A 56137-nucleotide genomic window follows, 5' to 3' on the forward strand; every position below is an offset into this window, starting at 1 on the left:
GATCCAGATGGTGCTGGTCAGCACGCCGGAGACGGCCCAGGGCGAGAAGACCATGGCGCGGGATATGCCGCGGCCGATGAAGGTCTGGTTGACGATCAGCGCGAGGGCGAGGCCGAGGGCGAGCTGGAGGGTGACCTGGGTGAAGACCCACTGGGCGCTGAAGGTGAGCGTCGGCCAGAACTGCTCGTCCTCGGTGAAGATGCGGGTGAAGTTGTCGAAGCCGGCGAAGCCGTTCCGCCACGGCTTGGTGACGTTGTAGTTCTGCAGGCTGTAGTAGAAGACGCTGATCACCGGGTAGGCGATGAAGCCCAGCATCAGCAGGCCCGCCGGCGCGATCAGCAGATACGGCAGGCGGCGTGGTGTGGCTGAGCGGCGCTTGGACGCCTTCCCCTTGGGGGGCGGTGTGGCCACGGCTGCGGATTGGGCCATGACGCGTCTCCGATCTCTGGAAAGTGCTGGATGTGCCGTTCTTTCGGTGCGTGGTGCAAGCGCTTACCATTTGCCGTTCGGCATCCCGGACGGGGTGGCGCGCGGAATTCTCTTCGCCCGGTTCAGCCCGCGTACGGGTCGGGCACTTCTCCCTGCCGTGCCAGGAACGCGAAGTCGCATCCGGTGTCGGCCTGGGTGATCTGGTCCTGGTAGAGCGCGCCGTAACCGCGCCCGTAGCGGGCGGGCGGCTCGGTCCACTCCGCCCTGCGGAGTTCCAGCTCCTCGTCGCTCACGTCGAGGTGGAGCAGCCGCGCCTCGACGTCCAGCGTGATGCTGTCACCGGTGCGGACCAGGGCGAGCGGTCCGCCGACGAAGGACTCGGGCGCGACGTGCAGGACACAGGCCCCGTAGCTGGTGCCGCTCATCCGGGCGTCGGAGATGCGCACCATGTCCCGTACGCCCTGCTTCAGCAGGTAGTCCGGGATCGGCAGCATGCCGTACTCGGGCATGCCGGGGCCGCCCTTGGGGCCGGCGTTGCGAAGCACCAGCACATGGTCGGGAGTGAGGGCCAGGGCCGGGTCGTTGATGGTGCGCTGCATCTCCTTGTAGTCGTCGAAGACGACCGCGGGCCCGGTGTGGCGCAGCAGGTGCGGCTCGGCGGCGATGTGCTTGATGACCGCGCCGTCGGGGCAGAGGTTGCCGCGCAGGACCGCGACACCGCCCTCCTGCGCCAGGGGGTTGTCGCGCTCCCTGATGACGTCGGCGTCGTGGACGAGCGCCCCGTCGAGCTGTTCGCGCAGCGTGGCGTGCGCGACGGTGGGCCGGTCCAGGTGGAGTACGTCGGTGAGCCTGGCCAGGAATCCGGGCAGCCCTCCGGCGAAGTGGAAGTCCTCCATCAGGTACTTGCCGCCGGGGCGGAGGTTGGCGAGGACGGGCACGGTGCGGGCGATGCGGTCGAAGTCGTCCAGGGTGAGCTTCACCCCGGAGCGGCCCGCCATCGCGATCAGGTGGATGACGGCGTTGGTGGAGCCGCCCAGGGCGAGGACGGTGGCGACCGCGTCCTCGTAGGCGTCCGCCGTGAGGAGCTGCGACAGCTTCAGCTGCTGCCACACCAGTTCGACGATGCGGAGCCCGGACTGTGCCGCCATGCGGTCGTGACCGGAGTCCACGGCCGGGATCGAGGAGGCGCCCGGCACGGTGACGCCCAGCGCCTCGGCGGCGGCCGTCAGGGTCGAGGCGGTGCCCATCGTCATGCAGTGGCCGGGCGAGCGGGCGAGCCCGTTCTCCAGTTCGGCCATCTCGCAATCGCCGATCAGGCCGGCCCGCTTGTCGTCCCAGTACTTCCACATGTCCGTGCCGGAGCCCAGGACCTCGTTGCGCCAGTGCCCCGGCAGCATCGGGCCGGCGGGCACGAAGACCGTCGGCAGGTCGACGGAGGCGGCGCCCATCAGCAGCGCGGGCGTGGACTTGTCGCAGCCGCCCAGCAGCACCGCGCCGTCGACGGGGTAGGAGCGCAGCAGCTCCTCCGTCTCCATCGCCAGCATGTTGCGGTAGAGCATCGGGGTCGGCTTCTGGAAGGTCTCCGAGAGGGTGGACACCGGGAATTCGAGCGGGAAGCCGCCCGCCTGCCAGACGCCCCGCTTGACCGCCTGTGCGCGGTCGCGCAGATGGACGTGGCAGGGGTTGATGTCCGACCAGGTGTTGAGGATCGCGATGACCGGCTTGCCCAGGTGCTCCTCGGGAAGGTAGCCGAGCTGCCGGGTGCGGGCGCGGTGGCTGAACGAGCGGAGCCCGTCCGTGCCCCACCACTGGTGGCTGCGCAGCTCCTCGGGGGCGATGCGGCCCGCCGTGCCGTTGTCCGTCATATCGACCACCCGGCGACCAGACCGGCGACCTCGGCGCGCTGCTCCTCGGGAAGCGCCCGGCTCGGTGGGCGTACGTCGCGGCGGCAGAGCCCGAGCGAGGCCAGGGCCTCCTTGACGACCGTCACGTTGTTGGCGGACTGGCGGTCGGCGCGCAGGTCCTCGAAGCGGCGGATCTGTTCCCAGACCTTCATCGCCGCGAGGTAGTCGCCCGCCCGCAGCGCCTCCAGCATGGCGAGTGAGACACCGGGGGCGACGTTGACGAGTCCGGAGGTGAAGCCGCTGGCCCCGGTCGCGAAGTAGGACGGGGCGTAGAGCTCGGCGAGCCCGGCGACCCATACGAACCGCTCCAGGCCGGCGTCCCGGGCGAACGCGCCGAAGCGGGCGGCGTCCGGGACGGCGTACTTCACGCCGATGACGTTGGGGCAGCTGTCCGCGAGCTCGGCGAGGCGCTCGCCGGCGAGCAGCGGGTTGCGGATGTACGGGACGACCCCGAGCCCGGGAACGGCCTCGGCGATGGCCCGGTGGTAGTCGATCCAGCCCTCCTGCGAGACGTAGGGGTGCACCGGCTGATGCACCATCACCATCTCGGCCCCGGCGTCCCTGGCGTGCTCGGCGGCGGCCACGGCGGTCGGCACGTCGTGGCCGACCCCCACCAGGACCGTGGCGCGGCCGCCGGCCTCCTCGATGGTCAGCTCGGTGACAGCGCGTCGCTCGTCGGGGGTGAGTGCGTAGAACTCACCGGTGTTGCCGTTCGGGGTGACGATGCGGACGCCGCCGTCGAGCAGCCGTCGCAGCAGTGCGCGGTGCGCCGGGACGTCGATGCTCCCGTCCTCGGCGAACGGGGTCACCGGGATCGCGACGACGTCTGCGAGGGCCGCCTTCAGCGGGGAGAGGTCCATGCGGACCAGCCTTTCGTCGAGGTGCTGGCAATCCGTGTCCAGCGGGTGGTTCACGCCGTGTCACCCCCGTCTTCGTCGTCGGGGAAGGCACGGCGTACGAACGATGCGATGTGGTCGTGCAGAGCCCCGGCGGCGGCCGCCGCGTCGTCGGCGAGGGCGAGCCGCAGGATCTCCCGGTGCTCGGCCGCCTCACGCTCCCAGGACGGGATCGCCGACCAGGCCACGGTCGACACGAGGGCGGCCTGGTCGCGGATCTCGTCGAGCATCCGGGCGAGCAGCGGGTTCCCGCAGGGCAGGTAGAGAGCCCGGTGGAAGTCCCGGTTGGCGAGCGACCTGTCCGCCTTGTCGATCGCCGAGTCGGCACGCTCCAGGGCCTCCTGCGCCGCTTCCAGCGACACCTTGCGGGTGATGGAGCGGCGCAGCGCCTCCGGCTCCAGGAGCAGGCGCACGTCGTACACCTCCCGGGCCATGGTCGCGTCGACGAGCCGCACGGTGGCGCCCTTGTACTGGCTCATGACCACCAGCCCGGTGCCGGCGAGCGTCTTCAGCGCCTCGCGTACGGGCGTCTTGGACACCCCGAACTGCGCGGCGAGTTCGGTCTCCACGAGCGCTTGCCCTGGCTGCAGCTGCGCGGTGAGGATCGCGTGCTTGATCGCCTCCAGCACGTACTGGGTCCTGGACGGAATCGGGGCAGGCGCAAAGGTCATGGGTGAAGAGCTCTCACATCTCGCGTATCGCGTCTCATATATGACGTACGAAGTACGACGCGATGAAGCTAGAGCGGTGGGAATGTTTCGTCAACGCTTCTGGCAAAAGAAGTTCCGCGAACGTGGAAAACCGCACCCTCCGGGGGCGGCCCGCGCACCTCCGGGCGGACATGACTCAGGCCCCGGCCGCACGCCGGGGACCTGAGGTCCTGAGGGTGGGAGCGTTCCGGGGTCAGCCTCCGCGGACGGCGGACAGGGCGGACGCCACGGCGCTCAGGTCCGGCCCGGAGGCCAGGCCCGCGTGGTAGAGGCGCAGTTCGTCCGCGCCGAGCGAGGCCGCGTGCGCGGCGTCGCGCTCCAGCGTGCCGGGGCTTCCGCCCATGCCGCTCACCACGTTGAAGTTGGCCGCCAGCACCCCGGACGCCCCCGCGAACGGCCCGAGAACGGCCTCGCGTGCCGTCGCGCCGCCGGTGCAGGGCAGCACGACGCCGTCCGCCGTCGAGAGGATGTGCGCGGGGTCGACCCCCACGTTGGCCCCGGTGCGGTAGGAGGCGGGATCGGCGTGGAGCAGGACCTGGAAGTCCGGCCCCGGCGCCGCTGCCCGTACGGCGGCGACAGCGGCCTCCTGGAGCCTTCTGGCCACGGGGGCGCGCCAGCGCAGGGTGGCGTCGGCGAAACCGGCTCCGAGCAGCTTCTCCACCCCGGCCCAGCCCTGCTCACCGGAGCCGGACCCCGCCCAGACCGTTTCCAGCGCGTGGCGCACGGCGGCGCGCAGCTCCTCGGCGTCCTGCCCCACGGAGGCGTAGCCGGCCCGGCAGTCGGCACAGAAACAGAGGGACATCAGATACTGCGCCGCGTCCCCGAGCGCGACCCCGGAGGTCTTGTCGTGGGCGTGCAGATGGGCGAAGCCGTACCAGCCGCACGATTCCAGCTCGGTGCCCGACGCTCCGGGGCGTACGGCCGCCTCCGCCGCCAGGTCCACCAGGTAGGTGTGGACGGCGGGCTGCGCGATACACGGCGCCCAGGGGTAGCGGTCGCCGTAGGCGTTGACCACGGAGGTGTCCGGATGCTCCGCGCCCAGGCGCGAGTTGTGCGCGAGGACCACCCAGGAGTGCACCTCGAGACCGGCGCCCGCGAGGGCCTCGGCCGCCTCGGCGTACGGGTCCTCCCCCGCCACCCAGGACTGTGCGTAGGGGCGCAGCTCACGCCCCGCCCAGCGCGTGGCGTCCGGCGGGTAGAGCACCGCCGCGTGCTCGGCGGTCACGATCCGGCGGCCGGGGTGGCGCGGGGTGAGCGCCCGGGTGGAGTGGTAGGCGGAGGCGAGCGTCACCTGCTGGACGCCGAGGCCGGCGAGGCGGGCGGGGGCGTCCGGATCCCCCACGACGTCCCACGGGTACAGGAACGCCGAGGCCTTCACTTCGCCTCACCCGCGCGGTACTTCTCCAGGAGCGCGCGGCCGTCGGCGATGATCGAGGTCAGCTCCTCGATGTGCGCGGCCGGGGGCTCGGTGAGCGGGGTGCGCACCGTCCCGACGGCCAGGCCCTCGAGCCGCACGGCCGCCTTCACGAGCGAGACCGCGTAGCCGTGGCCCTTGGCACGGAGTTCGACGAGCGGGCGGTAGAAGTGGTCCAGCAGCGCGTTGACCAGGTCGTCGTCACCGGAGTCCAGCGCCCGGTAGAACGCCAGGGCGATGTCGGGGGCGAAGGCGAAGACGGCGGAGGAGTAGAGCGTGACGCCGATGCCCCGGTAGGCGAGCCCGGTGAGCTCCGCCGTGGGCAGGCCGTTGAAGTACAGGAAGTCCTGGCCGGGCAGCCCGGTGCGTACGGCGCTGACGATGCGCTGCATCAGGTCGAGGTCGCCGTAGCCGTCCTTGAGGCCGATGATCCCGGGAGTCCGGGCCAGGGCCACGACGGTCTCCGGGGTGAAGACCGCGTTGTCCCGCTGGTAGACGACCGTCTCCAGCGAGGTCGCGGCGGCGAGGGCGGTGTAGTGGGCCAGCAGCCCTTCCTGGCCGGCGACGACGAGATAGGGCGGCATGGCGAGGAGCCCGTCCGCCCCCGCCTCCTCCGCGAGCTTCGCGTACTGGATCGCGAGCGCGGTGCCGTAACCGGCGCCGGCGACCACGGGCACCTGGCCCGCGGTCTCCTCGACGGCCGCACGGACGACGAGCCGGAACTCCTCCGGGGCCAGTGCGTGGAACTCGCCGGTGCCGCAGCAGGCGAAGACGGCCGCGGCACCGGCGTCCACGCCCTTGCGCACGTGCGCGCGGAAGGCGTCGAGGTCGACGGCGCCGTCCGGCCCGTAGGCGGTGACGGGGAAGAAGAGCGGCCCGGCGACGTCGGTGAGTCGGGCGGCAAGAGGGGCTGAGGTCACGGGCGCTCCCTGTGCAGTTTGAGTCGTGCACAATTATGATCGGTGTCCATATCTCTGAACGCCGCCACGCTAAGGCAGCCGTACGGCGCCGGTCAAGACGCGTACACCCGACCTCGGGTCGGACCAGCCCGGAGCGAGCGACACTTGACGCGGTCCGCCGCGACTTCTTAGCGTGTCCACGCATGTGAATGCTGCCCATGAATTTGACGCATCGGGCGGTCGCAGGACTCCGGCGTGCCCCGCGCACCCCGCGGCCCCGCACGCCCGCCCCGCGCAGCACCGCATCGCCCCGTCCGCGCACGCCGCGCCCGCGCCCTGCGCCCGCACCGAGGAGATCCCCGAATGCCAGCTCCGCGCACCGTCCTTCTCACCGGCGCCGCCGGCGGCCTCGGCACCCTCATGCGGGGTCTGCTGCCCGCGTACGGCTACGACCTCCGGCTCTTCGACGTCACCCCCATCGAGGGCGAACCGGACGCCGTCACCGCCGACCTCGGTGACAAGGCCGCGCTGCGGGAAGCGGTACGGGGCGTCGACGCGGTCATCCACCTGGCGGGCATCTCCCTGGAGTCCTCGTTCGACAAGATCCTGCGCTCCAACATCGAGGGCACCTACAACCTCTACGAGGCGGCACGCGAGGAGGGCGTCGGGCGCATCGTGTTCGCCTCCTCGAACCACGCGATCGGCTACACCCCGCGCCCGGTCGCCGGTGACCCGCTGATCCCGGTCGACACCCCGCGCCGCCCCGACACCTTCTACGGTCTGTCGAAGTCCTTCGGCGAGGACCTCGCGCAGTTCTACTGGGACAAGCACGGCATCGAGACCGTCTCCGTGCGGATCGGCTCCTGTTTCATGGAGCCGACGTCGGTACGGATGCTGTCCGTCTGGATGAGCCCCGGCGACGGTGCGCGCCTGTTCCACGCGGCCCTCACCGCGAAGGACGTGCGGCACACGGTGGTCTACGGCTCCTCCGACAACACCCGGCTCTGGTGGGACCTGACGACGGCCCGCTCCCTCGGCTACGAGCCGCAGGACGACTCCGAGCAGTACGCGGAGAAACTCGTCGCCGAGCACGGGGAACTGGATCCGGCGAACCCCGACCATGCCCACATCGGCGGCCACTTCGTCACGGACCCGCCGATCTGGCCGTACTGACCCGGCGTCCGGCGGCACGGACGGTCGCGTCTGCGACCCTGTAACTGTGCAGGGTCACGGCGGCGGCACGGCCCGGTAGTTTCTGCTCCGCCCGCCCCCGGAGACGAACCGGGGGCGCGTTCAGAGGGGAAGGAAACCTGATGCTCCACAAGCGCATCGCCGCCGCTGTCGTCGCCCTGGCCTCCGTCGGAGTCCTCGGCGTGTGCACCAGCCCCGCCGCCGCCGCGACATCCGACGGGTGGATCAGGGGTTACGACGCCTGGGCAGACGACTTCAACGACGAGGGCCCTCTGTCCACCTGGCTCCACCCCGACTCCAACGCCGCCTGCATGTGGCAGCGGATCCTTTACGCCGAGGGCGCGACGCTCGACGACGGCAGCCGTTTCGAGCTCCCCGGCATCGACGGGCATTTCGGTTCGCGCACCGACCAGGCGACCAGGAGTCTTCAGCGGCGCTGGGGACTGGATGACGACGGGATCGTCGGTCCCGACACGCTCAGGAGGGCGATCGACCAGCCCGGCACGGTGTTCCGGGGCATGTACGAGCGGTCCGGCAGCACCGAGCCGGGCGAGACGCTGTACCTGGGCTACGTCGGCAAGCACCACAGCGAGTCCTTCAGGCGCAACACCGAGGGCAAGTACCTCTTCCTCGACCGTCAGAGCACCTGGCGCCAGGCGGGTTACGACTACCACACCTGCCAGGACGTGAACTGAGGGCTGCCGCGCAGCCGGGGGCACCGGTAGTTCACGCGACAGGACCGGGGCATGCGGGCATCATGCCCGCATGCCGCGCTCGTCATGGCCCGCTGGACGGGCGCGTACCGGCACGGCAACGAGCGCACCGCCCGCGAACACCCCCGCAACCGGGCGCGCGGCAGGCGCTGAGCCGTACGGATCAAGTCCGCGAAGGTAAGGGAACGGCAAAGCCGGGTCGTTCGTTACCCCGTGCATGACCGCAATGACCCCCGGCTCGAACATCCCTCTCTCCGCCGCCCGCGTGGCGGTGGACGTCGCCGCCCCGGTGCGGCTCGACGTCTCGGGCCTGCTGCTCACCGCCGACGGCAAGGTGCGCTCCGACGACGACTTCATCTTCTACAACCAGCCCTCGGGCCCCGGCGTGACCTACCGCTCGGGCGGCGGGTCGGCGCCCGACGCGATCGTGGTGGACACCGCCGCGGTCCCCCCGGGCATCGAGAAGATCGTGGTCACGGCGAGCCCCGACGCCGCGGGCCAGACCTTCCAGGGCGTGGAGCCCACCGCCACCGTGCGCAACGCGGACGACGGCAGCGCCCTCGCCACGTTCACCCCGCCGCAGCTGGGCGGCGAGACCGCGCTGGTGGTCATCGAGATCTACCTGCGCAACGGCGCCTGGAAGGCCCGCGCGGTCGGCCAGGGCTACGCGAACGGGCTGGCGGGCATCGCCACGGACTTCGGCGTCTCGGTGGAGGAGCCCGCCCCGGCCGCCGCACCCCTCGCACCGCCGGCCGCTCCGCCTGTGGCTCCCCCGGCCGCCGCACCCGTCGACCCGCGGATCGCCCCGCCGGCCCCCGCGGCGCCGCCCGCACCGCCGGCCCCCGCCGGCTCCGGCAAGATCAACCTCGACAAGGGCCGCGTCAGCCTCCAGAAGAACCAGACCGTGTCCCTGGTCAAGGGCGGCAAGCCGCTGCTCTCGCAGGTGAAGATGGGCCTCGGCTGGGAGCCCGCGTTCCGCGGCAAGGACATCGACCTCGACGCCTCGGTGATCGCCTACGGCCCCGATCGCAAGCACCTGGACAGCTGCTACTTCGGCAAGCTGTCCATCCTGAACGGCGCGATCAAGCACTCCGGCGACAACCTCACCGGCGAGGGTGCGGGCGACGACGAGGTGATCGTCGTCGATCTCGGCCGGATCCCCGCCGACGCGACCGGTCTGGTCTTCACGGTCAACTCGTTCACCGGCCAGAAGTTCACCGAGGTCGCCAAGGCCTACTGCCGGCTGATCGACGCGGCCACCGGCGAGGAGCTGGTCCGCTTCGACCTGACCGGCGCGGAGCCGCAGACCGGCGTGATGATGGCCAAGCTGATCAAGCAGTTCTCCGGCGAGTGGGAGATGACCGGAATGGGCGAGTTCGTGAAGTCCCGGACCGTCCGCGGCATGGTCAAGCCCGCCGCGAAGGCGCTGTAGCACCGCCGTCCCCCCGGAAACGGCTTCCGGGGCACCCGCGGGTTCTCCCCTCAGGTGCCCCGGGTCCGGACGGTGTCCGGTGGGACGCGGTGCGTGCTCGTTCGCTCTCTCAGAGCTTGGTCAGCTTGGAGTACGGGCTCAGGATCCTCCCCTGTCGCCCCGAGAAGTCGATGAGCACTGCGTCGTTGTCGCCCTCGACAGCGAGGACTCGGCCGAGTCCGAACTGGTCGTGCGACACCCTGTCGCCCACATCGAAGCATTCGACCGGTGGGGCCGCCTGGGCCGGGCGGTTGAAGGGACTGGAAGGCAGGTGACGCCGGGAACCGGCTGACTGTTTCATTACGGTCGAGTATGCGCCCTGTAAGCGTCCGACGCCATGCCCGACCGCTCCGGAGCGGGCAGTAGTGCCGCATTCGTAATCAGCGGTTCCAGGGCCAGTCCGCGCTCCTGCCCGCTTCCAGCAAGGGCACCATGCGGAACGCCGCGTCGGAAAGCCCCCCGAAGGTGTGGCGGTTCTCGCTTCCCGACGGCGCGTGCCCGACCCGGTATCCGGCGAGGTTCCAGGTGTAGACGGGCACCTCCGCGGGGATTCCCTCGGTGGCATCCCCGTAGTGGGTGAACGAGGCCTGCTCGTCGGTGACGATCAGCACCCGGTCGTGCCCTCGGTAGTGCTTGCGGACCGCCTGCACGGTGTTGGTGCCGCCCAGGTCGCCGAAGCGCTCCAGGATCTTCAGCACGGACTCACCCTTGCGGCACTCCACCTCCCGGCTGCCCGTGCCGAACTGCACCAGGTCGGCGTCCGCGGCCCGCAGCGCCAGTGCCGCGCCGAAGACCGCCGCGGCGTCGGCCCGGTTCAGGAGCGAGCGGTCGGAGAGCGGCGACCACATCGAGCCGGACCGGTCGACGAGCACCAGGGTGCGGCCGGGCAGCGCGGGGACATGGCCCAGCGAGTGCCCGAGCGCCTGCTCCAGCGGGTAGGCCCACCGCAGCGACGGCGCGTGCTGGTACGCCGCGAGGTAGCGGAAGGGGAACTGCCGCGAGGCGGCGACCGCCTCCGGGTCGCTGATCCTCGCCGCCACCCCGGCCGCGGCCTCGTCCGACACGCCCGCCTCGTCGAAGTTGCGCAGGTTCCGCACGAGCGCCATCGCGCCCATGGACGGGATCACGGCCTCCCAGGCCGCGGCGTCCATCGGCCCCTGCAGCCAGCCCGCCAGCGCCTCCCAGGTCATGCCCGCCTCCGCCAGCCGGTCCGCGCCGCCCGGCCCGGTGACCACGGCGCGGCGCTCGGCGACCGGCAGCGCCATCAGCGCCCGGTGGGCGGTCAGCGTCCGGTCCGACGCTGGCGGCTCGGCGTCCTCGGGGTGGTGCCTGCGGTCCAGGGCGTACCGGAACAGGTCCCCCTGCCACGGCTTGGCGGGGTCGGGCGCGGCATGCACCAGGTTGAGTACGTCGCCGAAGCGGTAGCCCTTGGACGCCGTGTCGTACTTCAGCAGCGTCCTGCCGCTGTAGAGCCGGCGTACGGCGTCGGCTGTCCCGCGCTTGACCGGCTTGGGCACGGCCCGGCCGTACCGTGAGGTCCAGTATCCGAGCAGTTCACCGGGCTCGTCCGCGCGCAGCAGCACGGAGTCGACGACCTGCCGGTTGGACGGGCCGTCCTCAGCGCCGGCCTCGAGCCGCGCCTTCACGTATTCGGCGGCGCCGACGACCGACGCCGTACGCATCCGGCCCTCGGTGCGCAGCCAGCGCAGCAGCCCCGCGGTCCACTCCGGGTCCTCGACGGCGAGCGTCCGCACCAGCGTGGCGAAGCGGGTGTCGCGTCCTTCGCCGTCCTCGTAAAAGGTTTCCTGCGACACGAAGTTGGCGACGGCGAGCAGATAAAGTTCGGACCTGCCGTCCCGGAGACGCCCCACGGCGCCCTGGTGGTTGCGCGCGGTGTGCCCGGCGGACTGAACGGGCGAGGTGACGCGGGGCCGGGCGGAGCGGGTGTTGAAGCGTGCCATCGGTGAATTCCCCCGCATTCATGGAGGAGGGCACAGCGAAGAAGGGGTGCCCGAGATCAGGAGTCGGCGACGGTGCCAGTCCGATGCTCTATCCACTTGAGCTACCGGCCGAGGCCGGGCGGGACTCGAACCCGCAACCGTCAGATCCAAGAAGTATCCGTCGCCTGCGCACCGGGCACCCCGGCGCTCGTGCCTCCCGAGATCAGGACGGCCGCGGCGTGATTTCGGGAAAGGAAGTAGCCGCTGCCTTCGCACCGGGAGGTGCGTGGCCCCGACTCTAGGAGAACGCCTGTGCGGCGCGCGAGGGCTTTTTCCCCGCGCGCCGCACAGGCGGGTGTGTCAGTACTTGTTCGGCTGACGCTTCCACGGTCCCGTGATGGCGAGCATGATGCCCGGGGTCTGGATGTTGGCGAACAGCGTCTTCCCGTCCGGGGAGAAGGTGACCCCGGCGATCTCGCTGTAGGAGGGGTCCTCCTCCGTGCCTGCGTTGAGGTCGTTGCGCGCGATCGGGTAGGTGCGGCCGCTGTCGGTCGCGCCGAAGAGGTGCTGGATCCCGTTGCCGTCCTCGGAGATGACGATGCCGCCGTACGGGGACACGGTGATGTTGTCCGGGCCGTCGAAGGCTCCGTCCACGGACGGGTCGGCGTTGACGCCGAGAAGGACCTTGAGGGTGACCGTGCGGCGCTTGGGGTCGTAGAACCAGACCTGGCCGTCGTGGGCCACGGGGCTCTCGTCCCGGGCGAACGAGGAGACGAAGTAGGCGCCGCCGTCGCCCCACCACATGCCTTCGAGCTTGCGGGCGCGGGTCACCTGCGTGTCGGTGAACTGCTTGCGCACGGAGACGGTCTTCGCGTCCCGGTCGGGTACGTCGACCCAGTCCACGCCGTAGACGGTGCCGATCTCCGTGGCGCGGGACAGGTCGTCGACGAACGCGCCCCTCTTGTCGTAGCACTTCGTGGCCTGGAGGACACCCGCGTCGTCGGCGAGCGTGCGCAGCTTCCCGCGCCCGTGCTTGAAGCCGTGCGGCGGGACCCAGCGGTAGAGCAGGCCGTTGGGGCCGGACGCGTCCTCGGTCAGGTAGGCGTGGCCGCGCTTCGGGTCGATGACGACGGCCTCGTGGGCGTACCGGCCGAACGCCTTGATGGGGCGCGGGTCGCGGTTGGCGCGCTTGTCGTACGGGTCGACCTCGAAGACGTAGCCGTGGTCCTTGAGCAGGCCGTTCTTCCCGGCCTTGTCCTCGGTCTCCTCGCAGGTGAGCCAGGTGCCCCACGCGGTGCTGCCGCCGGCGCAGTTGGTCGACGTGCCGGCGATGCCGACCCACTCGGCGGTACGGCCGTCGCGGCGGGTCTCCACGACGGTGCAGCCGCCGGCCGCGACCGGGTCGTAGACGAGGCCCTCGGTGAGCGGTACGGGGTACTCCCAGCCGGCCCGGGTGCCGGAGAGCTCGTGGTTGTTGACCAGGAGAGTGACACCGCGGGCACCCTCGAAGGCGGCGGTGCCGTCATGGTTGGAGGGGGTCGGCTCGCCGGTCTCCAGCTTGGTGACCCCGCTGTGGGTGATGACGCGGTACGAGAATCCGGCGGGCAGCGCGAGGATGCCCTTCGGGTCGTCGATCAGCGGGCCGTAGCCCAGCTCCTTGCCGTGGCCGTGGCCGTGGCCCTTGTCGTCGTCGCCGTGGCCGTGCCGCGAGTCATCGGCGGCCAGGGCGCCGGGTGCCGTGGCCAGGGCGCCGACGGCACCGGTCAGGGCTATCCCCGCGCCGGTGAGGGCGGACTGTCTGCTGAATTCCCTGCGAGTGATCGGCATGGCGGGCTCTCCTGGTGCTGCGTGGCCGGGTGGGTTGGCGTGATCACGTTCCCTCCCCCGCACCAACACCAGCTGAACTCCATCGGGCGCACCGGGGTCCTGTGTCCCAACCCGGTTTCCGTCCCAGGACAAACCCGCCCAACGGCGCGGCCGCGACCGGCCGCGGCCGGTGGTGCCTGGCCGGAAAACGCCGGTCCGAGCCGGCCGCCTCCGGCGCGGGGCGTGGAGGCGGCCTGCGAACGGATCAGCCGCGGCCGAGGACCTTGCGGGCGGTCCCGAGGTCGAGGAGGGCCGTCTCCCCCGTGGAGTCGCTCAGGCCGTCGTTGTCGGTGACGGCGTAGACGCGGCCGTTGCCCGCCACGGTGAGTCCTTCGAGCTTCTCCTGTGTCCAGCCCTTCGTGGCCCGCAGGTCCGGCAGCACGTCGTGGGCGAGGGTCTTGGGCAGGACGGTGAGCTCGCCGTCCGGGCCCGCGGTCCTCGGCAGGCCGACCGTGTAGATCCGCTTGACCTCGGCGGCGGGGCCGTTCAGCTTGTCGCGCTCGATGACGGCGAGCCTGTTCCCCGCCACGGTGATCTCGGACAGGCCGATCCAGTCGCCGGGCGTGGTGGTGGTGCCGAGCCGGTAGCCGTACCAGCTCCAGGTGCCTGCCCGGACGTCGTAGCGGCCGAGCCGGACGACGCCGTCCGGGTCGGTCGCGACCTGGCGCTGAAGGGCCGCCCAGACGATCTCACGGCCGTCGCGGTCCGTGGTGGCGGTGACGCCCTCGAAGCCCTGGGGGCCGAGGCCCGAGGCGACGTCGGACGGGAGCGGGACGACCTGCCGGGTGACGCCGTGGCGGTCCAGGCGCACCAGCTGGTTGCCGGCGCCCGTCCTGCCCTCGACGGCCAGCCAGAAGCCGCCCTGCGGGCGGGCGTGGATGCCTTCGGCGTCGTAGCCGACGGGCTTGCCCGCGGCGTCCTTGACGGTCAGCTCGCGCGTGATGACGGCCGGTTCGCGGTCCGCGTCGATCGTCAGGACACGGGTGGTGGAGTACGCCGCGTCGGTGACGGTGTACAGCTCGTCGGCGCGGCCCGGCACGGCCGACAGCGCGCCGAGCGCGCCCCATCCGATGGGGGCGCCGGTGGAGTCCGGGCCCGAGACCAGCGAGGGGAAGGAGGGCGTACCCCTGCCCAGCTCGAACAGGCTCACCGAGGCGCGCACCCCGGCCTCGGCGTCGTCCTCCTCGCTGGAGACCGCGAGCAGTCCGCGTGAGGGGATGGGCAGCAGGCCTTCGGGGCCGTTGGTGGCCGGCAGCACCTGTCTGAAGACCGGCCTGGTGGGCTTGCTGACGTCGTACACGGCGACGAAGTTGCTGCGCTCGGAGCCCACGAAGGCGTAGCGCACCCCGTCGTAGGTGGCGACGGCCAGCCCTTCGGGCTCGGTGCCCTTGTTCTCGGAGCGGTCCTCGTTCAGCAGGCCGTGGCGCGCCGCGATGTGCTCGAAGCCGTTGCCCGCGTCCCAGGCCACCTTGCCGGTACGGCTGTCGAAGACGGTCCAGCCCCGGGTGCCGCCCTTCCAGTCGCCCTCGTTGGCGGTGGCCAGGTAGCGGTCGTCGATCCAGCCGAGGGCGTCCGGTTCGCGCGGCACGTCGGTGAGGGATCCGGTCCGGTCGATGACGCCGTCCTCGACGGTGTCGACGCCGTCGACGGATGCCGTGCCGGCGCTGAACGCCTTGGTGAGACGCCCCGACGCGAGGTCGATCATGACGACGCCGTTGTTCTCCTGGAGGGTCACGGCGAGCTGGCCCCGGCTGTTGACGGAGACGTACTCCGGCTCCGGGTCGGTGGGTTCGGTGATTCCGGCGGCCGTGAGCAGGGGCAGCGCGGAGCCGTCCGCCCGGGTGAGCGGCACCGCGCGGGTGGTCCACCGGGCGGGCGAGGGACCCTCGAGGTCGACGATCCGGACGGACCCGGCGGGTGCCTGCGGGAGGTCGCCCTCCTCGCCGCCGGGCGGGGTGGCCTCCTCGTCGCGCTCGTTCTCGATGGCGACGGCGGCGTACCGCTCGTCCTTGCTGACCGCGATCGAGTCGGGCTGGCCGCCCAGGTCGTGGCTGGCCACCCGCTCGCGGGTGGCCAGCGAGATGACGTCGAGGCGTCCGGACGGCCGGCTGTTGCTCGCGCTGGTGTTCACGACGACGAGGACGTGACGGCCGACCACCGAGACCGAGGTGGGCTCGTCCTCGGCGTCGCCCGGTCCGGCCAGGGAGAGCGTGCCGAGTCCCTCCGGCCGGCCGGCGTCGCTGATGTCGAGGAAGCCGATCCGCCTGGCCGCGGCGTCCGTGTAGACGAGTGTGCGGCCGTCCTCGCTGGTCGCGGAGATCTCGGCGACGGTCTGATCCGCGGCATCCTCACCGGCCGGCCGGTTCTGGAACACGGGGTAGGTCGCGGCGCGTTCGAAGGCCAGGGGTTTCCGTCCGCGGTCCCCGCCGTGCGTCTGACCCGCGTTCGCCACACCTGCGCCCGCCAGGGTGCCCGCGGTCACGGCCAGGACCGCGAGTGCGGCACAGGTTCTCTTCGGGAGCATCGTTCCTCCGGTTCGGTGCACTGGGAGACCGGATGCTCGCAGCCGTGAACCATGGCCGATGGGCGGCTCGGTGAACGGACGGGGAAGATCAGGCACATCGCCGGAGACCGACGGGCCGCGGCAGCACTTCCGCCGCGGCCGTGCCGGATCCGCGCGCGTCAGCTCGGGTGCCGCGACCGCGCCTTGTACGCCGCCTTGCGGGCGGCCTTCGCGGCGCCGCGGTCGCTGTGGAGGCGGCCCATCGCCTCCAGGACCTCGGCGGTCGCCGGGTGCTCCACCCGCCATGCCTCGTCGAAGAAGCCGCTGTGCTGCCCGGAGAGCCCTTCGACCAGCTCCTGGAGCTCGTCCAGGTCTCCGTCGGCGTCCAGTTGGGCGGCGATCGTGTCCACGGCCAGCCAGAAGATCATCGACTCCGGCGGTGCCGGCACATCCGCCGCGCCGCGCTCCGCGAGCCAGACCCGCGCGAGACCGCCGAGCTCAGGATCACCGAGCACCGCGCGCACGGCGGGCTCGGCCTCCGGGCCGACCAGCGCGAGGGCCTGCTGGCAGTGGAGCCTGCGCAGCGGTGCGCGCCGGTCGTCGCCGCGTGCCGCGTCCAGGAGCTCCACCGCGGCGGCCTGTGCCCCCTCGGCTCCGCGCCGGCCGAGCCAGAGACCGACCTCGGTGCGCGCGGCCTCCTCGGGGTAGTACGCGATGCCGTCGAGGAGGGCGTCGGCCCCCTTGCCGACGAGGTCACCGACGGCGGGGGCGTCCACGCCGGCCTCCAGCATCCGCTCCCGGATGCCGTAGAGGCCGAGCGGGGTCAGCTTCACCATGCCGTAGCGGGTGACGTCCTCGTCGTCCGCGGGCGGTGTCGCCTCCTCGCCCTCCTCGGTCAGCAACGTCTCGTCCACCGGCCGGTACTCGACGATCCCGATGGGTTCGAGGACCCGGAACTGGTCGTCCAGCCGCATCATCGCCTCGGACACCTGCTCGAGGACGTCGTCGGTGGGCTCCCCCATGTCGTCGGGCACCACCACGGACGCGGCGAGGGCCGGCAGCGGCACGGGGCCGTCGGCGGGCCCGGCCTCCGAGAGGGTCAGCAGATAGAGGTTGCCGAGCACCCCGTCGAGGAAGTCGGCCTCCTCCTCCGGGTCCCAGTCCAGGGCGTCGAAGTCGACGCTGCCGTCCTCGCCGATGAGATCGGCGAAGTCGTCGAAGGCCGGGGCGGTGGCGTCCGCGTGCACGGCCTCCAGCCCGTCGAGCCAGATCGCGAGGACGTCCTGCGGGGATCCGGAGGTCAGCAGCGCCAGGTTCTCGCCGGCCGTGACCGTGCCCTCCGCGTCGCCCTCCCCCGTCCCGTCCGCGTCCTGCGGGTCCTCGAAGTCGACGAGTCCGGTGTCGACTGCGAGGCGCCAGGCCTCACTGGCGTGGGCGGCGCCGTCCTCGTCGTCGTCGAGCCCGAGGTGCCGTGCGGCCTCCGGCAGCTGCGCCTCGACGAGCTCACCACCGGCGCCGACCCGGGTGGCGGGCCCCGCCCAGCGGGCGAGGCGGGCGGCGCGGGCGAGCAGCGGAGCGGCCAGCGCGTCCCGTGCCAGCTCGGCCTCGGTGTGCAGCCGCACAGGCGGCAGGGAGGGGCGCTCTGCGGACATCAGGGGATTCTCCTCGGGGCGTGCGCGGGCTGTGTGCGAGGGGCCCGGCCCCGGTGCGTACGGGGCCTTGGCCGCCCTCCAGCCTAGACGCATTTCGTCCCGAGCCGCCCGGTTCCACTACAGGCCGGACGCGAGGCTGAGCGCGGTTGTGTAGCGGTGGACGCCGCCACCGGTCACGCCCGGATAGTTCTGGACCCGCTTCCACTGCGGCGTAAGGGTTCCGATGCCTTCTCCGCCCGACGTGAGCGCGTCGATGTGCGCCTGCGCGGTCTCCCACTCGGCGTAGTTGAGCACCCGGTCGCCCGCCGTACCGACGTGGAAGTGGGCGGAGATGCCGCCGGGTGCCGGCTCCGGATCGGTTTGCAGGGCCTCGAACACGCCGTCCACCCAGTCCCGTTGGCGGGCGGGGTCCGGTCCCGCGAACTCGACGTCCACGATCACCACGCACCCCGGGTCACGGGTGTCGCCCCCCAGGAGCCCCGAGCGGTACAGCTCGAACGTGTGCAGCCCGAGCCGCTCGATGCCGGGCACCGCCGCGTCGATCTCGGTGACACGCTCGTCACGGCCCGTGCGGACGAATTCCCGGTAGACGGATTCGTCGGCCCACTGCGAGTAGTGGAGCAGCGTCTTCCCGTCCTCCCCGGTGTGCACGGTGTACGAGAGGAGCCCGGGGTGCGGCCACTCGCGGGTCGCCCAGGCGGCACGGACGGCCTCGACCGTCCGGAGCTGCCGTTCGGGGGTGCCGACCTCCCAGGTGCTGACCTTGACGATCCCCGCGTCGGAACGGGTCAGCTCAGGGCGGGAGTTGAACTGCACGGCAGGCATGGCGTGATCCTCTCCGGCGCACCACGCGGTGCGCCTCCGACCACCACCCTCGTACGTCAAGTGCGCTTGAGGTCAAGGCCGTTCATCCGGTCGCTCCCGCACGCCAGGCCGTCGTGTTCAGCTCGTCCATGAGGCGTATGTCGTGGCCCTCCAGCGGAAAGACGCGTGCCCCGGTGTCCGGGGCGGCGGATATCTCCAGGGCGTCGCCCTCGATGAGGTCACCACCCTCCTTGGTGGAGACCCAGGCCAGGGTCGATGTGACGCTCGCACCGGGCTTCAGCATGACCTCCTCGGGCCCCTCGTCGTTGCCGAACATCGACCCGCCCGCGTTCACGGGCACGGGGATGCGTTCACCTTCGTCACCCAGCGCCCGGACGGACGGGTAGCCGTGGACGCGGTAGGGACGCTTCCCGCAGTTGGTGAGCGTGAGGACGACGGCGCGGTGGAACATCGCCGTCTGTACGGGGCCCATCTCCACGACCACTCCGGAGGCGGGGCAGCCGGCGGCCGGGGCGACGGTGGTGGGCGCTCCCTGCGCGGGGGCGTCGCTCGTCGCCCCGGCGCCCGGGGCGGACTCTGCGCCCGGCGCGGGCCCGGTGCCCGTCGGCCGCGTCGTACGGGTGGGGCCCGGCGAGGGGACCGGCTCCCCCTCGCCCGCGGGGACGAGGAAGCCGGCACAGCCGGACAGCGTGAGCGCGGCCGCCGCGAGCACGGCGGCCGAGATCGTTCTCCGTACGCGCATGCCCTGCACCCACCCCCGGGACGGTCCGTCGCAACCGCGTTCGATCATGCCAGACGGCGGCCCCACCGTTCAGCGTCTCTTGCCCCGGACCCCAAGCAGAACTAAGTGGACCCGCGCGCACCGGCGGCCGAGACTGCGGACATGACATCCCACACGGCCAGGCCCTTCGGCCGCGCCCTCTGCGCCATGATCACCCCGTTCACCGCCGCCGGTGACCTGGACCTGGACGCCGCCCGCCGTCACGCCGCCGGTCTCGTCGCGGACGGCTGCGACGGTCTCGTGCTCAGCGGCACCACCGGCGAGTCACCGACCACGACGGACGAGGAGAAGACCGCGCTGCTGCGTGCCGTCCGGGAGGCGGTCGGCGTCTCCGTGCCGCTCGTCGCGGGCGTGGGCAGTTCCGACACCCGGCACACGGTCCGGCTCGCGCGGGAGGCCGAGGCCGCGGGAGCCGACGGGCTGCTGGTGGTGACGCCGTACTACAGCCGCCCCCCGCAGGCCGCTGTGGAGGCGCACTTCCTCCGGGTCGCGGAGGCCACGGGCATCGGGCTGATGCTGTACGACATCCCGGGCCGCACCGGGACGAGGATCGAACCGGCGACGATGCTCCGTCTGGCCGGACACCCGCGCGTCGTGGCGGTCAAGGACTGTTCGTACGACCTGCTCGCCGCCGCCAAGGTGATGGCCCGGACCTCGCTGGCCTACTACTCGGGGTGCGAGGAGCTGAACCTTCCGCTGTACGCGCTCGGCGGCGCCGGCTATGTGAGCACGGTCGCCAACGCCGCCCCGCGTCAGATGCGGGCCGTGCTGGACGCGTTCGACGCCGGCGACACCGCGGAGGCGGCCCGTCTCAACGGGCTCACCACCCCTCTGATCGAGGCCATGATGGCCGCCGGCCTGCCCGGCACGGTCACGGCGAAGGCGCTGCTGGACGCGGGCCCGGTCCGCGAACCGCTGCAGCCCGCCGACCGCGAGGCGGTCGACGGGCTGCGCGGGGTGTACGAGGAACTCCTCGCCGCTACGGACTAGTCGTTGCTGTGCAGTACGTCGTTGAGCCCGTCCCAGACCGCGTTGTTCGGGCGGGCCTCGACGGCGCCGGTGACCGAGTTGCGGCGGAAGAGGATGTTCGAGGCGCCGGAGAGCTCGCGGGCCTTGACGACCTGGCCGTCGGGCATCGTGATCCGGGTGCCGGCCGTGACGTACAGCCCGGCCTCGACGACGCACTCGTCGCCGAGCGCGATCCCGATGCCCGCCTCGGCGCCGATCAGGCAGCGCTGCCCGATGGCGATGCGCTCCTTGCCGCCGCCGGACAGCGTGCCCATGGTGGACGCGCCGCCGCCGATGTCGGAGCCGTCGCCGACGACGACGCCCGCGGAGATGCGGCCCTCGACCATGGAGGTGCCGAGGGTGCCCGCGTTGAAGTTGACGAAGCCCTCGTGCATCACGGTCGTGCCGGAGGCCAGGTGGGCCCCGAGCCGCACCCGGTCGGCGTCGGCGATCCGCACGCCCTTGGGCGCGACGTAGTCCGTCATCCGGGGGAACTTGTCCACCGAGGTGACCTGGAGGTGCAGGCCCTCGGCGCGGGCGTTGAGCCGGACCCTCTCCAGGTCGTCGACGGCCACGGGGCCCAGCGAGGTCCAGGCGACGTTGGCGAGGAAGCCGAAGATGCCGTCGAGGTTCTGCCCGTGGGGCTGCACGAGGCGGTGCGAGAGCAGGTGCAGCCGCAGATAGGTGTCGTGCGCGTCGAGCGGCTTGTCGTCCAGTGAGGAGATGACCGTGGACACGGCGACGATCTCCACGCCGCGGCGCGCGTCCACGCCGATGGCCTTGGCCGCGCCGTCGCCGAGACGGTTCACCGCCTCCTCGGGGCTCAGGCGCTGCGTCCCGGCCGGGCCGGGCTCGGTGGCGAGCTCGGGGGCGGGGAACCAGGTGTCGAGGACGGTGCCGTCACCGGCGATGGTGGCGAGGCCGGCGGCGACGGCGCCGGTGGTGCGGGCGGAGCCCTGGGAAGTCGTGTCGGTCATGGACAGAACCTAACCGGCCGAGCCCCGCGCGGGCGAACCGGTCTCAGTTGCCGGAGCGTGTCCGCCCGCCGGGACGGGGGGCCGGGTCCCGCACCGCTCACCCCCCGCGGCCCGGACGGGGGAAGGTGCGCGCCGGCGGGGCACCGCCCGGCAGGTGTTCAGCGGCACGCACCGTCCACGACCCTGGCCAGCATCTCCCTGGTGTACTCCGGGTCGAAGTCACCGCCGGTGAGCAGCACCTGGAGACTGATCCCGTCCAGCAGCGCCGTGAGCGCCCGCGCGGTGGCCCGGTCCGTGCGGTCGGCGATCAGCACGGCCAGGGCGTCGGCCCACTCGGCGGCGACCGGCCGCAGAGCGGGCCTGCGGAGGGCCGCGAGGTACAGCTCGTACTCCAGCGCCAGCGGCCCGGGCCCCGCGGCGAACCACTCCCCCAGCAGCCGGGTCAGCTCGTCGGCCAGCGGGACCTCGGGGTCGGCGAAGTGCGGACTCTCCCGCACCGTCCGGGCGAAGCTCTCGTTGCACCGGCGCAGAGCGGCGACCAACAGCTCGTCGAGCGAGCCGAAGTGATACGTCGTCGAGCCGAGAGGCACATCGGCCTCCGCTGCCACGGTGCGGTGGCTGAGCCCGCCGATACCCCGGTCCGCGACGACACGGATGGCCGCGTCGATGATGCGCTCACGCCGCTCGGGGTCGTACCGCCGGACCATCAGTGGGCTCCTCCGAGATTGAGGACGACGACCCCCGCGATGACCAGCGCGATGCCCGCCAGCTTGACGAAACCCGCGGACTCCCCCATCCAGAGGATGCCGATGGCGGCGACGGCCGCGGTGCCCGCCCCCGCCCAGATGGCGTAGGCGGTGCCGATCGACAGCGTCTTGAGGGTCTGGGCCAGCAGCGCGAAGGCCAGGACATAGCCGACGACGGTGATGAGTGAGGGCCACAGCCTGGTGAACCCCTCGCTGTACTTCATGGCCGTCGTCCCGGCCACCTCCGCCGCTATGGCCGCGGCCAGCATTCCGTATCCCATGCGTACAAGCGTACACAACGATGCGTACAGCCGTACACAAAGCGGTGCACCCACTCGTGACCGGCCAGGAAGGGATTCGAGGGCACACCGGGGCGCTACGGTGTCCGCACCGGTAGGACCGGATGACAACCGGACGATACGAGCGACGGAGCAGTGGTGGCGCAGGACGCAGGGTGGGGCGGGGGCGCCTACGGGGGCGCGGCGTACGGCGGAAGTCCCTACGGGGGACCGCCCGGATGGGGCGGCTGGTCGCCACCGCCGAAGCCGGGGGTGATACCGCTCGCCCCGCTGAAGCTGGGGGATGTGCTGGGCGGGGCGTTCTCGACGATGGGCAGGTACTGGAAGCAGCTCTTCGGCACGGCCGCCGCCCTGTACGGCGGGGCCGCGCTCCTGATGGCGGCGGCGGTCGCCATCGCCTACTCCGCCGTCTCCGACCACCTGGAGCGGGTGGTCTCCCTCGACTACGACGAGGGAGCGTCGTCCTCGGACATCGTCCCGCTCGTGACCGCGGGCTGCCTCCTCGCCTTGCTGGGCATCGTCACCATGGCGGTCGTCTCCGGTCTGATGTACGCGGCGGTCCCGGCCGTGCTGCAGGACGCGGTCCTGGGCAGGCCCCTGGCCTTCTCCACGGTGTGGCAGAGGGCCTGGGCCCATCTCGCCCCCGTGATCGGTGCCCTGATCCTCACCGCCCTGGTCGCGATGGTGCCCGTGCTCCTGGTCATGGCGGTCTTCATCGGGGCGATCGTCAGCCTCGTCACGATGGACAGCGGCGGTGGCGCCGCCATCGCCATCACACTGGGCGTCGTCGGCGTCCTGATCACCGGGCCTCTGGCGGTCTGGATCTGGATAAAGGTGAGCCTGGCACCGGCGGCCGTGGTCTTCGAGGGCCGGGGGCCCGTCGCCGCGCTGCGCCGCTCGTCCCAGCTGGTGCGCGGCGACTGGTGGCGGATCTTCGGCATCAGCCTGCTCGCCGGCGTGATAGCGGGCACGGCCGGCTATGTCATCCAGATGCCTTTCTCGTTCCTCGGTCTCTTCCCCGGCATGATCGGGACGGGGTCGCTGGAGGACGACCCGAGCCCCACGGCGGTGATGGTCACGGTGAGCGGCTATCTGGTCGCGACCCTGCTGGGGCAGCTCGTGAGCCAGATCATCTCGACCACGTTCCCCCAGCTGGTGACCGGCCTCCTCTACGTCGACCGGCGGATGCGGACGGAGAATCTGGGCCCGGTCCTGGCCGAGGCCGCCGGCGTCCCCGCGCAGGGCCCGGTGCCTCCGTCGTACGCGGGCGGCGCCCCGCAGTGGTGACCCGGCCGGGCTGACCACAGACACAGAAAGGCCCCCGGCACAGCCGGGGGCCTTTTTGACGTCATGGCTCAGACGTTGAAACCGAGCGCGCGAAGCTGCTCGCGACCGTCGTCGGTGATCTTGTCGGGACCCCACGGCGGCATCCAGACCCAGTTGATCCGGAGCTCGCTGACGATGCCGTCCGTCGCGGACTTCGCCTGGTCCTCGATGACGTCGGTCAGCGGGCAGGCCGCGGACGTCAAGGTCATGTCGAGGGTGGCGATGTTGGCGTCGTCGATGTGGATGCCGTAGATCAGGCCCAGGTTGACCACGTCGATCCCCAGCTCGGGGTCGACCACGTCGTACAGGGCCTCGCGGACCTCCTCCTCGGAGGCCGGCTTGGTCGTAAGAGTCTCGTTGTCGCTCATGCCGTCTTCCCTTCGGACAGCGCCTGCGCCGTCGCGTCCTTCCACGCCATCCAGCTCAGCAGCGCGCACTTGACCCGGGCCGGATACTTGGAGACGCCGGCGAACGCGACCGCGTCCTCCAGCACCTCCTCCATCGCGTCGTCCGGCTCCAGCTGACCCTTGGACTGCATCAGTTCCAGGAAGGTCTCCTGGATCTTCTGCGCCTCGCCGAGCTGCTTGCCCACCAGCAGGTCGTTGAGCACGGAGGCGCTGGCCTGGCTGATCGAGCAGCCCTGGCCCTCGTAGCTGACGTCGGCGATGGTGTCGCCGTCGTACTTCACGCGGAGCGTGATCTCGTCGCCACACGTCGGGTTGACGTGGTGCACCTCGGCGTCGCCGTCCCGCAGGCCACGCCCGTGGGGGTGCTTGTAGTGGTCCAGGATCACTTCCTGGTACATGGAATCAAGCTTCACCAGTCAACCCTCAGCCGCTCTGCCATCTAACCGAAAAAGTTCCGCACGTGTTCGAGCCCGTCCACCAGGGCGTCGACCTCGGCGGGCGTGGAGTACAGATAGAACGACGCTCGCGTCGTCGCAGGAATTCCGTACCTCAGGCACACCGGTCGTGCGCAGTGGTGTCCGACCCGGACCGCGATGCCCTGCTCGTCGAGCACCTGGCCCACATCGTGCGGGTGGATGTCACCGAGCGTGAAGGAGATCGTCGCGCCCCGGTCCTCGGCGGTCGCCGGACCGATGATCCGGAGGTCCGGAACCTCCAGGAGCCGCCGCACCGCGTACTGGGTGATGGCCTGCTCATGGCGGTGGATGTTCTCCATGCCGATCGCGGAGAGGTAGTCCACGGCCGCGCCGAGGCCGACGGCCTGGGCGATCGGGGGCGTACCGGCCTCGAACTTGTGCGGCGCCGGGGCGTATGTCGAGGAGTGCATCGACACCGTCTCGATCATCTCGCCGCCGCCGAGGAACGGCGGCAGGTCCTCCAGGAGCTCCTGCCGTCCCCAGAGCACGCCGATGCCGGTCGGGCCGACCATCTTGTGGCCGGTGAAGGCCACGAAGTCGGCCTGCAGCGCCTGCACGTCGAGCACCATGTGCGGGGCCGCCTGCGAGGCGTCGATGCAGACCAGCGCGCCGACCTGCTGGGCACGCCGGATGATCTTCTCGACCGGGTTGACCGTGCCCATGATGTTGGAGACCAGGGTGAAGGAGACGATCTTCGTCTTCTCCGTGATGATCTCGTCGATGTTCGACAGGTCCAGCCGGCCGTCGTCCGTGATGTTGAACCACTTGAGCTTCGCGCCGGTGCGCTGCGAGAGCAGCTGCCACGGCACGATGTTGGAGTGGTGCTCCATCTCGGTGGTGACGATCTCGGTGTCGCTGTCCACCCGGTAGGGCTCGTCCGCCCAGCCGAGCATGTTGGCGACGAGGTTCAGCGACTCCGAGGCGTTCTTGGTGAAGATCACCTCGTTGCGGCTGGGTGCGTTGATGAAGGCCGCGACCTTGTCGCGAGCGCCCTCGTACAGCGCGGTGGCCTCCTCGGCGATCGTGTACACACCGCGGTGGACGTTGGCGTTGTGCCGCTCGTAGTACTCGTTGAGCGCGTCGAGCACCTGACGCGGCTTCTGCGAGGTCGCCGCGCTGTCCAGGTACACGATCTTCTTGCCGTCGTGGACCGTGCGGTCCAGGATCGGGAAGTCCTTGCGGATCGCCTCGGTGTCGAGGAGGCCGGAGAGCCCCTGTCGGGCGTCAGTCACGCGGAAGCGCCACCCTTCGTGTAGGCCTCGTAGCCCTCGTTCTCCAGCTGGTCGGCCAGCTCGGCACCGCCGGAGGCGGCGATCCGGCCGTTGGCGAAGACATGCACGTAGTCGGGCTTGATGTACTTGAGGATGCGCGTGTAGTGCGTGATCAGCAGGGTGCCGACCTCGCCGGTCTCGCGCACGCGGTTGACGCCCTCGGAGACGGTCTTCAGCGCGTCGACGTCCAGACCGGAGTCGGTCTCGTCGAGGATCGCGACCTTCGGCTTGAGGAGCTCCAGCTGAAGGATCTCGTGGCGCTTCTTCTCACCGCCGGAGAAGCCCTCGTTGACGTTGCGCTCGGCGAAGGCCGGGTCCATCTGGAGCTGGGCCATCGTCTCCTTGACCTCCTTCACCCACGTCCGCAGCTTGGGGGCCTCACCGCGGACGGCGGTGGCGGAGGTGCGCAGGAAGTTGGAGACCGAGACACCGGGGATCTCGACCGGGTACTGCATGGCGAGGAACAGGCCGGCGCGGGCCCGCTCGTCCACGGACATCTCCAGGACGTCCTCGCCGTCCAGGGTCACCGTGCCACTCGTGATCGTGTACTTGGGGTGACCCGCGAGCGAGTACGCGAGGGTGGACTTGCCGGACCCGTTCGGGCCCATGATGGCGTGGGTCTCGCCCTGCTTCACGGTCAGGTCGACGCCCTTGAGGATCTCCTTCGTGGCGTTGTCGGCCTCGACGGAGACGTGCAGGTCGCGGATTTCAAGCGTTGCCATGGGTGACTCAGGACTCCTGGGTGACGGAGACGAGCACATCGTCCCCTTCGATCTTTACGGGGTATACGGGGACGGGGCGCGTCGCGGGAAGACCGGACGGCTTGCCGGTGCGGAGGTCGAAGCTCGATCCGTGCAGCCAGCACTCGATCGAGCAGTCCTCCACCTCGCCCTCCGACAGCGAGACGTTCGCGTGCGAGCAGATGTCGTTGATCGCGAACACCTCGCCCTCGGTGCGGACGAGAGAGACCGGCGTGCCGTCGAGCTCCACCCTCTTCGGGGTGTCGTCCTCCAGCTCGCTCAGCGCACAGGCTTTGACGAAGGCCATCTCAGACCGACGCCTTCAGCTCGGTCTCGATCTTGTCGAGGAGACGGGCTTCGACGTCGGGCAGACCGATCTGCTGGACCAGCTCGGCGAAGAAGCCGCGCACGACGAGCCGGCGGGCCTCCTCGGCGGGGATACCGCGGGACTGCAGGTAGAACAGCTGCTCGTCGTCGAAGCGGCCGGTCGCCGAGGCGTGACCGGCTCCGACGATCTCGCCGGTCTCGATCTCCAGGTTCGGTACGGAGTCGACCCGGGCACCGTCGGTGAGAACCAGGTTGCGGTTCATCTCGTAGGTGTCGGTGCCCTCGGCCGCGGCCTGGATGAGCACGTCACCGATCCAGACGGCGTGGGCGTCGTCGCCCTGGAGCGCGCCCTTGTACACCGCGTTGGACTTGCAGTGCGGCGTGTTGTGGTCGACCAGGAGTCGGTGCTCCTGGTGCTGGCCCTTGTCGGTGAAGTACAGACCGAAGAGCTCGGCCTCGCCGCCCGGGGCCGCGTACGCCACGCGCGGGTGGAGACGGACGAGGTCCCCGCCGAACGTCACGATGATCGACTTGAAGGAGGCGTCGCGGCCGACCAGCGCGTTGTGCTGGCCGACGTGGACGGCGCTGTCGTCCCAGTCCTGGACGGAGACGACGGTCAGCTTGGCACCGTCGCCCAGGACGTATTCGACGTTGGCCGCGAGCACGGCGTCACCGGTGTGGTCGATGACGACGACGGCCTCGGCGAAGGCGCCCAGCTCGATGACCTGGTGGCCGTAGGCCACGCCGCCCTCGCCGTGCACGGTGATCCGGACCGGCTCGCTGAGCACGGCCTCCTTGTCGACCGTGACGACCGAGGCGTGCTGGAAGGACGAGTACGCCTGGGCGGCGACCCGGTCCACCGGCGTCCCGGCCTTGCCGAGCCGCGCGTCGTCGCGGCCGACGGTCTCGACCGTGACGCCGGAGGGCGCCTCGACGACGACCTTGACCCCGTCGCCGGTGGCGACCGCGGTGCCGTCGTGCAGACCGCGCAGCCGCTCCAGCGGGGTGAACCGCCACTCCTCCTCACGGCCGTGCGGGACCGGGAAGTCCGCGACGTCGAAGGACGGGGGCGCGCTCATGCGCGTGGCGACGGTGGACTCGGCCGCCACCGCGATGGAACCGGCGGTGGTGGAGCCCACCGGGGAAATCTGAGCCTCAGCCATGGCTGTCGTAGTGCTCGCTTTCTCAGTCAAGATCTCTTCGGGACGCGGTCGGCGGGCGTACTAGCCGACCGAACCCTCCATCTGCAGCTCGATCAGCCGGTTGAGCTCCAGGGCGTACTCCATGGGGAGCTCCTTGGCGATCGGCTCGACGAAGCCGCGCACGATCATCGCCATGGCCTCGAACTCGGTCATGCCGCGGCTCATCAGGTAGAAGAGCTGGTCCTCGGAGACCTTGGAGACGGTCGCCTCGTGACCCATCGACACGTCGTCCTCGCGGACGTCGACGTACGGGTAGGTGTCGGAGCGGGAGATGGTGTCCACGAGCAGCGCGTCGCACAGCACGTTGGACTTGGCGCCCGGCGCACCCTCGCCGATCTCGATGAGACCGCGGTAGGAGGTGCGGCCACCACCTCGCGCCACCGACTTGGAGACGATGTTCGAGGAGGTGTTCGGAGCCATGTGGACCATCTTGGCGCCGGCGTCCTGGTGCTGGCCCTCGCCCGCGAATGCGATGGACAGGGTCTCACCCTTGGCGTGCTCGCCCATCAGGTAGACGGCCGGGTACTTCATGGTGACCTTGGAGCCGATGTTGCCGTCGACCCACTCCATGGTCGCGCCCTCGTACGCCACGGCGCGCTTGGTGACCAGGTTGTAGACGTTGTTCGACCAGTTCTGGATGGTCGTGTAGCGGCAGCGGCCGCCCTTCTTCACGATGATCTCGACGACCGCGGAGTGCAGCGAGTCCGAGGAGTAGATCGGCGCGGTGCAGCCCTCGACGTAGTGGACGTAGGCGTCCTCGTCGACGATGATCAGCGTCCGCTCGAACTGGCCCATGTTCTCCGTGTTGATACGGAAGTAGGCCTGGAGCGGGATCTCGACGTGCACGCCCTTCGGCACGTAGATGAAGGAGCCACCGGACCACACGGCGGAGTTCAGCGAGGCGAACTTGTTGTCACCGACGGGGATGACGGTGCCGAAGTACTCCTTGAAGAGCTCCGGGTGCTCCTTGAGCGCGGTGTCGGTGTCCATGAAGATGACACCCTGCGCCTCCAGCTCCTCGTTGATCTGGTGGTAGACGACCTCGGACTCGTACTGCGCGGCGACACCGGCGACCAGGCGCTGCTTCTCCGCCTCGGGGATGCCGAGCTTGTCGTACGTGTTCTTGATGTCCTCGGGCAGGTCCTCCCAGGACTCCGCCTGCTTCTCCGTGGACCGCACGAAGTACTTGATGTTGTCGAAGTCGATGCCCGACAGGTCGGAGCCCCAGTTCGGCATGGGCTTCTTGCCGAACAGCTTCAGGCCCTTGAGCCGGAGCTTCAGCATCCACTCCGGTTCGTTCTTCTTCTCCGAGATGTCGCGGACGACAGCTTCGGACAGGCCGCGCTTCGCCGCCGCGCCTGCCGCGTCGGAGTCGGCCCAGCCGAATTCGTACGTACCCAGGCCCTCGAGCTCAGGGTGGGCAGTCTCCGTAGGGAGCGTCATGCGGGGTTCCTCCCGGCCGTACTTGCAGATGCTGAATGGGTGGTCTGTGAAGCCTGTGGTGCCGTGGGGCTGCTGCGCGGAACGAACGTCGTGCACACACCGTCGCCGTGGGCGAGGGTGGCGAGACGCTGCACATGGGTCCCGAGCAGGCTGGAGAAGAATTCCGTCTCCGCCTCGCACAGCTGCGGGAACTGCTCGGCTACGTGCGCGACCGGGCAGTGGTGCTGGCACAGTTGCTCGCCCTGCTGACGGCCCGGCGCGCTGCGCGCCGTAGCAGCGTACCCGTCGGCCGACAAGGCCTTGGCCAAGGCCTCGGTGCGGGCCTCGGGGTCCGCGGCCTCGATCACGGCCCGGTACTTCTCCGCCTGGGAGGCCATCCTGGCGCGGGCGAAGGCGACGAGCGCCTCGTCCCCCGCCGTCTCGGCGATCCAGTGCAGTGCGTCGGCGGCGAGCTTGTCGTAGGACTGGTCGAACGCGTCCCGGCCGCAGTCGGTGAGGGCGAAGACCTTGGCCGGACGGCCGCGGGTCCGCGCTCCGTAGACCCGCTGCTCGCGGGCCTCGACCACATCGTCGGAGACGAGTGCGTCCAGGTGGCGACGGACGGCGGCCTGGGTCAGGCCGACGCGCTTCGCCAGATCGGCGACGGTGGAGGGGCCGTGGTCCAGGATGGAGCGCGCGACCCGGTTGCGCGTCGAGCGCTCACCGGTCGCGAGTTCCTCCTGAGGAGCCTCGCCAACGTATTTCACAACGCCATTGTTGCGTAATTCCTCCGGGCGTGACAACCCACCTCCCGGCCGGGCGCGGTGCCCTTCATCACTTAGGCAGACCTAAGTTGACCTGCGGAAACAGACGATCACAGCAGGCCGTCGCAGGTGGGCGCCCTCCTGCCCCGCCGGTGGCCGGAGAGCCGGAAAGGCTCCCGGGACCTGCGGGAACCCGGCGCGCCGGACCCCTCACCTGCCAGCCTAGACTTGCCCGCCATGAGCAGTGAGCCCGTCGTACAGGCCAGGGGCCTCGTCAAGCGGTACGGCACCAGAGCAGCGGTCGACGGCCTCGATCTGGAGGTCGCGGCGGGCGCCGTGACCGCCGTCCTCGGCCCCAACGGCGCCGGCAAGACCACCACGATCGAGACCTGCGAGGGCTACCGCCGTCCGGATGAGGGGACCGTACGGGTCCTCGGACTCGACCCGGTCGCGGACGCCGCGGCGCTCCGGCCCCGCATCGGCGTGATGCTGCAGTCCGGCGGCGTCTATTCGGGCGCCCGCGCCGACGAGATGCTGCGCCACATGGCGAAGCTGCACGCCCACCCCCTGGATGTCGACGCGCTGATCGAACGCCTCGGGCTCGGCAGCTGCGGCCGGACCACCTACCGCCGGCTCTCCGGCGGCCAGCAGCAGCGCCTCGCGCTGGCCATGGCCGTCGTCGGCCGCCCCGAGCTGGTCTTCCTGGACGAGCCGACGGCGGGCCTCGACCCGCAGGCCCGCCGCTCCACCTGGGACCTGATCCGGGAGCTGCGCACCGACGGGGTGTCGGTCGTCCTCACCACCCACTTCATGGACGAGGCCGAGGAGCTCGCCGACGACGTCGCCGTCATCGACGCGGGCCGGGTCATCGCCCAGGGCAGCCCGGAGCAGCTGTGCCGCGGCGGCGCCGAGAACACCCTGCGCTTCACCGGCCGCCCCGGCCTGGACCTCGGCTCGCTGCTCAAGGCGCTGCCCGACGGCAGCGAGGCGGCGGAGCTCACCACGGGCGCCTACCGCATCACCGGGCAGATCGACCCGGAGCTGCTGGCGACCGTCACCTCCTGGTGCGCCCAGCACGGTGTGATGCCGGACGGCATCGCGGTGGAGCGGCACACCCTCGAGGACGTCTTCCTGGAACTGACCGGCAAGGAGCTGCGCGCATGAGCGCCGGTACGTACACCCCGCGCCCCGGCGCCGCCCCGCTGCCGCGCATGATCGCCGCGCAGGCCGCTCTGGAGACGCGGATGCTCCTGCGCAACGGTGAGCAGCTGTTGCTGACCGTGGTCATCCCGACGCTGCTGCTCGTGCTGTTCAGCGCGGTCGACATCGTCGACACGGGCACGGGCGAGCCGGTCGACTTCCTGGCGCCCGGCGTCCTGGCGCTCGCGGTGATGTCCACGGCCTTCACCGGCCAGGCCATCGCCACCGGATTCGAACGCCGCTACGGGGTGCTCAAGCGGCTGGGCGCCTCGCCCCTGCCCCGCTGGGGGCTGATGGCGGCGAAGACCATCTCGGTGCTGGTCACGGAGGTGCTGCAGATCGTCCTGCTGACGGTCATCGCCTTCGCTCTGGGCTGGTCGCCCGAGGGCAGCCCGTTCGCCGTGCTGCTGCTCCTGGCCCTGGGCACCGTGGCCTTCTCCGGGCTCGGGCTGCTGATGGCGGGGACGCTGAAGGCCGAGGCGACGCTGGCCGCGGCCAACCTGGTCTTCCTGCTGCTGCTGGTCGGCGGCGGGGTCATCGTGCCGCTGGACAAGTTCCCGGACGCGGCACAGTCGGTGCTGGGCCTGCTGCCGATCTCGGCACTCTCCGACGGGCTCAGGGACGTCCTCCAGCACGGCACGGCGATGCCGTGGGGCGACGCGGCGGTCCTGGCCGTCTGGGCGGTCCTGGGTCTGGGCGCGGCGGCACGCTTCTTCCGCTGGGAGTGAGCGGGCGGGGCCACGCGCGTGTCCGGCCCATCCCGAATGCCCACCCCTCGTGAAAACATGCACAAGCCGTTCCTTACGATGGTGCGCGTGGAAACCCCCATCTCCTACATCGCCAAGCGCTGGACACCGTCGGTGAAGACGGCCAAGCGCGCCGCACTCTCCGCGGTGGTGATGAGCGTCTTCATCATCATCACCGGCGGCGCGGTCCGGCTGACCGGTTCCGGCCTGGGCTGCGACACCTGGCCCAAGTGCACCGACGACAGCCTCTTCGCGACGCCCGAGCAGGGCCTGCACGGCGCCATCGAGTTCGGCAACCGGATGCTCACCTACGTCCTGTCGGCCGCGGTCGGCTGGGCGATCATCGCGGCGCGCTCGCTGAAGCCCCGCCGGCGCGGTCTCACCCGCCTGGCGTGGTCCCAGTTCTGGCTGGTGATGGGGAACGCCGTGATCGGCGGGATCACCGTCTGGGCGGGTCTCAACCCGTGGTCGGTGGCCGGGCACTTCCTGCTCGCCAACTGCCTGCTCACGGTGGCCGTGATCACCTGGGTGAGGATCGGCGAGGGCGACGGAGCACGGCGTCCGCGCGCCCCGCGCCCGGTGCGGCAGCTGTCCTGGGCCATCGTCGCCACCGCGGTCGTCCTGATCGTGCTCGGCACCACGGTGACCGGCTCCGGCAAGCACGCAGGTGACAGCAGCGACGTACCGCGCATGCCGTGGGACTGGAGCGCGGCCGCGCACATCCACGCCATCGCCGCCTGGGTCGTCTGCGCTCTGGCCCTCGTGATGTGGTTCGCCCTGCGCGTCGTGGACGCCCCCGCGGACACCCGGGCACGCGCCCGCGACCTGCTGATCGTGCTGGTGGCGCAGGGCGGCATCGGATACGTCCAGTACTTCAACGACGTGCCGGAGCTCCTGGTCGGCCTCCACATGTTCGGCTCGGCCCTGCTGTGGATCGCGGTGCTGCGCCTGCTGCTGTCGCTGCGTGAGCGCCCGGCGGCCGACGCCGGCCTCCCCGCGCCGACGGCCGCCGGAGAGCTGCCGGAGCACGCCGCCGCGCGCTGAGCAGGAGCGTCCTGCCGGCACGATCCGCCCGGAGTTCCGGACGGAGTGTGTCCGTCCTCTGGACGGGTGCCCGCCCCGCCCTCCACCATGGTCCCGGTCGTCGACCGCGCGTCCGTCCGGGGGAAGGTGGGCCGATGGGCTCGTGTTCCGGGGAACACCGCATGGCCTGTTTCTACGAGAAGAGCTACGACGTAGGGGCCTTCAAGGACCGTGCCCAGCCCCTGCGCCGCTCCGAGCTCCCGGCGGTACCCACCCGCGCACCCCTGCTGATACCGGTGGCGGGGGTGCTGCTGCTGGTGGCCGGCTTCTCCTGGAAGCTGGTCGCGCTCGAACTCCTGCTCGTCCCCGTCCTGGTGCTCCTGGCACGCCGGCGGGTACGGGCGAGGGCCAGGGCCCGCGAGAAGGCCGCGGCGTTCGCGGAGCGCGCGTACGCGCCGGCGGGCAGCGGCCGGTCGGGCTCGGCGATCCGCCACTGTTCCGGATGCACGGGCGTCCTCGTACGCGCGAAGGACACCGACTCCCCGGACGACTACTCCACTCCCACCGACGCGGACGGCTGGGAGGCCTGGGCCCGGGGAGAGGGCGCGGAGTTCGGGCCGGCCTCGCGGCCGGCCGGACCCGAGAAGCCTTAGGCCTTGTCGTTGGACGGGCCGCCGACCTGGATGCCCGCCATGCGGGACCACTCGTACGGGCCCGTGCGGACCTTGGCCGCGAACTCACCGTCGAAGTCCTCGTGGACCGTGATGCCCGCCTTCAGCGTGGCGCTCTCGGCGACGGCGTAGGAGGGCGCGACGAGGTCGCCCCAGCCGCCGTCCTCGCCGACCAGCACGATGCGGGTGCCCGTCTGCCCGAGATAGGCGAGCTGCCCCTCCGCGCCGCCGTGCGCCTTGGCGAAGGCGCCGATCTGCTTCGCGAGCTTCGCGGCCCTGCGCTCCGCACGGGCCGCGTGCCTGCTGTCGTCCGTCTGCTGCTTCTGAGGCTCTGCCGTCTCTGCCATGGTCAGGATGCTACCGACGGGTAGATCAACTGGCGACGGGCGGGGGACGTGGCATCGGCCACGTCCCCCGCCCGTCGGCGGGTCTTCGGTACGGGTCACCTCAGGAAGGGGTCCACCGCGACGGCGACGAAGAGGAGTGAGACATAGGTGATGGACCAGTGGAACAGCCGCATCTCCTTGAGCTTGGCGCCCGTCACGCCGGACTTCGCGCGGTTCTGCAGGCCGTGCGCCTCCCAGAGCCAGAAGCCGCCGGTCAGCAGGGCGACGGCCGTGTAGAACCAGCCGGTGTAGCCCAGCGGGGTGAGCAGGAGCGAGACCCCGACCATGACCCAGCTGTAGACGACGATCTGGCGGGCCACCACGCGGTTGGAAGCGACGACCGGGAGCATCGGGACGCCGACCCGGGCGTAGTCCTCCTTCACCTTCATCGACAGCGGCCAGTAGTGCGGCGGCGTCCAGAAGAAGATGACGGCGAAAAGGATCACCGCGGCCCAGCTCATCGAATTGGTCACGGCGGACCAGCCGATGAGCACGGGCATACAGCCGGCGATTCCGCCCCACACGATGTTCTGCGAGGTACGGCGCTTCAGCAGCATCGTGTAGACGACGACGTAGAACAGAAGTGCGCCCAGCGAGAGGGCCGCGGACAGCCAGTTGACGAGCAGCCCGAACCAGACCGTGGAAATCACCGCGAGGGCGATTCCGAAGGCGAGGCACTCACGGGGGCTCACCATGCCCGTGACCAGCGGGCGCTGGGACGTACGGTCCATCAGCGCGTCGATGTCACGGTCGATATACATGTTGAGCGCATTGGCACCGCCCGCGGAGAGATATCCGCCGATGGTGGTGGTAACTACGAGCCAAAGATCGGGCACGCCCTGAGCGGCGAGGAACATCACCGGAACGGTGGTGATCAGCAGCAGCTCGATGATGCGCGGCTTGGTAAGAGCCACGAATGCCTTGATGCGGGCCCCGAACGGGCGATGGCCCCCTGGGCTCGGAGTCAAGGCGACCCCTGCGGGTCGGGACTCGACGGCCGTCACGCACACCCCTGACAGAGAAATCCCAGCAAGCTCCGGGTATGAGGGCCCGGTAAAGACTTGCGCGAACCAGACCACTGTAGACGTTGGGCATACGCCGCTCTTCGCGGGGGTGGGGTCGTGTTGGGGTGGCGCAGAAGTGAACGCAGGCGCTCATACGGGAGGCGAACTCCGCAGGTCGCCCGCACTGTGGAAAGGGCAGAAGTACGGCCTTCCGACGGGGGTAGGCTCGACAATGCCCGGTGCGGTAACCAGTCACCGGTTTACGAACAGTGGAGAGGAGCCCTGACTCAGGGTGAGCACCAAGCCGACCACCACAGACCTCCAGTGGACCGAATTGGACCAGCGGGCCGTGGACACCGTCCGCGTCCTCGCAGCGGACGCCGTACAGAAGGTCGGAAACGGCCACCCGGGTACGGCGATGAGCCTCGCTCCTGCCGCGTACACCCTCTTCCAGAAGGTGATGCGCCACGACCCGGCGGACGCGGACTGGACCGGACGAGACCGGTTCGTGCTGTCCGCGGGCCACTCCAGCCTGACGCTGTACATCCAGCTCTACCTCGCCGGGTACGGCCTGGAGCTGGACGACCTCAAGGCTTTCCGCACCTGGGGCTCCAAGACGCCGGGCCACCCGGAGTACGGGCACACCACCGGTGTCGAGACGACGACCGGCCCGCTGGGCCAGGGTGTCGCCAACGCCGTGGGCATGGCGATGGCCTCCCGCTACGAGCGCGGTCTCTTCGACCCGCAGGCGGCCCCCGGCACCTCCCCGTTCGACCACACCATCTGGGTCATCGCCGGTGACGGCTGCCTCCAGGAGGGCATCTCGGCCGAGGCGTCCTCGCTGGCCGGCCACCAGAAGCTCGGCAACCTGGTGCTGCTGTGGGACGACAACCACATCTCGATCGAGGGCGACACGGAGACCGCGGTCTCCGAGGACACCCTGAAGCGCTACGAGTCCTACGGCTGGCACGTCCAGCGCGTGGACCAGTCGCCGAGCGGCGACCTGGACCCCGAGGGTCTGTACCGCGCGCTGCAGGCGGCCAAGGCCGAGACGGAGCGCCCGTCGTTCATCGCGGCCCGCTCGATCATCGCCTGGCCCGCCCCGAACGCCCAGAACACCGAGGCCGCGCACGGCTCGGCGCTCGGCGACGACGAGATCGCGGCCACCAAGCGGGTGCTCGGCTTCGACCCTGAGAAGACCTTCGAGGTCTCCGACGAGGTCATCGCGCACACCCGTGAGGCGCTGGACCGCGGCCGTGAGGCCAAGGCCGAGTGGGAGAAGTCCTTCGCCGCCTGGCGCACCGCCAACCCGGAGCGCGCCGCCGCCTTCGACCGGATCGACGCGGGTGAACTGCCCGCGGGCTGGGAGGAGCACCTCCCGGTCTTCGAGGCCGGCCACGGGGTCGCCACGCGTGCCGCCTCCGGCAAGGTCCTCCAGGCGCTCGGCGGTGTCATCCCCGAGCTGTGGGGCGGCTCCGCCGACCTCGCCGGCTCGAACAACACCACGATCGACAAGACGTCGTCGTTCCTCCCGGCCGGCAACCCGCTGCCCGAGGCCGACCCGTACGGCCGGACGATCCACTTCGGCATCCGCGAGCACTCCATGGCCGCGGCCATGAACGGCATCGCGCTGCACGGCAACACCCGCATCTACGGCGGCACCTTCCTGGTGTTCTCCGACTACATGCGCAACGCCGTACGCCTCTCCGCGCTGATGCACCTCCCGGTGACGTACGTGTGGACGCACGACTCGATCGGCCTCGGCGAGGACGGCCCGACCCACCAGCCGGTCGAGCACATCGCCTCGCTGCGCGCGATCCCGGGCCTGAACGTCGTCCGCCCGGCCGACGCGAACGAGACGGCCATCGCCTGGCGCGAGATCCTGCGCCGCTGGACCAAGGTCTTCGGCAAGGGCGCCCCGCACGGTCTGGCGCTGACCCGCCAGGGCGTGCCCACCTACCCGGCGAACGAGGACACCGCCAAGGGCGGTTACGTGCTCTTCGACGCCGAGGGCGGCGAGGCACAGGCCGTACTGATCGCCACCGGCTCCGAGGTCCAGCTGGCCGTCGAGGCCCGCGACGAGCTCCAGGCGGCCGGTGTGCCGACCCGTGTGGTCTCGATGCCGTGTGTCGAGTGGTTCGAGGAGCAGGACCAGGCGTACAAGGACAGCGTGCTGCCGCCGTCCGTGAAGGCCCGGGTCGCCGTCGAGGCGGGCATCGGCCTCACCTGGCACCGGTACGTGGGCGACGCAGGCCGGATCGTCTCGCTGGAGCACTTCGGTGCGTCGGCGGACGCGAAGGTCCTCTTCCGCGAGTTCGGCTTCACCGCCGCGCACGTCGCGGAAGCCGCCCGGGAATCTCTCGCCGCCGCCGCGCGCTGACGCGGACATACGACTAACAGGAGATGCAATTCTCATGACAGACGCACTCAAGCGCCTCTCCGACGAGGGCGTGGCGATCTGGCTGGACGACCTGTCGCGCAAGCGGATCACGTCCGGCAACCTCGCCGAGCTGATCGACCAGAGCCACGTCGTGGGTGTCACGACCAACCCGTCGATCTTCCAGAAGGCGATCTCCCAGGGCGACGGTTACGACCAGCAGCTCACCGACCTCGCCGCCCGCAAGGTGACGGTCGAGGAAGCCATCCGGATGATCACGACGGCGGACGTCCGCGACGCCGCCGACATCCTGCGTCCGGTCTTCGACGCGACGGACGGCCAGGACGGCCGTGTGTCCATCGAGGTCGACCCGCGCCTGGCCCACAACACGCTGGCCACGGTCGCCGAGGCCAAGCAACTGGCGTGGCTGGTGGACCGGCCGAACACGCTCATCAAGATCCCCGCGACCAAGGCCGGCCTGCCGGCGATCACGGAGACCATCGGGCGGGGCATCAGTGTCAACGTGACGCTGATCTTCTCGCTGGAGCGCTACCGCGAGGTCATGGACGCCTACCTGGCGGGCCTGGAGAAGGCGAAGGCCGCAGGCCTGGACCTCTCCAAGATCCACTCGGTCGCCTCCTTCTTCGTGTCCCGCGTGGACACCGAGATCGACAAGCGGCTGGACGCGGTGGGCAGCGACGAGGCGAAGGCCGCGAAGGGCAAGTCCGCCCTCGCCAACGCCCGTCTGGCCTACGAGGCGTACGAGCAGGTCTTCGCGGGTGACCGCTGGGCCGCCCTCGACAAGGCGCACGCCAACAAGCAGCGTCCGCTGTGGGCCTCCACCGGTGTCAAGGACCCGTCCCTCAAAGACACCCTGTACGTCGACGACCTCGTCGCGCCGAACACGGTCAACACCATGCCGGAGGCGACGCTGGAGGCCGTGGCCGACCACGGTGACATCACCGGCAACACCGTCGCCGGTGGCTACGACCAGGCGCGCGCCGACCTCGACGCGGTCAAGAAGCTCGGGGTCAGCTACGACGACGTCGTCCAGCTGCTCGAGGACGAGGGCGTCGACAAGTTCGAGGCCGCCTGGAACGATCTGCTCAAGTCGACCGAGGCCGAGCTCAAGCGCCTCGCTCCTTCGGAGGGCTGACCACCTTGTCTGGTGTTCCCGGAGCCAACCCGCTCCGTGACGCCCAGGACCGACGGCTCCCGCGTATCGCGGGGCCGTCGGGCCTGGTGATCTTTGGCGTCACGGGCGATTTGTCCCGTAAAAAGCTGATGCCCGCCGTCTACGACCTGGCCAATCGCGGCCTGCTGCCACCGGGCTTCTCGCTCATCGGCTTCGCGCGCCGCGACTGGGAGGACGAAGACTTCGCCCAGGTCGTCCATGACGCCGTGAAGGAGCATTCCAGAACCCCGTTCCGCGAAGAGGTCTGGCAGCAGCTCAGCCAGGGCATGCGCTTCGTCCAGGGCAACTTCGACGACGACGAGGCCTTCGAGACCCTCAGGGCGACGATCGAGGAGCTCGACAAGGCGCAGGGCACGGGCGGCAACTTCGCCTTCTACCTCTCCGTGCCGCCGAAGTTCTTCCCCAAGGTCGTCGAGCAGCTCAAGAAGCACGGGCTGGCCGACCAGAAGGAAGGCAGCTGGCGGCGGGCCGTCATCGAGAAGCCGTTCGGTCACGACCTGGAGAGCGCGCAGGAGCTCAACCATCTGGTGCACGACGTCTTCCCGCCGAACGAGGTCTTCCGTATCGACCACTACCTCGGCAAGGAGACGGTCCAGAACATCCTGGCGCTGCGCTTCGCCAACACGATGTGGGAGCCGATCTGGAACAGGTCGTACGTCGACCACGTCCAGATCACGATGGCCGAGGACATCGGCATCGGCGGCCGGGCCGGTTACTACGACGGCATCGGCGCTGCCCGTGACGTCATCCAGAACCACCTGCTCCAGCTGCTGGCGCTGACGGCGATGGAGGAGCCCGGCTCCTTCCACCCCAAGGCCCTGGTCGCCGAGAAGCTGAAGGTGCTCACGGCGGTGGAGCTGCCCGAGGACCTCGGCAAGCACACGGTGCGCGGGCAGTACACGCACGCGTGGCAGGGCGGCCAGGAGGTGCCCGGCTACCTCGAGGAAGACGGCATCGACCCCAAGTCGAAGACCGATACCTTCGCCGCGATCAAGCTGACGATCAACAACCGCCGCTGGGCGGACGTCCCGTTCTATCTCCGTACCGGCAAGCGCCTCGGCCGCCGGGTCACCGAGATCGCGGTCGTCTTCAAGCGCGCCCCGTACCTCCCCTTCGAGTCCGGTGCCACGGAGGAGCTCGGCGGCAACGCCCTGGTCATCCGGGTGCAGCCCGACGAGGGGGTCACGGTCCGGTTCGGATCCAAGGTGCCCGGTACCTCCATGGAGGTGCGGGACGTCACGATGGACTTCGCCTACGGCGAGTCCTTCACGGAGTCCAGCCCGGAGGCGTACGAGCGGCTCATCCTCGACGTCCTGCTCGGCGACGCCAACCTCTTCCCGCGCCACCAGGAGGTCGAGCTCTCCTGGAACATCCTCGACCCGATCGAGGAGTACTGGGACAAGCACGGCAAGCCCGCCCAGTACGCGGCCGGCACCTGGGGTCCGGCCGAGGCCGACGACATGCTCGCACGCGACGGACGGAGCTGGCGCCGGCCATGAAGATCGATCTCACGGAAACCACGTCCAGCAAGATCAACCAGGCCCTCATCTCGGCCCGCCGTGACATCGGCTCCCCCGCCGTCGGCATGGTGCTCACCCTCGTCATCGTCACGGACGAGGAGAACGCGTACGACGCTCTCAAGGCGGCGAACGACTCCTCGCGCGAGCACCCCTCCCGGATCATCGTGGTGATCAAGAGGGCCAGCCGTTCCCCACGTGCGCGCCGCGACGCCCGGCTCGACGCCGAGATCCGGGTCGGCTCCGACGCCGGCTCGGGCGAGACCGTCGTCCTGCGTCTGCACGGCGAGCTGGCCAACCACGCCCAGTCCGTCGTCCTGCCGCTGCTGCTGCCGGACGCCCCGGTGGTGGCGTGGTGGCCCGAGGACGCACCTGCGGATCCGGCCAAGGACCCGCTGGGCGCGCTCGCCCAGCGCCGTATCACCGACACGTACTCCGCCGAGCACCCGCTCGACGAGCTGTCGGTGCGCGCGGCGACGTACCGGCCGGGCGACACCGACCTGGCCTGGACTCGCATCACGCCGTGGCGCTCGATGCTGGCGGCGGCGCTCGACCAGCAGCCGGCGAAGGTCATCTCGGCGACGGTCGAGGGCGAGTCCGACAACCCGAGCTGCGAACTGCTGGCCATGTGGCTCGCGGACCGTCTCGGGGTGCCGGTGGAGCGCACCCTCTCCGGTGGTCCCGGTCTGACGGCCGTGCGGCTGGAGACGAAGAACGGCGTGATCGTCCTGGACCGTCCCGACGGTTCGCTGGCGACGCTCTGCATGGCCGGGCAGCCGGACCGTGCGGTCGCGCTGAAGCGGCGGGAGACCGCCGAGCTGCTCGCGGAGGAGCTGCGCCGTCTGGACCCGGACAACATCTACGAGGCCACGGTGAAGTTCGGCGTGGAGCGCCTCGGCGGGCCCACGGAGCCGTCGTCCGTCGGTGCGGGGCAGAAGCGGCAGGAGCCCGCGGGTGCCGCCGCCCCTGCCGCGAAGAAGGCGGCGGCCAAGAAGGCGGCGTCGAAGTGAGTGCTCCGCAGCTCGTCGTGCACCGCGACAAGGAGCTGATGGCCCAGGCCGCGGCGGCCAGGCTGATCACGAAGATCGTGGACGCCCAGGCCGCTCGCGGTTCCGCCTCGGTGGTCCTCACCGGTGGGCGCAACGGCAACGGCCTGCTGGCCGCGCTCGCCGGTTCGCCCGCCCGGGACGCGGTCGACTGGTCGCGGCTCGATCTGTGGTGGGGCGACGAGCGGTTCCTGCCCGGGGGCGATCCGGAGCGCAATGTCACGCAGGCCCGGGAGGCCCTGCTGGACAAGGTGGAGCTGGACCCCTCCCGGGTCCACGCGATGCCCGCGTCCGACGGACCGTACGGCGACGACGCCGACGCCGCGGCCGCGGGGTACGCGGCGGAACTCGCCGCCGCGGCGGGCCCGGAGGACCACGGGCCCGTGCCGGCGTTCGACGTGCTGATGCTGGGCGTCGGCCCGGACACCCATGTCGCGTCGCTCTTCCCGGAGCTGCCCGCGGTGCGGGAGACCGAGCGCACCGTCGTCGGTGTGCACGGCGCTCCGAAGCCGCCGCCGACCCGCGTCTCGCTCACGCTGCCCGCCATCCGGGCGGCGCGTGAGGTGTGGCTTCTGGCGGCGGGTGAGGACAAGGCGGAGGCGGCCGGGATCGCGCTGTCCGGGGCCGGGGAGATCCAGGCCCCGGCGGCGGGGGCGTACGGCCGCAGCCGCACGCTGTGGCTGCTGGACGCCGCGGCGGCCTCGAAGCTGCCGCGCGCGCTCCGTCCGCCCGCCTCGGCGTAGCGGATCATCCCGTCACGAAGGCCCGGCCCGCTCTCAGGAGCGCGCCGGGCCTTCGCGGTCGGTTCTCTCCCCAGGGCCTAGGAGGGGCCCCGGCCGGGGGCGGCCGGTGTGGGGCCGCAGTCGGGGCGCCGGGCCGTCGCGGGGTCGAGGGCGTTGCTCACCAGGCGCAGGACCACGGGGTCGTAGGGGCTGCCCATGTGTCCCGTGCGGTCCTGGGGGCACACGTCCTGGACGGTGAGGTTGGTGACCTCGCCGGCGGAGGGGCCGGATCGCAGGTACTGACGCTCGTACGGGGTGACGATCCTGTCCCACCGGGTGACGAGCGTGGTGTACCGCACGCCGCGTACGGTGTCGCCGCCCGCGTCGAGCCTGCGGTTGACGGCTGAGCCGATCGTCTGGTCGGCCAGCGCCTGCCCGCCGAATTCGGCGACCGGGGCGAGGACGCGCAGCCGCTGGGCGAGGGTGGCGAGCCCCGACACGGTGCTGCCGTGGTTGGCCGGGGAGATGCCGATCAGGTGGTGCACCTTGTTGCGGGCGGGATCACCCGGGTCGGCGCCTCCCGCGAATTTCAGGTAGTAGCGCGGCAGGATCCCGCCGCCCTGGGAATGGCCCACCACGTCGACCTGGCGGGCTCCCGTCCGGTCGAGGACCCGGTCGACGAAGCGGGCGACCTCCACGGCGGAGTCGGGGATGGCGGCCCTGCCCTTGTTGACGTCTCCGCGTGGGGCACCGAAGTTGACGGCGAAGACGCAGTAGCCCTCGGCACTGAGCCGGGGCGAGAGCGCGCTCCAGTTGCTGAAGGCGTTCTCGTACGTGCCGTGGACGAGGACGACCGGCCTGGGGTGGCGGGCGGCCGGTTCGCAGTCCCAGTCGTTGGCACGCGGTGGCGGGGCGTCGGGGTGGTCGACGGAGGCGAGGAACGCGCGCTTCCAGCGCGGGTGCCCGGGGTCAGGACCGCCCGCGGAGCCGGCGGTGAGCGGGGAGCGGCCGTCCGGAGCGGACGCGAGGACGACGGCGAAGAGGAGGCCGAGCGCCGTCAGGACGGCCGGCCTGCGGAACACGCGGCCTCTCCGGGGCCTTCGGCCGGCGGGGAGGCCGGGCTCGGTGGTGCGGAGATACGGGACCTTCATGGGGTGCCTCCCGGTTGGGTTCTCAGGTCCGTTCACGGACGCGAGCTGATGGGGTGTCTGCCGGCCACCACACGTGCCGTGCGCTTTCGGGTGACGCCGGGCCATGCCGTGTTCACGGAGAGTGAGATCACGGGTACGGTGGGGATCGTGTGCGGGCCGGTGCGTCCGCTCCGTCCCCGACGCAAACACGTCACCTCGTGCCCGGCCGCAAGGAGATGGCATGCCCGCGAACTCTGTTGTCTTCGGTGCCGGTGGCTTCATCGGCCGCTCCCTGGTGGCGGAACTCCTGCGCCGCGGCCAGGAGGTCGCCGCGGCGGTGCACAGCGGCGGTGACCGGCTGACCCGGTGGCTCGCCGACCAGCGGGTGGACACCGGCCGGCTCACCGTCGTCCACGCCGACATCACCCGGCCCGGCCTCGGCCTGCCCGCGCAGGGCCTGGGCGAGGTGCGGGACGTCTACAACACGGCGGCGCGGTTCGCCTTCGGCATGGACCCGGCCGAGGCCAGGGCGGTCAACGTGGACGGCGCCGTCCATGTGGTCGAGTGGGCCGCCGCCCGCCCGCACCTGCGCCGGGTGGTGCACATCAGCGGCTACCGCATGGCGGCGGCCGGCGCCGACTCGCCCGACTACGCGCGGGACGGCGCCTACGAGGCGTCCAAGCGTGAGGGTGACGCCGCGACGCGGGCACGCGCTCGCGAACTGGGCGTCCCGCTGACGGTCGCCAATCCCAGCACGGTGATCGGCCCGGGGCAGTACGTCGGCCTGGCCGACCTGGCCGGTGAGCTCTGGCGGGGCCGCCTCGCCGCACTGCCCGGCGGGCCCGACATCTTCCTGCCGGTCGTCACGCTCGACTACTTCGTCCAGTTCCTGGCCTTCCTTCCCGAGCGTCAGGAGAGCGCGGACAACACCTACTGGCTGCTGGACGACGCCACGCCCCCACTGCCGCAGCTCGTCGCGCTGCTCGCCGAGCACATGGGCGTACGGGCTCCGCGCCGGTCCGTCCCCCTCGGCCTGCTGAAGCGGTTGCCCCGCGCACTCACCAGGGCGGACCCCGAGACGCTGTCGTTCCTCTCCACCGACCGCTACGACACGTCGTCCGCACGGAAGTTCGCCGCGTCGTGCGGGCTGGAGATGCCGCCGGTGCGCGATGCCCTGCGCGGGTGGACCGACGACCTGGTCGCCGCCCGCTTCGGCCGGTCCCGGGCGCCACGCGGCCCGTACGGCTTCCAGCAGGTCGGCAAGGACCGGACCTGGGTGACGGGCGACCGGGAGGAGCCGGGCTACGTCTTCCTGCACGGGCTCCCCGTCGACGCCGACTCGTGGGCCCCCGTGGCCGACCGGGTCGACGCCTCCACCCTGGCGGCCGACCTGCCGGGTTTCGGGCGGTCCGCACCCGCCCGCCAGTCGCACGACGCCTGGCTGAGCGCCTTCCTCGCACCGGTCCGGGGCCGGCCGGTCCTGGTCGCGCACTCCTACTCCTGCGGGCCGGCCCTGCGTTACGCGCTGCGGCACCCCGAGCGCGTGGGCGCGCTGGTCCTGGTCTCCCCGGCCTTCCTGCAGCCCGCCTCCTCGTGGCTGACGCGCTCACCTCTCGCCGTACCTGTGCTGCGCGGGATGTCCGCCGAGCGGCTGGCCGGCTCGCTCGGACTGCCGCACGACGGTTACCTCGACGGGCCGGCGGCGGACCTGCGCCGGGCGGGGGCGGCGCTCCGGGTGGTGGCCGCCCTGCGTTCGGCGTACGGGCAGCGCGGTGCCCTCCGTAGCGCCCTGCCTCGCGTCACGGTGCCGGTGGAACTCGTCGTCGGGGCGGAGGACCCGCTGGAGGAGCCCAGCGTCCTGCCGGTCACCGAGATCGCGGCGGCCGGCCACTATCCCCAGCTCTCCCGTCCCGACGACGTCGCCCGTCACCTCGTCCTGGTGAGGGAGCGGGCAGCGGCCCGCTAGCGGCCGGTGCTCAGTCACGGGTGAAGGCCAGCACCACGTTGTGCCCGCCGAAGCCGAAGGACGTCGACAGAGCCGCGGTGGCGGCGGCCTCGCGTGGTGCGCTGGTCACCAGGTCGAGTCCGATGCCGTCCCCGGTCTCCTCCAGATTGCGTACCGGCGGCACCAGCGATTCCTTGAGCGCGAGCACCGTGAGGATCGCCTCCACCGCACCCGAGGCGCCCAGCAGGTGGCCCGTGGAGGACTTCGGGGCCGTGACCACCGGGTGATCGCCCACGGCGGCCCTCACGGCCCGGGACTCGGCGACATCGCCCTGGGGCGTGCCTGTCGCGTGTGCGTTGACGTGGCCGATGTCGCCGCCGGTCAGTCCCGCGTCGCGCAGCGCCTCGCCGATCGCCCGTGCCTGGCCGGCCGCGTCGGGCAGCGTGATGTCGTGGGCGTCGGACGTGACCCCCGCCCCGGCCAGCGCCGCGTGGACGCGGGCGCCCCGCGCGCGTGCGAAGTCGCCCCGTTCCAGCACGACCATGCGCGCGCCCTCGGACATGACGAAGCCGTCCCGCCGCCGGTCGAACGGCCTGGACGCCCGGTCCGGTGCGTCGTTGCGCAACGACAGGGCGCGCATCTGTGCGAACGCGCCGAGTGAGAGCGGATGGATGCAGGCGTCCGTGCCCCCGGCCACCACCACATCGGCGCGGCCGGCTCGGATCAGCAGGGCGGCCACCGCGATCGCCTCGGCGCCCGAGGCGCAGGCGCTGGTCGGGGCGTGGGTGCCGGCCCGTGCTCCGAGCAGCAGGCTGACCACCGCCGAAGCGCCGTTGGGCATCAGCCGGGGAACGGTGTACGGGGAAACGGCACGCTGTCCGCGCTCCCCCATGCGGTCGTGCTGCTCCAGTATGGTCAGCGCGCCCCCGATCCCGGTGCCCACCACGACGGCCAGCCGTTCGGGTTCGACCTCCGGCGGCCCCGCGTCGGACCACGCCTCCCTGGCCGCGACCAGCGCCGCCGCCTGGCTCCGGTCCAGCCGGCGGCGCTGTACCCGGTCCACCTCGGCGTACGGGTCCTGGAGCATCCCGCCGGCGATGTGCACCGGCAGCCGCGTGACCCAGGGGGCGATGATCGGCGAGATGCCGGAGCGGCCCGCCAGCAGTCCGTCCCAGGTGCCCGGGACGTCGGCGCCGAGCGGGGTGGTGGCTCCCATGCCCGTCACCAGCACGTCGTTTCCCGCCCGGCCTCGGGGCCGCGCGGATTCACCGACCGTACGCGGCACGGCCGGCCCCCTTGCCGGAGCCGCGGGCCGACCACGCGCACGCGCTCAGCCCGGCCGCGGTGAGCCTCACCACGGCGAGCATCAGGTCGCGACTGCCGGCCACCTGGGCCGGGTTGTCGTGGACGTCCGACCGCCCGGACCCCCCGCCGTGAAATGCATTCGCTTCCACCGTCACACACATACCATCTCTCCATTCCTTTGCACCGCGCATGGCTTGAAAATGCCGTAGCCTCCGGACGGGCGCACGGAATGCCACACGGGCACGGCCGAGTTAGCGGGCTACGGATTCCTCTCCCCGCCACTGCGACCCAATCTAAGCGCAGCCACCTCCTGGCCACCTCGGCTATTCTGTCGAATTATCGCCTCCCCCTTTCAGCGGATTCTCCTCCATCAGGGGGGCGCAAGGGGCGCAGTCGACATCCCCGGAAGGCGCCCTACTTACTCTGCGCGTACAGTATGCCGAGCTCAGCACCATGATCAAATTCTTTCTGACTTGTCGTACAATGCCTTCGATTATTGCTTATTGCCACAACACTCAGGAATGCTGCATAGTGAAGAAAGAGGCTGCAGAGAACAGTTTTCCAACGCTGACCCCCGGACTCCGGTGCACTTCAAAAATAAATCAATGCACAGTAGGGGCGAGGGCAGCTCACGGATGACTTTCCCGTTCTCCTGCAAAATCCGGAAAGGGAGATTCGTGCCGCACACCAAAAGGCCTCAGACGTCCTCGGACGAGGAACAGGTTCACGTAGTCCGCTGGCCCCTCGAAGCGTCGAAGCTGGAACACTTCCGGCACAAGGGCGCCCTCCGTCTCCTCGTGATCGAGAACGGGGCGACACCGCCCGTGTCGACGGACGTACGGGAGGACTGGGTCCGATCGCCGATCACCCGCGAGGACTTCGCCGCACGGGTCTCGGCCCTGCGCGCCAGGGCCTCGTCGCACGATGTGCCGGCGCTGGACCACGACGGTCTGCTCAGGTACTGCAGCCGGGTGGTGCCGGTGTCCCCGACGGAGATGTACCTGCTGCGGCCGCTGGTGCAGCGTTTCGGAAGCCTGGTGGGCCGTGACGAGCTGCTCACGCTGCTGAGCACCCGGGGCAGCACCGCGAGCCGGAACGCGCTGGACCTGCACGTGATGAGGATCCGGCGCCGTGTCCTGCCGCTGGGTCTGCGGGTCCGCACCGCCAGCCGGCGCGGTTATCTGCTGGAGGCGCTGGGCTGACCACGGAGCCCCCGCCGGACGTCGGTCCGGCAGGGGCTCCCCGGGCGGGTGAGGGCGTCCGCGCTCAGTCCGCTCCGGTCCCCTGCGGGCCGGTGCAGGCGCAGAGCGCGGGCGCCAGCCCCGTCCGGTGTGCGTAGATCACCGCGTGCACCCGGTTGCGCAGGTGCAGCTTGTCGAGCAGGTTCTGCACATGTGACTTCACCGTGCTCTCGCTCACCACGAGTTCGGCGGACATCTCGGCGTTGCTGAGGCCGCGGGCGAGCAGCTGCAGCACCTCGTGTTCCCGGCGCGTCAGCAGCCCGGCGCGTGCGCGGTCCGCGTCCGGCCTCGGCCGGGGGGCGGCCGGGAACCACGGCTGCCCGCCGCCCGCGCCGTGCCGGAGGCCGGCCGCCGCGTAGACGGCGTACCCCGCCGCGACCATGTGGACGGCGGAGACCAGCTGCTCCGGCGTGGCGCTGCTGAGGACGACGCCCTTGGCGCCGGCCCGCAACGCCTCCCGCGCGGTGGGGTCGGTGCCCTGGGCCGTCAGCAGGACGGCCGGCATGGTGTCCCCGCACCGTGCGGCCAGCGCGGCGACCATGCCGACGATGTCGAGGCCGGGGGACTGCGCGTCGGCGAGCACCACCGCGGGGCTGAGCCGGAGCACCTCGCGCTCGGCGGCCGCGGCGTCGGAGGCCTCCCCGACCACCTCGACGGTTCCGTCCTGGTCGAGGATGGCGCGGATACCGGTCCGGGTGATGGCTCGGTCGTCGACGAGCAGGACGCGGACGGATGCGGTGATCGGTCTCTCCTTTCCTCTGGAGCGTGGGAACACTCCGGGGTGATCCGGGCCTCGGCCCGGGGCGGGCCGTCGAGGGGCCGGGGGTCAGGCCCGGGCGTTCCCGGTGCCGGAAATCGTCATGGCGGCGTCTTTTCCGGCGGCCCGTTCCGTTTTCGGGCGCCTCGGTGTCGTGAGCACCGCGACAGCGCCGACGGCGATGAGGCACGCGCCGGTCCACAGGGCGGGGATCATGCCGTCGGTGAAGCTGCTCGCCGTCGCGAGGTCACCGTGCGCGGTGAACACGGAGGCGAGCACGGCGACTCCGAGGACACCGCCCAGCTCCCGCAGCGAGTTGACCGCGCCCGAGGCCATCCCCCGGTCCTGGGCGTCGACCGAGCTCATCACCAGGTTCGCGGTCGGGGAGAAGTAGAAGGTCATGCCGAGCCCGCACAGGACCAGGGCCGGCACCAGGGAGACGTAGTCGACGTCCGGTGAGACCCGGGCGGCGATCCAGCCCAGCCCGCAGGCCTGGAAGGTCAGGCCGATCGCCACGATGGTCCGGCTGCCGATCCGGTCGGAGAGGAATCCCACGATCGGGGCGACGAAGATCGGCACCGCCGTCCAGGGCAGGATGCGCAGGCCGGCCTCCATCGGGGAGTAGCCGCGCGGGCCTTGGAAGAACTGGGTGAGGAGGAAGACCGACCCGAACATGCCCGCGAACATCAGCAGCCCCGCGGCGTTCATGCCGCTGAAGGTGCGGTGGCGGAACAGCCGCATCGGGAACATGGGCATGGCGGTGCGGAGTTCCCAGGCGACGAACGCGGCCACGACCAGGGCGCCACCGGCCAGTGCGGTCAGGACGTGGGGACTGGTCCAGCCGTCCGTGGGGCCCTGGATGAGGCCGAAGACGATGCCGAACAGGCCGGCGCCGGCCAGTACGGTCCCGACCAGGTCGAACCGGGAGTTGGGGCCGCGGCTCTCGGCGAGCTTCCACCGGCCGAGCGGCAGCAGGACGAGGCCGATGGGCACATTGATCCAGAAGATCCACTGCCAGGTGAGGTGCTCCACCATCACCCCGCCGACGAGCGGCCCCATCGCGATGGCCAGGCCCTCGACGGCGCTCAGCGCCCCGAGGACGGCGCCGCGGCGGGCGGGCGGAGCGACCGCCGTGAGCAGGGTCAGGTTGAGGGGCATCAGCGCGGCGGCGCCGAGGCCCTGCAACGCCCGGGCCGCGATGAGCGCGCCGATGCCGGGGGCTAGCGCCGCCGCGGCCGACGCGGCGGTGAAGACGCCCAGGCCCACCACGAACATCCGCCGCCGCCCGAACCGGTCGCCCAGCGCCGCACCGGGGAGCATGAGGACGGCGTAGGTGAGTGTGTAGGCGTTGACGGTCCACTCGAGTTGCTGGATGTCGCCGCCGAGGCTCTCGCGGATCGCGGGCAGGGCGGTGATGACGACCAGATTGTCGAGGGAGACCATGGCCACGCCGAGGCCACAGCAGAGGAACGTCCACAGGACGCTCCGCTTGGAGACATGCATGATTGCCTTTTCCTGGAGGGTGTCGCCGCGGCCGGACACCGGCGGCGGCCTCGCGGAAGCCCGCGGGGCCGCCGCCGGTGAGGCGTGCGCGGCCGCGTTCAGCGCGCGCCGGACCGGCGCATGAGGCGGAGCATCGGCGGCACCAGGGCCGCCAGTTCGAACGGCCGTCGCAGGCGGGTCAGCCAGCGCTCACCGAGCGGCCGGGCCATCTGGTGCACGTCCAGGCTGATCTCCTGACGCACCCGCTTCCCCGCGAGGACGCGTACGGCCATGTGGGAGCTGAGCACCCCGAACGCGGTGGCGGTGTACGCGACCTGAGGGAAGCTGTAGTCCGTGCGCAGGTGGTTCGCCCGGATCTCCGCCAGCATCTCCCCCGGCACCCGGCGCAGCGGCACCGCGCGGCGCAGGAGTTCCCAGGTGTCCACCCGCTCGATGTCGGCGAGGGTGATGGCGCCGGCGAAGGGCTTCCGGACGCGCCGGTAGTCGTAACAGCGCACGTACTGGGTTCCGGCCATGTCCCAGCCGGTGATGAGGGGGAGCTTCCGCTGGACCGCCACGCGGTGCAGGAGGTGCTTCGCGTGCCATCCGTCGGGGGTGGTGACGTCCACCCCGTCGATGATGATCTGACAGTGCGCGGTGAGCCGCTGCACCGTCGCCTCGGTCACCCCCTCGGTGAACACGCTCACCCGGGCGTGCGGGTTGATCGACATGATGCGTTCCGCCGCGCCGGCGGCCTTGTTCTGCTCGATGTCGGCGGCGACCGCGCTCTGGCGGTTGAGGTTGTTCAGTTCGAACGTTCCGGGGTCCGCCACCAGGAAGCGCTGTGCCCCGAGCCGGGTCAGCGGTTCCACGGCGGCGCCTCCGATCGACCCGCAGCCCGCCACCAGGATCGTGGCGTTGCGCAGGGCCAGCTGTTCGCCGGCGGAGACGACGCCCGCGTTGCGGGTGACCAGCTCGTCGTAGAAGACGCGGTGCGGTCCCGACTCCCCGCTGCCCGCCGGTGGCAGGCCCATGCTCTCCGGGGTCATACGGCACCTCCTCGCTGGCGGGGGATCAGGGAGCCGCCCGCCGCCTGCCTGCGTCCGGCGAGCCGGGCGACCATCTCGTGGTACGAGGTCAGGTCGCTGCTGCCGTCCATGTACGAGCGGACGACGTCGCGGTACCAGGGCAGGTCCTGGGGCACCGGTGCCACGAAGGGCTTGGCGAGGACGCCCTGGTGGTAGATGGGCGCCAGCGGGTCCGACGAGGGCAGGCTCGGGGAGGTGTCCTCGACGACATGGAGGTCGAAGCCGGCCAGCCGCAGATGGCGCAGGGCCACGTGTTCCTTGGCGTCGCCGAGCACGAGGCGGATCGAGTCGTCCAGCTGGATCATCGCCTCGCCCACGCCGAGCATGAGGTGCCACGGCACCCGGTCGTGCTGGATGCCGAGCGGCATCGACTGGTCACGCAGGAAGCGCTTGAGCTCGAAGACCTGGTGAGTGCCCAGACCCAGGCGCGCGTACTGTCCCAGCAGGTCGATGCCGTGGGCGGCCTCGGTCGGGAACAGGGCGCGCCGGGGGGAGTCGAGCGGCAGGCTCACGGGGTCGGCCGAGCAGCTCAGTCCGACGTAGCCGCGGATCCTTCCGGTGCGCGAGCAGAGGGTGACCGTGTGGAGGCTCTCCATCTGGCCCGGACGGGGCAGCGGTTCGTGGTACGCCGCCGTCCGGTAGACGAGGTCGGCCGAGATCCAGCTCAGCCGCAGGTACTGGGCCAGCCGGAAGCCGAGGATGCCCCTGAGGTACCGGGCGGGGATCTGGCTGTCCCGTGCGGTGAGGGTGATCAGCCCGCTGTGCACGTCCTCCGCGTGGTAGAGCGGGGTTCCGTCGATCTCCGCCGGCAACTGCCGGTAGCTGAGGCGTTCGTGCAGTTCGATGATGTCGGCGACGTAGCGCAGGGCGCGGGAGCCCGCCGGGTCGGCGGAGGTCGGGATGGTGGTGCGGGCGGGCCCGTCACCGCCCGCGAGGGGGGAGGCGGTGTTCATTCGGCGTCGTCCTCGGCGTAGAGGCTCTCGGTGATCGTGAGCGCCAGGACCTCGGGGGTGCCTTCGTACACGCGGGTCCCGTAGGCGTCGCGGAGCATCTTCTCCACGCCGTACGACCGGAGGTATCCTCGCGCGCCGACGAGGGAGAGAGCGGCGTCGGCCACGTCGATGGCGGCCCGGTCGGCGAAGAGTTTGGCGACCGCCGGTTCGTAGGCGGGTGGGGGCAGTTGGGTGTCCACGGTGTTCGCCGCGTGCAGGTACAGCAGGCGGGCGGCGTCCACCTGGGCGCTCATGGCGGCCAGCTTCGCGGCGGTGAACTGGTGCCGGTGCAGGAGTTGACCGCCCTGGACGCGTTCACCGGCCCAGGCGACGGCCTGTTCCAGGGCGCCGCGAGCCACACCGGTGGAGATGCCGGCGACGGCGGCGCGGGCCATGTTGCTCTGGGCCATGTTGATGGGCATGCCCTCGCCCTCGCCGCCGATCATGTTCTCGGCGGGCACCCGGACCTCGTCGAACTCCAACTCGCTGCCCAGGCAGGCGCGGTAGCCCATCTTGTCGGCGACCGGGCCGCGCACGACTCCGGGGAGGTTCAGGGGCACGATGAAGGAGGTGAGGCCGGTGGCTCCGGGGCTGCCCTCCATGTTCGCGAACACCGAGGCGAAGGCGGCGAAGCGGGCGTTGGTGATGAACCGCTTCCTGCCGGTGAGCACGTACGTGTCGCCGTCCCGCCGGGCCGTCATGACGTTGCGTGCGTGCTGTGCGTTGGCGGGGATGATCAGGTCGCACCCGGCGTCCTCCTCCGTCACCGCGTTGCACGCGAGCACCGGCTCGTCACCGGAGAAGAGCGGGAGGTAGCGCGCCTGGAGGCGGGGGTCGCCGGAGAGCAGGAGCGGGGCCTGGCCGAGCATGGTGGCCCCGAAGACGAGCGCGGTGCCGGGGCACACGGCGGCCACTTCCTCCAGGGCGGTGGCGACTCCCAGCATGCCGAGCCCGAGCCCGCCGTAGTCGGTGGGGACGGCGGCCCGGGTCAGACCGATCTCGTGGCCGCGGCGCACCACGTCCCAGTCGAAGTCCTCGGCCGGCGCCTGGTCGAGCTGTCCGACCAGGGGCTTCACGGTCTCCTGCGCGAACCGCCGCGCGTCGTCCTTGAGCTGCCGCACATCCGGGGGCAGCACGTCGAAGTTGAGCTCTGGGGAGAGTCCTGCCGGTACGTCGATGGTCATGGGTTTCGTGGCTCCTCGTTCACAGGTGTCGTCGGGGGCGGTCGGGGGATGCACGCGGTGGGTCAGGCGCCGACGCCCGCTTCCGCGGCGATCGTCGGGTAGCTGTCGAAGGCGGGCTGGAGCATCGGCACCAGCTCCAGCACCTTGGCGATGCGGCCGCGGATCCGGACCTTGCCGGTGGCGATGGCGGCGGGCACCAGCAGCCGGCCCGACCACAGGGCGTGCGCGGTGTCGCAGGACATCTTGAGAGTGATCGCGGCCTTGAACGGCACGTCGTCCCCGGAGACGACGCCCTCGGACGAGACGAAGATCCGGCAGTCGGGCTTGCTGTGCACCAGCTGCACCGACAGGGCTTCCTTGCGCGCCTTCTCCACGAACTGCTCGTCCTCCAGCAGTACGCCGAAAAGCCGGCCGAAGACTTCGGAGGCCATTTCGCTGGACGTAAAAACGGTCATGCTGCCCCTTCGCGATTTCAGTGGTCCGGCACCCGGCCGCAATGAATGAACACATCGCCTGGCCGCTTCTTCAGTTCATCGAGTGCCGATGTCCGCACGTTATGACACCTTCCGGAGACCTTCGCCCGCATCGACAGGTAGCCGAAAAAAGTCTGAAAGAAATTGGTAAGCAGCCACTCCGTAAGCCTGTGACCAGCAGCGATCTACCGCAACCAGTCCCGCCTCCCGTATACAAAGCACGTTGACAGCGCGTGAGAACACTCCCCATGAATGCGACGCGAAAGAAAATCGAAGGCCATGGATCCCACCACGAAAGAGTGATTAGGGAAATGAGGTCTTGCGTATGACGATTCTGTGTTGCGTCATGGATATGCCGTCGCGGCGACGCACAGATGAGTAACCCCGAACATGGAAGAAGGAGGTGAAGAAGAATGCGCAGGATCGAGATGAAGCACCGGATCGCCATCCGGGCCGACCGTCCCAAGGCCGGTGAGGGTTCCACCTGGAACTGGACGTGGGCCTACCGCCAGGCGTGACCGCGCGCGTGGGGCCGGGTACCCCCTTGCCCGGCCCCACGCGTACGTCCGGTTCTTCCCCCCGCTTCCCCCACTTCCCCTTGCAGGAGTCACCGTGCGTCTACGTCGTTCTCGCTGTCTGACCTGCTACTGGCACGACAGCGCCTTCGTCGTCCACCCCCACCCGCACGGCACCCCCACGGCACTGCACCCGGCCGCAGCGGAGATCCTTGCGGCGTTCGAGGAGTGGAGCACTCCCGACGAGGCCGCCGGACACCTCGGCCACCTGACCCCGGACACCGTCGAGGACGCCGTCGAGGCGCTGGTGCGGAGCGGAGCCCTGCTGGCCCACGGCAGCGCGGCCGCGCAGCTCGACGAGCGGATCGCCGGACAGTGGGGCGCGTGGATGCCCGAGGCGTCGTTCTTCCACTACGCCACCCAGGACGTGTACGACTCCCCCCAGGCCGTGGCCCCCTCCGGGGAGGCACGGGAGGCGGGCGCCCCGGGGCCGCCCCCGCCCGGACCGGGGCGGGAGCCGCTGCCTCCGCTGTTCACCGGGTATCCGGAGGCTCCCCGGCTCCTGCTGCCCCGCGGGCCGGCCGGGCTCGGGGCCCCGTACGAACAGGTTCTGTACAACCGCCGCACCCACCGCGACTTCACCGGTGCGCCGGTGTCGCTGGAGACACTGGCCACCTTGCTGGCCACGGTCTTCGGCCCGGTCGACTTCATCGACTGCGGGCGGGGCGCCCTGTACCGGCGGACCAGCCCGCAGGGCGGCTCCCGGCAGGAGATCGACGCGTACGTCGGCGTCCTGGGCGTCAGCGGCCTGGCCCCCGGCTGGTACCACTACAACGGCTTGCAGCACGCGCTCGAGCTGCTCTCCGAGGGCCTCACGCCCGCGGAAGCCGCCCGCCTCTGCGCCGACCAGTCGTGGGCCGCGCGCCCCGCCTTCCTCGTCGTTCTCGCCGCGCGTCTGGAGCGGATGAGCGCGAAGTACCCGACGCCCCGCGCCTACCGGGTCTGTCTCCTCGACGCGGGACACCTGGGGCAGACCTTCGCGCTGACCGCTACGGCCCTCGGGCTCGGCCCCGCCCAGACGGGCGCCTTCAGGGACTCCGCGGTCGCCGGCCGCTGCGGCCTGGACAACACCGGCCACACCCCGCTGTACGTACTGGCCGCCGGGCATCCCGCTCCGGCACCCCAGGACGCTCCCCCAACGGCCGGTGTTCCGGCCTTCGACGCCACCGCGCTGATCGACGGGTAACGCCGACGGGGCGCCGCGCCTTCGGCTCAGCCGCGTTCCAGGAAGGGCTCCAGCAGCCCCGGCACGGCGTCGGCGGCGAAGGCGAGACATTCCGAGGGGTCGGTGTCGTGCGCCGTGTAGGCGCCGCCTCCGGCGGCCGTCGTGGCGGTGACGCTCAACAGCCCGGCGCGACGCTGGAAGACGGACTGCTTCACCGTCCAGCCGATCACTCCGGACCGCTGCAGGGCCGCGGTGGACCGCCGGACCGTGCCGGAGCGGGTCACCAGGTAGTCACCGCTCAGCGTGTGCCCCAGCGAGCGGTACGCGTCGACGGCCAGGAGCACGGCGACGGGCACCGCCACCACCGCGCTGCCGAGCGCGGTCCAGAGCAGCACGGGCGTCAGCAGGACACCCAGCAGCACCTGGACCAGCACGGGCGCCAGGGCCACCACCAGGGCGCGGCGCAGCCGTCGCCCACGGGCCGCCCGTGGATGCGCCGTGAGCGGTGCGCCGGTCGGGGTGGCCTGCTCGCGCAGCACCTCCGCGACGATGGTGTCCGCCAGCGCGCGGGGCGCCGCCGGCAGCAGTGTGTTGTGGTCGGCGCTGCGCGACTCCTCGTCCCTGCTCAGGCCCGTGGCGATCGCGTCGACCCGGGCGGCACCCGCGAGCCTCACACCGAGGGGTTCCACCAGGTCCACCCCGCGCAGTCGCCGTTCCTCGACGGACAGGGAACGCGACGTGAAGAGTCCGCGCC

The 56137-nt window shown here is 71.1% G+C and carries 52 protein-coding genes (2 of these 52 cut by a window edge); 17 read left to right on the forward strand and 35 right to left on the reverse strand.

Going from position 1 to position 56137, the window contains the following annotated elements; genetic code table 11:
• From ACZ32T_RS00560 to ACZ32T_RS00585, 6 genes are all read right to left on the reverse strand, one after another.
• A protein-coding gene (locus tag ACZ32T_RS00560; RefSeq protein ID WP_467267453.1) for a carbohydrate ABC transporter permease crosses the window boundary here: on the reverse strand, nt 1-429 show its 5' portion. 510 nt of this gene lie to the left of the window's left edge; the window shows 429 of its 939 coding nt (coding positions 1-429); it begins with the start codon at nt 427-429; its stop codon lies off the left edge, out of view.
• Nucleotides 430-551: 122 nt separating this feature from the next.
• Complete coding sequence (gene araD / locus ACZ32T_RS00565) at nt 552-2294, reverse strand: L-arabinonate dehydratase (protein ID WP_467267451.1); 1743 nt, start codon at nt 2292-2294, stop codon at nt 552-554.
• Nucleotides 2291-3193 (reverse strand): dihydrodipicolinate synthase family protein, encoded by a 903-nt coding sequence (locus ACZ32T_RS00570; protein ID WP_467267606.1) that lies wholly within the window; start codon nt 3191-3193, stop codon nt 2291-2293. The genes araD and ACZ32T_RS00570 overlap by 4 nt, the downstream gene beginning before the upstream one ends.
• A 50-nt stretch (nt 3194-3243) precedes the next feature.
• A complete protein-coding gene (locus ACZ32T_RS00575; protein WP_356712040.1) occupies nt 3244-3900 on the reverse strand; it encodes a GntR family transcriptional regulator in 657 nt (218 codons plus the stop codon).
• 232 nt (nt 3901-4132) lie between these two features.
• Entirely contained in the window at nt 4133-5317 is a 1185-nt protein-coding gene (locus ACZ32T_RS00580) for a hypothetical protein (RefSeq protein ID WP_467364664.1), read from the reverse strand.
• Nucleotides 5314-6273 carry a 5-dehydro-4-deoxyglucarate dehydratase gene (locus ACZ32T_RS00585; protein WP_467364665.1) on the reverse strand — a complete coding sequence of 320 codons (960 nt, stop codon included), beginning with the start codon at nt 6271-6273 and terminating at the stop codon, nt 5314-5316. Before ACZ32T_RS00585 ends, ACZ32T_RS00580 begins: the two co-directional genes overlap by 4 nt.
• Nucleotides 6274-6615: 342 nt before the next feature.
• On the opposite strand from ACZ32T_RS00585, the gene ACZ32T_RS00590 reads away from it, so the two are divergent.
• From ACZ32T_RS00590 to ACZ32T_RS00600, 3 genes are all read left to right on the forward strand, one after another.
• Nucleotides 6616-7425 carry an NAD-dependent epimerase/dehydratase family protein gene (locus ACZ32T_RS00590; protein WP_356712048.1) on the forward strand — a complete coding sequence of 270 codons (810 nt, stop codon included), beginning with the start codon at nt 6616-6618 and terminating at the stop codon, nt 7423-7425.
• Between the two features lie 140 nt (nt 7426-7565).
• Nucleotides 7566-8138 (forward strand): peptidoglycan-binding domain-containing protein, encoded by a 573-nt coding sequence (locus ACZ32T_RS00595; RefSeq protein WP_467267445.1) that lies wholly within the window; start codon nt 7566-7568, stop codon nt 8136-8138.
• 235 nt (nt 8139-8373) lie between these two features.
• A complete protein-coding gene (locus ACZ32T_RS00600; RefSeq protein WP_467364666.1) occupies nt 8374-9588 on the forward strand; it encodes a TerD family protein in 1215 nt (404 codons plus the stop codon).
• A 109-nt stretch (nt 9589-9697) separates the two neighbouring features.
• On the opposite strand, the gene ACZ32T_RS00605 is transcribed toward ACZ32T_RS00600, so the two are convergent.
• The 7 genes from ACZ32T_RS00605 to ACZ32T_RS00635 all read right to left on the reverse strand — a co-directional run bounded on the left by ACZ32T_RS00605 (nt 9698) and on the right by ACZ32T_RS00635 (nt 19155).
• Nucleotides 9698-9928, reverse strand: a complete 231-nt coding sequence (locus ACZ32T_RS00605; RefSeq protein WP_014156926.1) for a hypothetical protein — start codon at nt 9926-9928, stop codon at nt 9698-9700.
• Between the two features lie 79 nt (nt 9929-10007).
• Nucleotides 10008-11588 (reverse strand): TROVE domain-containing protein, encoded by a 1581-nt coding sequence (locus ACZ32T_RS00610; protein ID WP_467364668.1) that lies wholly within the window; start codon nt 11586-11588, stop codon nt 10008-10010.
• 339 nt (nt 11589-11927) lie between these two features.
• Complete coding sequence (locus tag ACZ32T_RS00615; protein ID WP_467267439.1) at nt 11928-13394, reverse strand: alkaline phosphatase PhoX; 1467 nt, start codon at nt 13392-13394, stop codon at nt 11928-11930.
• A 244-nt stretch (nt 13395-13638) separates the two neighbouring features.
• A complete protein-coding gene (locus ACZ32T_RS00620; protein ID WP_467364670.1) occupies nt 13639-15957 on the reverse strand; it encodes an esterase-like activity of phytase family protein in 2319 nt (772 codons plus the stop codon).
• Nucleotides 15958-16115: 158 nt separating this feature from the next.
• Nucleotides 16116-17588 carry a hypothetical protein gene (locus ACZ32T_RS00625; protein WP_467267435.1) on the reverse strand — a complete coding sequence of 491 codons (1473 nt, stop codon included), beginning with the start codon at nt 17586-17588 and terminating at the stop codon, nt 16116-16118.
• 117 nt (nt 17589-17705) lie between these two features.
• Entirely contained in the window at nt 17706-18413 is a 708-nt protein-coding gene (locus ACZ32T_RS00630; RefSeq protein WP_467364672.1) for an antibiotic biosynthesis monooxygenase, read from the reverse strand.
• Nucleotides 18414-18495: 82 nt separating this feature from the next.
• Entirely contained in the window at nt 18496-19155 is a 660-nt protein-coding gene (locus ACZ32T_RS00635; protein ID WP_467267431.1) for a DUF4232 domain-containing protein, read from the reverse strand.
• A gap of 141 nt (nt 19156-19296) precedes the next feature.
• On the opposite strand from ACZ32T_RS00635, the gene dapA reads away from it, so the two are divergent.
• The gene (dapA, locus tag ACZ32T_RS00640) at nt 19297-20184 is read left to right on the forward strand and encodes a 4-hydroxy-tetrahydrodipicolinate synthase (protein WP_467364674.1); all 888 of its coding nucleotides are present in this window, start codon (nt 19297-19299) and stop codon (nt 20182-20184) included.
• On the opposite strand, the gene dapD is transcribed toward dapA, so the two are convergent.
• The 3 genes from dapD to ACZ32T_RS00655 form a co-directional block, all read right to left on the reverse strand.
• Nucleotides 20181-21179: a 2,3,4,5-tetrahydropyridine-2,6-dicarboxylate N-succinyltransferase gene (gene dapD, locus ACZ32T_RS00645; protein WP_467364676.1), complete on the reverse strand. Its 999-nt coding sequence runs from the start codon at nt 21177-21179 to the stop codon at nt 20181-20183. The genes dapA and dapD overlap by 4 nt on opposite strands.
• Before the next feature lie 158 nt (nt 21180-21337).
• Nucleotides 21338-21886, reverse strand: a complete 549-nt coding sequence (locus tag ACZ32T_RS00650; protein ID WP_467267425.1) for a TetR/AcrR family transcriptional regulator — start codon at nt 21884-21886, stop codon at nt 21338-21340.
• Entirely contained in the window at nt 21886-22206 is a 321-nt protein-coding gene (locus ACZ32T_RS00655; RefSeq protein ID WP_467267423.1) for a DMT family transporter, read from the reverse strand. The genes ACZ32T_RS00650 and ACZ32T_RS00655 overlap by 1 nt, the downstream gene beginning before the upstream one ends.
• 156 nt (nt 22207-22362) lie before the next feature.
• Between ACZ32T_RS00655 and ACZ32T_RS00660 the strand changes: the two genes are divergently transcribed.
• Nucleotides 22363-23511 (forward strand): DUF7847 domain-containing protein, encoded by a 1149-nt coding sequence (locus ACZ32T_RS00660; RefSeq protein WP_467364678.1) that lies wholly within the window; start codon nt 22363-22365, stop codon nt 23509-23511.
• A 68-nt stretch (nt 23512-23579) separates the two neighbouring features.
• Here ACZ32T_RS00660 and ACZ32T_RS00665 read toward each other — a convergent pair whose 3' ends face one another.
• The 8 genes from ACZ32T_RS00665 to ACZ32T_RS00700 are packed head-to-tail and all read right to left on the reverse strand — an operon-like array spanning nt 23580 to nt 30162.
• Nucleotides 23580-23918: a metal-sulfur cluster assembly factor gene (locus ACZ32T_RS00665; protein ID WP_030974666.1), complete on the reverse strand. Its 339-nt coding sequence runs from the start codon at nt 23916-23918 to the stop codon at nt 23580-23582.
• Nucleotides 23915-24370 carry a Fe-S cluster assembly sulfur transfer protein SufU gene (gene sufU, locus ACZ32T_RS00670; RefSeq protein ID WP_467364681.1) on the reverse strand — a complete coding sequence of 152 codons (456 nt, stop codon included), beginning with the start codon at nt 24368-24370 and terminating at the stop codon, nt 23915-23917. The genes ACZ32T_RS00665 and sufU overlap by 4 nt, the downstream gene beginning before the upstream one ends.
• Nucleotides 24371-24396: 26 nt before the next feature.
• Nucleotides 24397-25665, reverse strand: coding sequence for a cysteine desulfurase (locus tag ACZ32T_RS00675; RefSeq protein ID WP_356712081.1), 1269 nt, complete (start codon nt 25663-25665; stop codon nt 24397-24399).
• Nucleotides 25662-26426, reverse strand: a complete 765-nt coding sequence (gene sufC / locus ACZ32T_RS00680) for a Fe-S cluster assembly ATPase SufC (RefSeq protein ID WP_362934645.1) — start codon at nt 26424-26426, stop codon at nt 25662-25664. Before sufC ends, ACZ32T_RS00675 begins: the two co-directional genes overlap by 4 nt.
• 7 nt (nt 26427-26433) lie before the next feature.
• The gene (locus ACZ32T_RS00685) at nt 26434-26751 is read right to left on the reverse strand and encodes a bifunctional 3-phenylpropionate/cinnamic acid dioxygenase ferredoxin subunit (protein ID WP_467267417.1); all 318 of its coding nucleotides are present in this window, start codon (nt 26749-26751) and stop codon (nt 26434-26436) included.
• Between the two features lies 1 nt (nt 26752).
• Complete coding sequence (gene sufD, locus ACZ32T_RS00690; protein WP_467267415.1) at nt 26753-27934, reverse strand: Fe-S cluster assembly protein SufD; 1182 nt, start codon at nt 27932-27934, stop codon at nt 26753-26755.
• Between the two features lie 60 nt (nt 27935-27994).
• Nucleotides 27995-29416, reverse strand: coding sequence for a Fe-S cluster assembly protein SufB (gene sufB / locus ACZ32T_RS00695; RefSeq protein WP_033303094.1), 1422 nt, complete (start codon nt 29414-29416; stop codon nt 27995-27997).
• A complete protein-coding gene (locus ACZ32T_RS00700) occupies nt 29413-30162 on the reverse strand; it encodes a helix-turn-helix transcriptional regulator (protein ID WP_467267413.1) in 750 nt (249 codons plus the stop codon). The genes sufB and ACZ32T_RS00700 overlap by 4 nt, the downstream gene beginning before the upstream one ends.
• Before the next feature lie 234 nt (nt 30163-30396).
• On the opposite strand from ACZ32T_RS00700, the gene ACZ32T_RS00705 reads away from it, so the two are divergent.
• The 4 genes from ACZ32T_RS00705 to ACZ32T_RS00720 all read left to right on the forward strand — a co-directional run bounded on the left by ACZ32T_RS00705 (nt 30397) and on the right by ACZ32T_RS00720 (nt 33781).
• On the forward strand, nt 30397-31323 hold the full coding sequence (locus ACZ32T_RS00705) for an ABC transporter ATP-binding protein (RefSeq protein ID WP_467364683.1): 927 nt from the start codon (nt 30397-30399) through the stop codon (nt 31321-31323).
• Nucleotides 31320-32087, forward strand: coding sequence for an ABC transporter permease (locus ACZ32T_RS00710; RefSeq protein WP_467267409.1), 768 nt, complete (start codon nt 31320-31322; stop codon nt 32085-32087). The genes ACZ32T_RS00705 and ACZ32T_RS00710 overlap by 4 nt, the downstream gene beginning before the upstream one ends.
• A 78-nt stretch (nt 32088-32165) precedes the next feature.
• Entirely contained in the window at nt 32166-33149 is a 984-nt protein-coding gene (locus tag ACZ32T_RS00715) for a COX15/CtaA family protein (protein WP_467267407.1), read from the forward strand.
• Between the two features lie 161 nt (nt 33150-33310).
• Entirely contained in the window at nt 33311-33781 is a 471-nt protein-coding gene (locus tag ACZ32T_RS00720) for a hypothetical protein (protein ID WP_467267405.1), read from the forward strand.
• Here the strand turns inward: ACZ32T_RS00720 and ACZ32T_RS00725 are convergent.
• Together ACZ32T_RS00725 and ACZ32T_RS00730 are read right to left on the reverse strand one after the other, a co-directional pair.
• On the reverse strand, nt 33778-34146 hold the full coding sequence (locus tag ACZ32T_RS00725; protein WP_467267403.1) for a hypothetical protein: 369 nt from the start codon (nt 34144-34146) through the stop codon (nt 33778-33780). The two genes, ACZ32T_RS00720 and ACZ32T_RS00725, sit on opposite strands and share 4 nt — an antisense overlap.
• Before the next feature lie 95 nt (nt 34147-34241).
• The gene (locus ACZ32T_RS00730; RefSeq protein ID WP_187355863.1) at nt 34242-35195 is read right to left on the reverse strand and encodes a heme o synthase; all 954 of its coding nucleotides are present in this window, start codon (nt 35193-35195) and stop codon (nt 34242-34244) included.
• A 286-nt stretch (nt 35196-35481) separates the two neighbouring features.
• Here ACZ32T_RS00730 and tkt point away from each other — a divergent pair, with 286 nt between their 5' ends.
• The 5 genes from tkt to pgl are packed head-to-tail and all read left to right on the forward strand — an operon-like array spanning nt 35482 to nt 42067.
• Nucleotides 35482-37569, forward strand: a complete 2088-nt coding sequence (gene tkt / locus ACZ32T_RS00735) for a transketolase (RefSeq protein WP_356712097.1) — start codon at nt 35482-35484, stop codon at nt 37567-37569.
• 34 nt (nt 37570-37603) lie between these two features.
• Nucleotides 37604-38722, forward strand: coding sequence for a transaldolase (gene tal, locus ACZ32T_RS00740; RefSeq protein WP_467267400.1), 1119 nt, complete (start codon nt 37604-37606; stop codon nt 38720-38722).
• A gap of 5 nt (nt 38723-38727) precedes the next feature.
• Nucleotides 38728-40260 (forward strand): glucose-6-phosphate dehydrogenase, encoded by a 1533-nt coding sequence (zwf, locus tag ACZ32T_RS00745; RefSeq protein WP_467267398.1) that lies wholly within the window; start codon nt 38728-38730, stop codon nt 40258-40260.
• Nucleotides 40257-41288 carry a glucose-6-phosphate dehydrogenase assembly protein OpcA gene (gene opcA, locus ACZ32T_RS00750; RefSeq protein ID WP_467267397.1) on the forward strand — a complete coding sequence of 344 codons (1032 nt, stop codon included), beginning with the start codon at nt 40257-40259 and terminating at the stop codon, nt 41286-41288. Before zwf ends, opcA begins: the two co-directional genes overlap by 4 nt.
• On the forward strand, nt 41285-42067 hold the full coding sequence (pgl, locus tag ACZ32T_RS00755; protein WP_467364685.1) for a 6-phosphogluconolactonase: 783 nt from the start codon (nt 41285-41287) through the stop codon (nt 42065-42067). Before opcA ends, pgl begins: the two co-directional genes overlap by 4 nt.
• 77 nt (nt 42068-42144) lie before the next feature.
• Here pgl and ACZ32T_RS00760 read toward each other — a convergent pair whose 3' ends face one another.
• Nucleotides 42145-43128: an esterase/lipase family protein gene (locus ACZ32T_RS00760; RefSeq protein ID WP_467267393.1), complete on the reverse strand. Its 984-nt coding sequence runs from the start codon at nt 43126-43128 to the stop codon at nt 42145-42147.
• Nucleotides 43129-43417: 289 nt separating this feature from the next.
• Between ACZ32T_RS00760 and ACZ32T_RS00765 the strand changes: the two genes are divergently transcribed.
• Nucleotides 43418-45142, forward strand: coding sequence for an alpha/beta fold hydrolase (locus ACZ32T_RS00765; protein ID WP_467364687.1), 1725 nt, complete (start codon nt 43418-43420; stop codon nt 45140-45142).
• A 10-nt stretch (nt 45143-45152) separates the two neighbouring features.
• Here ACZ32T_RS00765 and ACZ32T_RS00770 read toward each other — a convergent pair whose 3' ends face one another.
• On the reverse strand, nt 45153-46406 hold the full coding sequence (locus tag ACZ32T_RS00770; protein ID WP_467364689.1) for a beta-ketoacyl-[acyl-carrier-protein] synthase family protein: 1254 nt from the start codon (nt 46404-46406) through the stop codon (nt 45153-45155).
• Nucleotides 46407-47103: 697 nt separating this feature from the next.
• Between ACZ32T_RS00770 and ACZ32T_RS00775 the strand changes: the two genes are divergently transcribed.
• Nucleotides 47104-47628: a helix-turn-helix domain-containing protein gene (locus ACZ32T_RS00775; protein ID WP_467267385.1), complete on the forward strand. Its 525-nt coding sequence runs from the start codon at nt 47104-47106 to the stop codon at nt 47626-47628.
• A gap of 64 nt (nt 47629-47692) precedes the next feature.
• Here ACZ32T_RS00775 and ACZ32T_RS00780 read toward each other — a convergent pair whose 3' ends face one another.
• From ACZ32T_RS00780 to ACZ32T_RS00805, 6 genes are all read right to left on the reverse strand, one after another.
• On the reverse strand, nt 47693-48442 hold the full coding sequence (locus ACZ32T_RS00780; protein ID WP_467364691.1) for a response regulator transcription factor: 750 nt from the start codon (nt 48440-48442) through the stop codon (nt 47693-47695).
• 51 nt (nt 48443-48493) lie between these two features.
• A complete protein-coding gene (locus tag ACZ32T_RS00785) occupies nt 48494-49927 on the reverse strand; it encodes an MFS transporter (RefSeq protein WP_467364693.1) in 1434 nt (477 codons plus the stop codon).
• Between the two features lie 98 nt (nt 49928-50025).
• Entirely contained in the window at nt 50026-50955 is a 930-nt protein-coding gene (locus ACZ32T_RS00790) for a ThiF family adenylyltransferase (RefSeq protein ID WP_467364695.1), read from the reverse strand.
• Nucleotides 50952-51947 carry a hypothetical protein gene (locus ACZ32T_RS00795; protein ID WP_467267377.1) on the reverse strand — a complete coding sequence of 332 codons (996 nt, stop codon included), beginning with the start codon at nt 51945-51947 and terminating at the stop codon, nt 50952-50954. Before ACZ32T_RS00795 ends, ACZ32T_RS00790 begins: the two co-directional genes overlap by 4 nt.
• Entirely contained in the window at nt 51944-53170 is a 1227-nt protein-coding gene (locus ACZ32T_RS00800; protein ID WP_467267375.1) for an acyl-CoA dehydrogenase family protein, read from the reverse strand. The genes ACZ32T_RS00795 and ACZ32T_RS00800 overlap by 4 nt, the downstream gene beginning before the upstream one ends.
• Nucleotides 53171-53232: 62 nt before the next feature.
• Nucleotides 53233-53625: a hypothetical protein gene (locus ACZ32T_RS00805; protein ID WP_467267373.1), complete on the reverse strand. Its 393-nt coding sequence runs from the start codon at nt 53623-53625 to the stop codon at nt 53233-53235.
• 630 nt (nt 53626-54255) lie between these two features.
• On the opposite strand from ACZ32T_RS00805, the gene ACZ32T_RS00810 reads away from it, so the two are divergent.
• Nucleotides 54256-55404, forward strand: coding sequence for a SagB/ThcOx family dehydrogenase (locus ACZ32T_RS00810; RefSeq protein WP_467364697.1), 1149 nt, complete (start codon nt 54256-54258; stop codon nt 55402-55404).
• A gap of 26 nt (nt 55405-55430) precedes the next feature.
• On the opposite strand, the gene ACZ32T_RS00815 is transcribed toward ACZ32T_RS00810, so the two are convergent.
• A protein-coding gene (locus tag ACZ32T_RS00815; RefSeq protein ID WP_467364699.1) for a PH domain-containing protein crosses the window boundary here: on the reverse strand, nt 55431-56137 show its 3' end. Its footprint extends 799 nt past the window's final position; the window shows 707 of its 1506 coding nt (coding positions 800-1506); its start codon lies beyond the right edge, outside the window — the gene reads right to left on this strand; the stop codon is at nt 55431-55433.

The organism is Streptomyces sp. NPDC023573 (assembly GCF_055559735.1).

What these genes read in the sequence shown, in the direction of transcription:
- ACZ32T_RS00725 (WP_467267403.1), bottom strand. Translation starts at nt 34,146, where the DNA reads ATGGCAGAGACGGCAGAGCCTCAGAAGCAGCAGACGGACGACAGCAGG.
- ACZ32T_RS00620 (WP_467364670.1), bottom strand. Translation starts at nt 15,957, where the DNA reads ATGCTCCCGAAGAGAACCTGTGCCGCACTCGCGGTCCTGGCCGTGACC.
- ACZ32T_RS00625 (WP_467267435.1), bottom strand. Translation starts at nt 17,588, where the DNA reads ATGTCCGCAGAGCGCCCCTCCCTGCCGCCTGTGCGGCTGCACACCGAG.
- ACZ32T_RS00785 (WP_467364693.1), bottom strand. Translation starts at nt 49,927, where the DNA reads ATGCATGTCTCCAAGCGGAGCGTCCTGTGGACGTTCCTCTGCTGTGGC.
- ACZ32T_RS00805 (WP_467267373.1), bottom strand. Translation starts at nt 53,625, where the DNA reads ATGACCGTTTTTACGTCCAGCGAAATGGCCTCCGAAGTCTTCGGCCGG.
- dapA (WP_467364674.1), top strand. Translation starts at nt 19,297, where the DNA reads ATGACATCCCACACGGCCAGGCCCTTCGGCCGCGCCCTCTGCGCCATG.
- ACZ32T_RS00590 (WP_356712048.1), top strand. Translation starts at nt 6,616, where the DNA reads ATGCCAGCTCCGCGCACCGTCCTTCTCACCGGCGCCGCCGGCGGCCTC.
- ACZ32T_RS00790 (WP_467364695.1), bottom strand. Translation starts at nt 50,955, where the DNA reads ATGACCCCGGAGAGCATGGGCCTGCCACCGGCGGGCAGCGGGGAGTCG.
- sufD (WP_467267415.1), bottom strand. Translation starts at nt 27,934, where the DNA reads ATGGCTGAGGCTCAGATTTCCCCGGTGGGCTCCACCACCGCCGGTTCC.
- tal (WP_467267400.1), top strand. Translation starts at nt 37,604, where the DNA reads ATGACAGACGCACTCAAGCGCCTCTCCGACGAGGGCGTGGCGATCTGG.
- ACZ32T_RS00630 (WP_467364672.1), bottom strand. Translation starts at nt 18,413, where the DNA reads ATGCCTGCCGTGCAGTTCAACTCCCGCCCTGAGCTGACCCGTTCCGAC.
- ACZ32T_RS00705 (WP_467364683.1), top strand. Translation starts at nt 30,397, where the DNA reads ATGAGCAGTGAGCCCGTCGTACAGGCCAGGGGCCTCGTCAAGCGGTAC.
- ACZ32T_RS00715 (WP_467267407.1), top strand. Translation starts at nt 32,166, where the DNA reads ATGGTGCGCGTGGAAACCCCCATCTCCTACATCGCCAAGCGCTGGACA.
- ACZ32T_RS00650 (WP_467267425.1), bottom strand. Translation starts at nt 21,886, where the DNA reads ATGGTCCGGCGGTACGACCCCGAGCGGCGTGAGCGCATCATCGACGCG.
- ACZ32T_RS00655 (WP_467267423.1), bottom strand. Translation starts at nt 22,206, where the DNA reads ATGGGATACGGAATGCTGGCCGCGGCCATAGCGGCGGAGGTGGCCGGG.
- sufB (WP_033303094.1), bottom strand. Translation starts at nt 29,416, where the DNA reads ATGACGCTCCCTACGGAGACTGCCCACCCTGAGCTCGAGGGCCTGGGT.
- ACZ32T_RS00800 (WP_467267375.1), bottom strand. Translation starts at nt 53,170, where the DNA reads ATGACCATCGACGTACCGGCAGGACTCTCCCCAGAGCTCAACTTCGAC.
- ACZ32T_RS00570 (WP_467267606.1), bottom strand. Translation starts at nt 3,193, where the DNA reads ATGGACCTCTCCCCGCTGAAGGCGGCCCTCGCAGACGTCGTCGCGATC.
- ACZ32T_RS00600 (WP_467364666.1), top strand. Translation starts at nt 8,374, where the DNA reads ATGACCGCAATGACCCCCGGCTCGAACATCCCTCTCTCCGCCGCCCGC.
- ACZ32T_RS00605 (WP_014156926.1), bottom strand. Translation starts at nt 9,928, where the DNA reads ATGAAACAGTCAGCCGGTTCCCGGCGTCACCTGCCTTCCAGTCCCTTC.
- ACZ32T_RS00720 (WP_467267405.1), top strand. Translation starts at nt 33,311, where the DNA reads ATGGCCTGTTTCTACGAGAAGAGCTACGACGTAGGGGCCTTCAAGGAC.
- dapD (WP_467364676.1), bottom strand. Translation starts at nt 21,179, where the DNA reads ATGACCGACACGACTTCCCAGGGCTCCGCCCGCACCACCGGCGCCGTC.
- ACZ32T_RS00795 (WP_467267377.1), bottom strand. Translation starts at nt 51,947, where the DNA reads ATGAACACCGCCTCCCCCCTCGCGGGCGGTGACGGGCCCGCCCGCACC.
- araD (WP_467267451.1), bottom strand. Translation starts at nt 2,294, where the DNA reads ATGACGGACAACGGCACGGCGGGCCGCATCGCCCCCGAGGAGCTGCGC.
- ACZ32T_RS00685 (WP_467267417.1), bottom strand. Translation starts at nt 26,751, where the DNA reads ATGGCCTTCGTCAAAGCCTGTGCGCTGAGCGAGCTGGAGGACGACACC.
- opcA (WP_467267397.1), top strand. Translation starts at nt 40,257, where the DNA reads ATGAAGATCGATCTCACGGAAACCACGTCCAGCAAGATCAACCAGGCC.
- ACZ32T_RS00635 (WP_467267431.1), bottom strand. Translation starts at nt 19,155, where the DNA reads ATGCGCGTACGGAGAACGATCTCGGCCGCCGTGCTCGCGGCGGCCGCG.
- ACZ32T_RS00610 (WP_467364668.1), bottom strand. Translation starts at nt 11,588, where the DNA reads ATGGCACGCTTCAACACCCGCTCCGCCCGGCCCCGCGTCACCTCGCCC.
- sufC (WP_362934645.1), bottom strand. Translation starts at nt 26,426, where the DNA reads ATGGCAACGCTTGAAATCCGCGACCTGCACGTCTCCGTCGAGGCCGAC.
- ACZ32T_RS00665 (WP_030974666.1), bottom strand. Translation starts at nt 23,918, where the DNA reads ATGAGCGACAACGAGACTCTTACGACCAAGCCGGCCTCCGAGGAGGAG.
- ACZ32T_RS00710 (WP_467267409.1), top strand. Translation starts at nt 31,320, where the DNA reads ATGAGCGCCGGTACGTACACCCCGCGCCCCGGCGCCGCCCCGCTGCCG.
- ACZ32T_RS00575 (WP_356712040.1), bottom strand. Translation starts at nt 3,900, where the DNA reads ATGACCTTTGCGCCTGCCCCGATTCCGTCCAGGACCCAGTACGTGCTG.
- ACZ32T_RS00595 (WP_467267445.1), top strand. Translation starts at nt 7,566, where the DNA reads ATGCTCCACAAGCGCATCGCCGCCGCTGTCGTCGCCCTGGCCTCCGTC.
- ACZ32T_RS00765 (WP_467364687.1), top strand. Translation starts at nt 43,418, where the DNA reads ATGCCCGCGAACTCTGTTGTCTTCGGTGCCGGTGGCTTCATCGGCCGC.
- ACZ32T_RS00615 (WP_467267439.1), bottom strand. Translation starts at nt 13,394, where the DNA reads ATGCCGATCACTCGCAGGGAATTCAGCAGACAGTCCGCCCTCACCGGC.